At 63.2% G+C, this 57152-nt stretch carries 52 protein-coding genes and 1 pseudogene (2 of these 53 cut by a window edge); 37 read left to right on the top strand and 16 right to left on the bottom strand.

Going from position 1 to position 57152, the window contains the following annotated elements:
• Window positions 1–93 carry the final stretch of a DUF3567 domain-containing protein gene (locus F3J20_RS05455; RefSeq protein WP_167042421.1) on the top strand. Its footprint begins 165 nt before the window's first position, so the window shows 93 of its 258 coding nt (coding positions 166–258); the start codon falls outside the window, past its left edge; its stop codon occupies window positions 91–93.
• A 235-nt stretch (window positions 94–328) separates the two neighbouring features.
• Here F3J20_RS05455 and F3J20_RS05450 read toward each other — a convergent pair whose 3' ends face one another.
• Window positions 329–556, bottom strand: coding sequence for a hypothetical protein (locus tag F3J20_RS05450; RefSeq protein ID WP_167042419.1), 228 nt, complete (start codon window positions 554–556; stop codon window positions 329–331).
• Between the two features lie 620 nt (window positions 557–1176).
• Between F3J20_RS05450 and F3J20_RS05445 the strand changes: the two genes are divergently transcribed.
• The 3 genes and pseudogenes from F3J20_RS05445 to F3J20_RS05435 all read left to right on the top strand — a co-directional run bounded on the left by F3J20_RS05445 (window position 1177) and on the right by F3J20_RS05435 (window position 5464).
• Window positions 1177–2247, top strand: coding sequence for a homocysteine S-methyltransferase family protein (locus F3J20_RS05445; protein WP_167042417.1), 1071 nt, complete (start codon window positions 1177–1179; stop codon window positions 2245–2247).
• Between the two features lie 79 nt (window positions 2248–2326).
• Window positions 2327–5053, top strand: a pseudogene (gene metH, locus F3J20_RS05440) (methionine synthase); the annotation flags it as partial.
• Between the two features lie 201 nt (window positions 5054–5254).
• Window positions 5255–5464 carry an acid-shock protein gene (locus F3J20_RS05435; protein ID WP_167042413.1) on the top strand — a complete coding sequence of 70 codons (210 nt, stop codon included), beginning with the start codon at window positions 5255–5257 and terminating at the stop codon, window positions 5462–5464.
• Between the two features lie 183 nt (window positions 5465–5647).
• Here F3J20_RS05435 and F3J20_RS05430 read toward each other — a convergent pair whose 3' ends face one another.
• Window positions 5648–5974: a DUF1840 domain-containing protein gene (locus tag F3J20_RS05430; RefSeq protein ID WP_167042410.1), complete on the bottom strand. Its 327-nt coding sequence runs from the start codon at window positions 5972–5974 to the stop codon at window positions 5648–5650.
• 449 nt (window positions 5975–6423) lie between these two features.
• Here F3J20_RS05430 and argS point away from each other — a divergent pair, with 449 nt between their 5' ends.
• The 6 genes from argS to F3J20_RS05400 all read left to right on the top strand — a co-directional run bounded on the left by argS (window position 6424) and on the right by F3J20_RS05400 (window position 13418).
• Window positions 6424–8214, top strand: a complete 1791-nt coding sequence (gene argS, locus F3J20_RS05425) for an arginine--tRNA ligase (RefSeq protein ID WP_167042408.1) — start codon at window positions 6424–6426, stop codon at window positions 8212–8214.
• Window positions 8215–8274: 60 nt separating this feature from the next.
• A complete protein-coding gene (locus F3J20_RS05420; protein ID WP_167042406.1) occupies window positions 8275–9090 on the top strand; it encodes an SPOR domain-containing protein in 816 nt (271 codons plus the stop codon).
• A 167-nt stretch (window positions 9091–9257) separates the two neighbouring features.
• Window positions 9258–9896, top strand: a complete 639-nt coding sequence (locus tag F3J20_RS05415) for a thiol:disulfide interchange protein DsbA/DsbL (protein ID WP_167282339.1) — start codon at window positions 9258–9260, stop codon at window positions 9894–9896.
• Window positions 9897–9910: 14 nt separating this feature from the next.
• Window positions 9911–10684, top strand: coding sequence for an SDR family oxidoreductase (locus F3J20_RS05410; protein ID WP_167282337.1), 774 nt, complete (start codon window positions 9911–9913; stop codon window positions 10682–10684).
• Between the two features lie 3 nt (window positions 10685–10687).
• Window positions 10688–11506 carry a helical backbone metal receptor gene (locus tag F3J20_RS05405; protein WP_167282335.1) on the top strand — a complete coding sequence of 273 codons (819 nt, stop codon included), beginning with the start codon at window positions 10688–10690 and terminating at the stop codon, window positions 11504–11506.
• 325 nt (window positions 11507–11831) lie between these two features.
• Window positions 11832–13418, top strand: a complete 1587-nt coding sequence (locus F3J20_RS05400) for an ABC transporter substrate-binding protein (protein ID WP_167282332.1) — start codon at window positions 11832–11834, stop codon at window positions 13416–13418.
• 327 nt (window positions 13419–13745) lie between these two features.
• Here F3J20_RS05400 and F3J20_RS32005 read toward each other — a convergent pair whose 3' ends face one another.
• On the bottom strand, window positions 13746–14015 hold the full coding sequence (locus F3J20_RS32005) for a hypothetical protein (RefSeq protein ID WP_240158941.1): 270 nt from the start codon (window positions 14013–14015) through the stop codon (window positions 13746–13748).
• Here F3J20_RS32005 and F3J20_RS05395 point away from each other — a divergent pair.
• The 3 genes from F3J20_RS05395 (at window position 13974) to F3J20_RS05385 (ending at window position 18000) form a co-directional block, all read left to right on the top strand.
• Window positions 13974–14612 (top strand): FCD domain-containing protein, encoded by a 639-nt coding sequence (locus tag F3J20_RS05395; RefSeq protein ID WP_240162705.1) that lies wholly within the window; start codon window positions 13974–13976, stop codon window positions 14610–14612. The two genes, F3J20_RS32005 and F3J20_RS05395, sit on opposite strands and share 42 nt — an antisense overlap.
• Window positions 14613–15531: 919 nt before the next feature.
• The gene (locus F3J20_RS05390) at window positions 15532–16767 is read left to right on the top strand and encodes an MFS transporter (protein WP_167042394.1); all 1236 of its coding nucleotides are present in this window, start codon (window positions 15532–15534) and stop codon (window positions 16765–16767) included.
• A gap of 144 nt (window positions 16768–16911) precedes the next feature.
• A complete protein-coding gene (locus tag F3J20_RS05385; protein ID WP_167042392.1) occupies window positions 16912–18000 on the top strand; it encodes a porin in 1089 nt (362 codons plus the stop codon).
• A 133-nt stretch (window positions 18001–18133) separates the two neighbouring features.
• On the opposite strand, the gene F3J20_RS05380 is transcribed toward F3J20_RS05385, so the two are convergent.
• Window positions 18134–19078 (bottom strand): 2-hydroxyacid dehydrogenase, encoded by a 945-nt coding sequence (locus tag F3J20_RS05380; protein WP_167282328.1) that lies wholly within the window; start codon window positions 19076–19078, stop codon window positions 18134–18136.
• Window positions 19079–19274: 196 nt separating this feature from the next.
• On the opposite strand from F3J20_RS05380, the gene F3J20_RS05375 reads away from it, so the two are divergent.
• The 6 genes from F3J20_RS05375 (at window position 19275) to F3J20_RS05350 (ending at window position 25153) form a co-directional block, all read left to right on the top strand.
• The gene (locus F3J20_RS05375; RefSeq protein WP_167282326.1) at window positions 19275–20309 is read left to right on the top strand and encodes an NAD(P)-dependent oxidoreductase; all 1035 of its coding nucleotides are present in this window, start codon (window positions 19275–19277) and stop codon (window positions 20307–20309) included.
• Window positions 20309–21193, top strand: coding sequence for an amidohydrolase family protein (locus F3J20_RS05370; protein ID WP_167282324.1), 885 nt, complete (start codon window positions 20309–20311; stop codon window positions 21191–21193). Before F3J20_RS05375 ends, F3J20_RS05370 begins: the two co-directional genes overlap by 1 nt.
• A 2-nt stretch (window positions 21194–21195) precedes the next feature.
• The gene (locus F3J20_RS05365; RefSeq protein ID WP_167282322.1) at window positions 21196–21921 is read left to right on the top strand and encodes an enoyl-CoA hydratase/isomerase family protein; all 726 of its coding nucleotides are present in this window, start codon (window positions 21196–21198) and stop codon (window positions 21919–21921) included.
• Window positions 21922–22017: 96 nt separating this feature from the next.
• Complete coding sequence (locus F3J20_RS05360) at window positions 22018–23217, top strand: CaiB/BaiF CoA-transferase family protein (protein WP_167042382.1); 1200 nt, start codon at window positions 22018–22020, stop codon at window positions 23215–23217.
• A 38-nt stretch (window positions 23218–23255) separates the two neighbouring features.
• Window positions 23256–23954, top strand: coding sequence for an RraA family protein (locus tag F3J20_RS05355; RefSeq protein WP_167042380.1), 699 nt, complete (start codon window positions 23256–23258; stop codon window positions 23952–23954).
• 47 nt (window positions 23955–24001) lie between these two features.
• Window positions 24002–25153: a mandelate racemase/muconate lactonizing enzyme family protein gene (locus F3J20_RS05350; protein WP_167282320.1), complete on the top strand. Its 1152-nt coding sequence runs from the start codon at window positions 24002–24004 to the stop codon at window positions 25151–25153.
• Window positions 25154–25184: 31 nt separating this feature from the next.
• Here the strand turns inward: F3J20_RS05350 and F3J20_RS05345 are convergent, their stop codons facing one another.
• The 11 genes from F3J20_RS05345 to F3J20_RS05295 all read right to left on the bottom strand — a co-directional run bounded on the left by F3J20_RS05345 (window position 25185) and on the right by F3J20_RS05295 (window position 35086).
• On the bottom strand, window positions 25185–25694 hold the full coding sequence (locus F3J20_RS05345) for a MarR family transcriptional regulator (protein WP_167042376.1): 510 nt from the start codon (window positions 25692–25694) through the stop codon (window positions 25185–25187).
• Window positions 25695–25962: 268 nt separating this feature from the next.
• The gene (locus F3J20_RS05340) at window positions 25963–26487 is read right to left on the bottom strand and encodes an aromatic-ring-hydroxylating dioxygenase subunit beta (RefSeq protein WP_167282318.1); all 525 of its coding nucleotides are present in this window, start codon (window positions 26485–26487) and stop codon (window positions 25963–25965) included.
• Between the two features lie 48 nt (window positions 26488–26535).
• The gene (locus F3J20_RS05335) at window positions 26536–27864 is read right to left on the bottom strand and encodes a Rieske 2Fe-2S domain-containing protein (protein WP_167042372.1); all 1329 of its coding nucleotides are present in this window, start codon (window positions 27862–27864) and stop codon (window positions 26536–26538) included.
• A 37-nt stretch (window positions 27865–27901) separates the two neighbouring features.
• Window positions 27902–28663: an SDR family oxidoreductase gene (locus F3J20_RS05330; RefSeq protein WP_205299216.1), complete on the bottom strand. Its 762-nt coding sequence runs from the start codon at window positions 28661–28663 to the stop codon at window positions 27902–27904.
• A 6-nt stretch (window positions 28664–28669) separates the two neighbouring features.
• A complete protein-coding gene (locus F3J20_RS05325) occupies window positions 28670–28975 on the bottom strand; it encodes a non-heme iron oxygenase ferredoxin subunit (RefSeq protein WP_167042370.1) in 306 nt (101 codons plus the stop codon).
• A gap of 15 nt (window positions 28976–28990) precedes the next feature.
• Window positions 28991–30259: an FAD-dependent oxidoreductase gene (locus tag F3J20_RS05320; protein WP_167282316.1), complete on the bottom strand. Its 1269-nt coding sequence runs from the start codon at window positions 30257–30259 to the stop codon at window positions 28991–28993.
• 12 nt (window positions 30260–30271) lie between these two features.
• The gene (locus F3J20_RS05315; protein WP_167042366.1) at window positions 30272–31723 is read right to left on the bottom strand and encodes an MmgE/PrpD family protein; all 1452 of its coding nucleotides are present in this window, start codon (window positions 31721–31723) and stop codon (window positions 30272–30274) included.
• Window positions 31724–32090: 367 nt separating this feature from the next.
• Window positions 32091–32480, bottom strand: coding sequence for a DUF1493 family protein (locus F3J20_RS05310; protein ID WP_167042364.1), 390 nt, complete (start codon window positions 32478–32480; stop codon window positions 32091–32093).
• Window positions 32452–32955, bottom strand: coding sequence for an STM2901 family protein (locus tag F3J20_RS05305; protein WP_167042362.1), 504 nt, complete (start codon window positions 32953–32955; stop codon window positions 32452–32454). The genes F3J20_RS05310 and F3J20_RS05305 overlap by 29 nt, the downstream gene beginning before the upstream one ends.
• A gap of 26 nt (window positions 32956–32981) precedes the next feature.
• A complete protein-coding gene (locus F3J20_RS05300; protein ID WP_167042360.1) occupies window positions 32982–33455 on the bottom strand; it encodes a type VI secretion system tube protein Hcp in 474 nt (157 codons plus the stop codon).
• 557 nt (window positions 33456–34012) lie between these two features.
• Complete coding sequence (locus F3J20_RS05295) at window positions 34013–35086, bottom strand: MBL fold metallo-hydrolase (protein ID WP_167042356.1); 1074 nt, start codon at window positions 35084–35086, stop codon at window positions 34013–34015.
• Window positions 35087–35245: 159 nt separating this feature from the next.
• On the opposite strand from F3J20_RS05295, the gene F3J20_RS05290 reads away from it, so the two are divergent.
• The 12 genes from F3J20_RS05290 to bioB all read left to right on the top strand — a co-directional run bounded on the left by F3J20_RS05290 (window position 35246) and on the right by bioB (window position 51784).
• Window positions 35246–35650 (top strand): MerR family DNA-binding transcriptional regulator, encoded by a 405-nt coding sequence (locus F3J20_RS05290; protein WP_167042355.1) that lies wholly within the window; start codon window positions 35246–35248, stop codon window positions 35648–35650.
• Between the two features lie 51 nt (window positions 35651–35701).
• Entirely contained in the window at window positions 35702–37519 is a 1818-nt protein-coding gene (aceK, locus tag F3J20_RS05285) for a bifunctional isocitrate dehydrogenase kinase/phosphatase (protein ID WP_167042353.1), read from the top strand.
• Between the two features lie 72 nt (window positions 37520–37591).
• Window positions 37592–38800: an acetyl-CoA C-acetyltransferase gene (locus F3J20_RS05280; protein WP_167042352.1), complete on the top strand. Its 1209-nt coding sequence runs from the start codon at window positions 37592–37594 to the stop codon at window positions 38798–38800.
• Window positions 38801–38874: 74 nt separating this feature from the next.
• Complete coding sequence (locus F3J20_RS05275) at window positions 38875–39552, top strand: SDR family oxidoreductase (protein WP_167282314.1); 678 nt, start codon at window positions 38875–38877, stop codon at window positions 39550–39552.
• Window positions 39553–39563: 11 nt separating this feature from the next.
• The gene (locus F3J20_RS05270; protein ID WP_167042349.1) at window positions 39564–40694 is read left to right on the top strand and encodes an acyl-CoA dehydrogenase family protein; all 1131 of its coding nucleotides are present in this window, start codon (window positions 39564–39566) and stop codon (window positions 40692–40694) included.
• Between the two features lie 7 nt (window positions 40695–40701).
• On the top strand, window positions 40702–41157 hold the full coding sequence (locus F3J20_RS05265) for a YchJ family protein (RefSeq protein WP_167042347.1): 456 nt from the start codon (window positions 40702–40704) through the stop codon (window positions 41155–41157).
• A 604-nt stretch (window positions 41158–41761) separates the two neighbouring features.
• Window positions 41762–43087 carry a CocE/NonD family hydrolase gene (locus F3J20_RS05260; protein WP_167042345.1) on the top strand — a complete coding sequence of 442 codons (1326 nt, stop codon included), beginning with the start codon at window positions 41762–41764 and terminating at the stop codon, window positions 43085–43087.
• Between the two features lie 187 nt (window positions 43088–43274).
• Entirely contained in the window at window positions 43275–46874 is a 3600-nt protein-coding gene (locus F3J20_RS05255; RefSeq protein ID WP_167282312.1) for a hypothetical protein, read from the top strand.
• 560 nt (window positions 46875–47434) lie between these two features.
• A complete protein-coding gene (gene bioA, locus F3J20_RS05250) occupies window positions 47435–48712 on the top strand; it encodes an adenosylmethionine--8-amino-7-oxononanoate transaminase (RefSeq protein ID WP_240162703.1) in 1278 nt (425 codons plus the stop codon).
• A complete protein-coding gene (gene bioF / locus F3J20_RS05245) occupies window positions 48712–49896 on the top strand; it encodes an 8-amino-7-oxononanoate synthase (RefSeq protein WP_167282308.1) in 1185 nt (394 codons plus the stop codon). The genes bioA and bioF overlap by 1 nt, the downstream gene beginning before the upstream one ends.
• On the top strand, window positions 49893–50633 hold the full coding sequence (gene bioD / locus F3J20_RS05240; RefSeq protein WP_167282306.1) for a dethiobiotin synthase: 741 nt from the start codon (window positions 49893–49895) through the stop codon (window positions 50631–50633). Before bioF ends, bioD begins: the two co-directional genes overlap by 4 nt.
• Window positions 50634–50686: 53 nt before the next feature.
• The gene (bioB, locus tag F3J20_RS05235) at window positions 50687–51784 is read left to right on the top strand and encodes a biotin synthase BioB (protein WP_167282304.1); all 1098 of its coding nucleotides are present in this window, start codon (window positions 50687–50689) and stop codon (window positions 51782–51784) included.
• A gap of 213 nt (window positions 51785–51997) precedes the next feature.
• On the opposite strand, the gene F3J20_RS05230 is transcribed toward bioB, so the two are convergent.
• Complete coding sequence (locus tag F3J20_RS05230) at window positions 51998–52600, bottom strand: alpha/beta hydrolase (RefSeq protein ID WP_167282302.1); 603 nt, start codon at window positions 52598–52600, stop codon at window positions 51998–52000.
• Between the two features lie 388 nt (window positions 52601–52988).
• Here F3J20_RS05230 and F3J20_RS05225 point away from each other — a divergent pair, with 388 nt between their 5' ends.
• The 6 genes from F3J20_RS05225 to F3J20_RS05200 form a co-directional block, all read left to right on the top strand.
• Entirely contained in the window at window positions 52989–53930 is a 942-nt protein-coding gene (locus F3J20_RS05225; RefSeq protein ID WP_167282300.1) for a glyoxylate/hydroxypyruvate reductase A, read from the top strand.
• 128 nt (window positions 53931–54058) lie between these two features.
• Complete coding sequence (locus tag F3J20_RS05220; protein ID WP_167282298.1) at window positions 54059–54985, top strand: hydroxymethylglutaryl-CoA lyase; 927 nt, start codon at window positions 54059–54061, stop codon at window positions 54983–54985.
• A 58-nt stretch (window positions 54986–55043) separates the two neighbouring features.
• Complete coding sequence (locus tag F3J20_RS05215; protein ID WP_167282296.1) at window positions 55044–55565, top strand: YbaK/EbsC family protein; 522 nt, start codon at window positions 55044–55046, stop codon at window positions 55563–55565.
• An 8-nt stretch (window positions 55566–55573) separates the two neighbouring features.
• A complete protein-coding gene (locus F3J20_RS05210; protein WP_167042328.1) occupies window positions 55574–55813 on the top strand; it encodes a DUF1289 domain-containing protein in 240 nt (79 codons plus the stop codon).
• Window positions 55810–56283: a MaoC family dehydratase gene (locus tag F3J20_RS05205; RefSeq protein ID WP_167282294.1), complete on the top strand. Its 474-nt coding sequence runs from the start codon at window positions 55810–55812 to the stop codon at window positions 56281–56283. The genes F3J20_RS05210 and F3J20_RS05205 overlap by 4 nt, the downstream gene beginning before the upstream one ends.
• Window positions 56280–57152: the 5' portion of an MBL fold metallo-hydrolase gene (locus tag F3J20_RS05200; protein WP_167042324.1), read on the top strand. The gene runs 45 nt beyond the window's last position; 873 of the gene's 918 nt are visible here — the first part of the coding sequence; its start codon is at window positions 56280–56282; the stop codon falls past the right edge of the window. Before F3J20_RS05205 ends, F3J20_RS05200 begins: the two co-directional genes overlap by 4 nt.

The following is a 57152-nucleotide window of genomic DNA, read 5'->3' as shown; positions in this document are numbered from 1 at the left end:
CAACTGATCGCAGGCGAGCCGTCGCTCGACGAGGTCGATGAATTCCTCGGGCAATTCGACAGCCTCATGCATCAGCCCGTGGTGCTTCACTAAGCTTCTTCACCGAGGTTCTTCACGAATCCAAGGTGATCCGGCCTTGGGTATCGCCATCGTCTTTTGGTATGAATTTCCGCGTTCGCGTAGAGCGAACCTGCATTGGACTGGACGGTGTCGGCCCGCACTCCACCGACACTGCCTCAGACTCGCTACGTCCAAGGCAGCCCGGATCGACCAGCAACCATTCAACCGCCAACACCCTGTTGCGCGATGTCGCGGCTCGCACGTCGCGTCATTTTTTTGGAGCCCGGCTTATATAGCCGCCAGCGATCGCTGCGACAGCCGTAAGAACGAACCACGCGCAGAAGAAGATATTGGCTGCCTCGGGGTTCGTGTCGAACAGACTTCCAACACCGTGAAGTGCCAGGACGCCATATAAATACAGGCCGCCCCACACGATGACCGTCATCGCACCTGCACCTGAAGCGGCGCCAAAGACGATACGCAAAATAGTGCTCATTTGATTGGGAAGAAAAGAATTACGCTCGCCGCTTTCGAATGCAACGGGTAACCGCAAACCATGCGGCGCCCAATACGAGCGCGACGACGACCCAACACGCAATCGTTAGCGCCAAGAGACAAAGCGTTTCAACGTCGTCTTCGTCGTACATTGCGACAATGCCGCTTGCCCAAACGGCAGCGCGCATCGCATGCCATAGCCACACTGGAATCCATAGCGAGGTATGGGAGATAAACGCTCCAAGAAACCAGCCTCCGACAAGCGACGAGGCGATATACGCTAGCGCGCATATCATGCGCCGAAGACGTCCCTTCATCGCCCCCACCGTTCCGTAGGCATGCAACGTGGAACCCCTCAAACGAAATGTTGTAAGGCGGCCTTTATAGCATCGACGAGAATTAGCGAATCTCAATAATGGCCGCACATCAAACGCATGGCCGATGCGTCAGCGGCACTCACCATCCTTGCCGTTCAATTAACGACCGCCACCCGCACCTCACACCTGCGCGACGTCTCCCCCGCCACATAACGCGCGCCCAGCGCCCGCGCCAGACGCATCCGCCCGTCAACGGCTACAATGACGGGTTTCCCGCCAACGCCGGCGCAAGCCCCCGTCCGCCATGAACCAGCCTGCCCAAACCGTCACGCCAGTCCGTTCTGAGTCCGCCTACACGCGCGGCACGGCGCTGCCCGCGCTGCTGAATTCGCGCATCCTGATCCTCGACGGCGCGATGGGCACGATGATCCAGCGCTACAAGCTCGACGAAGCCCGCTATCGCGGCGAGCGCTTCAAGGACTACGAGCGCGACATCAAGGGCAACAACGAACTGCTGTCGATCACGCAGCCGCAAATCATTAGCGAGATTCACGAGCAGTACCTGGCGGCAGGCGCCGACATCATCGAGACCAACACGTTCGGCGCGACCACGGTCGCGCAAGCCGACTACGGCATGGAGTCGCTTGCCGTCGAGATGAACCTTGAATCGGCGAAGCTCGCGCGCGCCGCGTGCGACAAATACTCGACGCCCGACAAGCCGCGCTTCGTCGCCGGCGCGATCGGACCGACGCCGAAGACCGCGAGCATTTCGCCCGACGTCAACGATCCGGGCGCGCGCAACGTGACCTTCGACGAACTGCGCACGGCCTACTACGAGCAGGCGAAAGCGCTGCTCGACGGCGGCGCAGACCTGTTCCTCGTCGAAACGATCTTCGACACGCTCAACGCCAAGGCCGCGCTGTTCGCGCTCGACGAACTGTTCGAGGACACCGGCGAGCGTCTGCCGATCATGATCTCGGGCACCGTCACCGACGCCTCGGGCCGCATTCTGTCGGGGCAGACCGTCGAGGCGTTCTGGAACTCGCTGCGTCACGCGAAGCCGCTCACGTTCGGCCTGAACTGCGCGCTCGGCGCGGCGCTGATGCGCCCGTACGTCGCCGAACTCGCGAAGCTCTGCGACACCTACGTGTCGTGCTATCCGAACGCGGGCCTGCCGAACCCGATGAGCGACACTGGCTTCGACGAACTGCCCGCCGATACCTCGGGCCTGCTCAAGGAATTCGCCGAAGCGGGCCTCGTGAACATCGCGGGCGGCTGCTGCGGCACGACGCCCGAGCACATCGCGGCCATCGCGAAGGCGCTCTCCGAACTGAAGCCGCGCAAGTGGCCGAACCAGTACCGCGACGCGGCCTGAACCCCGGCCGCCACGCACCGCGCACAGGCACGACGCTCCGCTCGCCCTTTAATCCAGGTACCGCACGCACCCGACCCGCACCCACGCCATGACCGATCACACCATGCGCCTTGCCGGCCTCGAGCCGTTCAACGTCACGTCCGGGACGCTCTTCATCAACGTCGGCGAACGCACCAACGTGACCGGCTCGAAGGCGTTCGCGCGAATGATCCTGAACAACCAGTTCGACGAAGCACTCGCGGTCGCGCGCCAGCAGGTCGAAAACGGCGCGCAGGTGATCGACGTCAACATGGACGAGGCGATGCTCGATTCGAAAGCGGCGATGGTGCGCTTCATGAATCTGATCGCCTCGGAGCCGGACATCGCGCGCGTGCCGATCATGATCGACTCGTCGAAGTGGGATGTGATCGAGGCGGGCCTCAAGTGCGTGCAAGGCAAGGCGATCGTCAACTCGATCTCGCTGAAGGAAGGCAAGGAGCAGTTCGTTCATCACGCGAAGCTGATTCGCCGCTACGGCGCGGCCAGCGTCGTGATGGCCTTCGACGAACAAGGCCAGGCCGACACGTTCGCGCGCAAGAAGGAAATCTGCCAGCGCTCGTACGAGATTCTGGTCAACGAGGTCGGCTTTCCGCCCGAAGACATCATCTTCGATCCGAACATCTTCGCGGTCGCGACCGGCATCGAGGAGCACAACAACTACGCGGTCGACTTCATCGAGGGAACCCGCTGGATCAAGCAGAACCTGCCGTACGCGAAGGTGAGCGGCGGCGTGTCGAACGTGTCGTTCTCGTTCCGCGGCAACGACCCGGTGCGCGAGGCGATTCACACCGTGTTCCTCTATCACGCGATCCAGGCGGGGATGGACATGGGCATCGTCAACGCGGGCCAGCTCGGCGTGTATGCCGAACTCGATCCCGAGTTGCGCGAGCGCGTCGAAGACGTGGTGCTGAATCGCCGTGAAGACGGCACCGACCGCCTGCTCGAAATCGCCGACAAGTTCAAGACCGGCGCCGCGAAGAAGGAAGAGAACCTCGAGTGGCGCAACCAGCCGGTCGAAAAGCGCCTCGCGCATGCGCTCGTGAGCGGCATCACCACGTTCATCGTGGAAGACACCGAGGAAGTGCGCGCGAAGATCGCCGCGGCGGGCGGCCGTCCGATCAACGTGATCGAAGGCCCGCTGATGGACGGCATGAACATCGTCGGCGACCTGTTCGGCCAGGGCAAGATGTTCCTGCCGCAGGTCGTGAAGTCGGCGCGCGTGATGAAGCAGGCGGTCGCGCATCTGATCCCGTTCATCGAGGAAGAAAAGCGTCAGCTCGCGGCGGCCGGCGGCGACGTGCGCGCGAAGGGCAAGATCGTCATAGCAACGGTGAAGGGCGACGTGCACGACATCGGCAAGAACATCGTCTCGGTCGTGCTCCAGTGCAACAACTTCGAAGTCGTCAACATGGGCGTGATGGTCCCGTGCAACGAGATCCTCGCGAAGGCGAAGGTTGAGGGCGCGGATATCGTCGGGCTGTCCGGCCTCATCACGCCGAGCCTCGAAGAGATGGCCTACGTCGCCTCGGAAATGCAGCGCGACGACTACTTCCGCGTGAAGAAGATTCCGCTGCTGATCGGCGGCGCGACGACCTCGCGCGTGCATACCGCGGTGAAGATCGCGCCGCACTACGAAGGGCCGGTGGTCTACGTGCCGGACGCGTCGCGTTCGGTGTCGGTCGCCTCCAGCCTGCTGTCCGACGAGGGCGCCACGAAGTACATCGACGAACTGAACGCCGATTACACCCGCATCCGCGACCAGCACGCCAACAAGAAAGCGCAGCCGATGGTCACGCTCGCCGAAGCGCGCGCCAATAAGACCAGGATCGACTGGGCGAGCTATCAGCCGGTGAAGCCGAAATTCATCGGCCGCCGCGTGTTCAAGAACTTCGATCTGAACGAGCTCGCGAACTATATCGACTGGGGTCCGTTCTTCCAGACCTGGGACCTCGCCGGCCCATATCCGGCGATTCTCAACGACGAGATCGTCGGCGAATCGGCGCGGCGCGTGTTCTCGGACGGCAAGTCGATGCTCGCGCGCCTGATTCAGGGCCGCTGGCTGCAGGCGAGCGGCGTCATCATGCTGCTGCCGGCCAACACGGTCAACGACGACGACATCGAAATCTACACGGACGAATCGCGCAGCGAAGTCGCGCTGACATGGCGCAATCTGCGCCAGCAGAGCGTGCGGCCCGTGGTCGATGGCGTCATGCGGCCGAACCGCTCGCTCGCCGACTTCATCGCGCCGAAGGACTCGGGCGTGGCCGATTACATCGGCATGTTCGCGGTCACGGCGGGGCTTGGCGTCGACGTGAAGGAAAAGCAGTTCGAGAAGGACCTCGACGACTACAGCGCGATCATGCTGAAGGCCCTCGCGGACCGCCTCGCCGAAGCGTTCGCCGAAGCGATGCATGCGCGCGTGCGGCGCGACCTGTGGGGCTATGCGAACAGCGAGAACCTCTCGAACGACGAACTGATCGCCGAAAAGTATCGCGGCATCCGCCCGGCGCCGGGCTATCCGGCCTGCCCCGACCATCTGGTGAAGCGCGACATGTTCGAGGTGCTGCAAGCGGACGAGATCGGCATGAGCGTGACCGAATCGCTGGCGATGCTGCCGGCCGCGAGTGTGTCGGGCTTCTATCTCGCGCATCCGGACAGCACCTATTTCTCGGTCGGCAAGATCGGCGCGGATCAGCTCGAGGACTACGCGCAGCGCATGGCGCTGTCGAAAACGGACGCCGAACGCGCGTTGGCGCCGCTGCTGTAAGCGGCGGCGCATGGCATGACCGGGCACCGGGCAGGCCGCCGCATGACCCGGTGCGGCGCCCCCACTATATCGGCCCCGAAAGGCTGAATATTTCCGCCCGCCGAATTTTCGGCTTTGTAGACTGAGTCGGCTTTCACCCTGTCAGGCGCGGCCAAAACGCGCCGGCTCATCCAGATTGCAACCGTCAACGGAGAAAATCGCATGAAGAAGCTGACGCTGTTATTGACTGCCGTTTCGCTGGCCGCGGGCGCTTCCGTGGCGCTCGCGCAGCCGGCCGCGCCGGGTGGCTCGAGCGCGGTCAGTTCGTACTCGCCGCCTACAGAGAAACACGTGAAGAAGCCGAAGAAGAGCAAGAAGAAGAAAGGCGCGGCGGCATCGGCAGCCGCACCGGCTGAGTCCGCGAGCCAGTAGGCGGCCGCAGCGGCAAACAGCAGGCAGCCCCGCTTCGGAACCGGGGAATGGCAAAGAGCCCGCATCGAGCGGGCTCTTTTTGTTGCGGGCGGCAATCTGTGCCGGCGTTCAGCCGCGGCCGGAAACTACGCCGCCGCGCCATTCGCAGCAGCCACCGCCGCCCTGTTCACCTGGCAGCTCGAATCAAAGCCCCCAAACGATGTCCGCGTCTTCTTTTTGCGCCGCGCGCAGCATGTCGAGGAACGGATACGCGCGCTGCGCGAGTCCCGGCGGAATCTCGTGATGCTCGTGGCCGTCCTCGTGCTCGTGGAAATGGCCATCGTGCTCGGCGCGCTCCTGCTTGTCGAACGTGATCGCCGCTTCAAGCTTCTCGATCGCGCTACCCAGCTCCTCGTGAGTGATGACGCCCCGCTCCCCAAGGCGTTTGCCGACAATGCCGACGAGATACTGGGCGAGATTTTCGAGCATCATCACGTCAGGGCTGGCGTGGCATTTGAAAGTAATCAACATAACTGTTCCCTTTGTCGTTATATGGAGTTGACGCGCGAGCGGCACCAACACGCGCCTCACGTGGGCTCGCCGTGCGGGCGCGGCGGCCTCGGCCCGTGACAGGCATCTCATTGAACATATTAGCACCTGCTAAAATCCGTCTGAACGGAAAAGCGCGCCGCCCGGCGCCGCGTGCAACGAAGCGCGACGAGCCTGCGCAAGCGCGTGGCCGGGGTGGCCAGGCGACGAGCCGCAACGCCCGTGCCACGCTCGACAACTCGACGGCGAGCCGCCGCGCGTGACCCACCGCATCGCGGATACCCCCCGCGGTTACGCCACGGGTCAAGCCGCCGCCGGCGGTCGACATGAGCGCCGCGTCACTTGCCGCCGCGCCTTCCATGCGGCCGACACCGGCCGCGGCCGGCGCCTCTTCCGCCTTACCGGATTGCCTCACTGGACTCGCAACACGCATGCTGCCCGCACATAAACACACACTCGAAACCCTGCTCGCCGAGACGGTGAACCAGGTCGCGACTGCCACGCAAGGCGCGACCGAAGCCACGTTCGTCCCGCCCGCCATCGCGCTGGAGCGCCCGAAAGTCGCCGCGCACGGCGACGTCGCGTGCAACGTGGCGATGCAGCTCGCCAAGCCGCTGCGCGCCAATCCGCGCCAGCTCGCGCAACAGATCGTCGACGCGCTGCTTGCGCACCCGCAAGCCAGGGGCCTCGTCGAGACCGCCGAAGTGGCGGGCCCCGGCTTCATCAACCTGCGTCTCACGGCCCAGGCCAAACAGGGCGTGATCGCCGCTGTGTTCGCCGAGCAGGACGCCTACGGCCGCTCGCGGCGCGACGCCGGCAAGCACGTGCTGATCGAGTTCGTGTCGGCCAACCCGACCGGCCCGCTGCACGTCGGCCACGGCCGCCAGGCCGCGCTCGGCGACGCGCTCGCCAACGTGCTGACCTCGCAGGGCTGGGACGTGCATCGCGAGTTCTACTACAACGACGCCGGCGTGCAGATCCACACGCTCGCGCTGTCGACCCAGGCGCGCGCGCGCGGCCTCGCCCCCGGCGACGCCGGCTGGCCCGCGTCGGCCTACAACGGCGAGTACATCGCCGACATCGCGAAGGATTACCTGAACGGCGTCACGGTCGAGGCGAGCGACGGCGCACCCGTCACCGGCGCGGGCGACGTCGAAGACCTCGAGGCGATCCGCCGCTTCGCAGTGACGTATCTGCGCCGCGAGCAGGACATGGACCTGCAGGCATTCGGCGTGAAGTTCGACCAGTACTACCTGGAATCGTCGCTGTACACCGAAGGCCGCGTCGAGAAAACGGTCGACGCGCTGATCGCCGCGGGCAAGACCTACGAGCAGGAAGGCGCGCTGTGGCTGCGCACCACCGACGACGGCGACGACAAGGACCGCGTGATGCGCAAGACCGACGGCACCTACACGTACTTCGTGCCGGACGTCGCCTATCACGTCGCGAAGTGGGAACGCGGCTTCACGAAGGTCATCAACGTGCAGGGCTCGGACCACCACGGCACGATCGCACGGGTGCGCGCGGGCCTGCAGGGTCTCGGCATCGGCATTCCGAAGGGTTACCCCGACTACATCCTGCACAAGATGGTCACGGTCATGCGCAACGGCGAAGAGGTGAAAATCTCCAAGCGCGCGGGCAGCTACGTGACGGTGCGCGACCTGATCGAATGGTCGGGCGGCGCGACGCCGGGCTCGGAAGCGGCTGTCGATCTGATCGACGAGGAAACGATTCGCCGCGGCCGCGACGCGGTGCGCTTCTTCCTGATCTCGCGCAAGGCCGACACCGAATTCGTGTTCGACATCGACCTCGCGCTGAAGCAGAACGACGAGAACCCGGTCCACTACGTGCAGTACGCGCATGCGCGCATCTGCTCGGTGATCGCCGAGTGCAACGCGCGCTACGGCCTCGACGAGAGCGCGCTCGCGAGCGTCGACCTCGCGCCGCTCGCGAGCGAACGCGCGATGGCGCTGCTCAACAAGCTCGCCGAGTTCCCGGACATGCTGCAACACGCCGCCGACGAACTCGCGCCGCACGCGGTCGCGTTCTACCTGCGCGACCTCGCCGGAGAATTCCACTCGTTCTACAATGACCGGGCCGAGCGCGTGCTGGTCGACGATGCGGCCGAACGCAACGCACGCGTCGCGCTGCTCGCGGCCACGCGCCAGGTGCTCGCCAACGGTCTCGCGACGATCGGTGTCTCCGTCCCCGTCAAGATGTAACTCCCCGGCGCAACATGTATGCGGCCGTCGTTATAATCGACGGCCGTTCCTGGATTCTTTTTGCAGGTGATTCGTACGATGGCAAAACCACGCCGCACAACAAAGCAGTCGAAGCAAACCGGGGGCACGTTTCTCGGTATCGTGCTGGGCCTGATCGTCGGCCTGGCGATCGCGGTCGTGGTGGCGCTGTATATCACCCGTGCGCCGACCCCGTTCGTCTCGAAGGTCGCGCCGCCGGCCGCGACCGACAACGGCGCGAGCCAGGCGCAATACGACCCGAACCGTCCGCTGCAAGGCAAGACGCCGGGCCAGCCGGTGCCGCAGGCCGCGCAACCGGCGCCGCCCAACACCGCGCCGGGTCAGACCAATGCGCAGACCCAGTCGGGCATGCTCGAAGAGCCGCAGATCGTCGAAGTGCCGCCGTCGGCCGGCAATGCGAACGGCACCGCGGTCGCGCCGAAGCCCGCGCAGGACAACGGCGGCGGCGAGATCGCCGCACCGGCGCCCGTGAAAAAACCGCAGGCAGCGGGCACGCCGGCCGCGACGGCGGCAGGCTCCGCGCCGAAGAGCGCGAACACCACGAGCACCGCGAACACCAAGGCGGGTTCGACCGCCGCGCCGGCCCCGGGTGACGCGAACACCGGCTACTTCCTGCAGGTGGGCGCGTACAAGACCGCCGCCGACGCCGAACAGCAGCGCGCACGCCTCGCGTTCCAGGGCTTCGAGTCGAAGGTGACGCAGCGCGACGCGGGCGGGGTGACCTACTACCGTGTGCGCATCGGGCCGTTCGCGAAGTTCGAGGACATGAATTCGAGCCGCCAGCGTCTGTCGGACGCCGGTGTCGATACCGCGGTGATCCGCTTCACCAAGCAATGAACACACCGTAACGCCGGCCCACGCGCCGCCGCCGAACTATCGGCGCGCGGCGCGTGTCACAAGCACGATGGCCGCGTCGCATAAGATAGCGGCCACGCCGAATCCGCATAACGGTGACGGGCATTTGCGCAGCGTCACCGCTCTACCGCCTACCTGGGTCAACTCAAATGAAAAAACTGCTGAGCATTCTGTTTCTCTCGCTGGGACTCGTCGCCGCCACGGCGCACGCGTCGCCGGCCGCGCCGGTCGCCGGCAAGGACTACACAGTGCTGGCCTCGCCGCAGCCGACCGACGTGCCGGCCGGCAAGATCGAAGTCACCGAGTTCTTCTGGTACGGCTGCCCGCACTGCAATGAATTCAACCCGTTCCTCGAAGCATGGGTCAAGAAGCAGGGTCCGGACGTCGTGTTCCGCCGCGTGCCGGTCGCCTTCCGCGACGACTTCATCCCGCATTCGAAGATGTTCCACGCGCTCGACGCGCTCGGTCTCGCCAACGAACTGACGCCGAAGGTCTTCAACGAAATCCACGTCAACAAGGACTATCTGCTGACGCCGGAAGACCAGGTCAAATTCCTCTCGAAGCTCGGCGTCGATCCGAAGAAGTACATGGACGCGTACAACTCGTTCTCGACGCAAAGCGCGCTGCAGAAGGACAAGAAGCTGCTCGACGACTACAAGATCGACGGCGTGCCGACGCTCGCGGTGCAGGGCAAGTATGAAACCGGTCCGGCCGCGACCAACAGCCTGCCGGGCACGACCCAGGTGCTCGACTATCTCGTCTCGCAAATCCGCGCGAAGAAGATGTAATCACGGGCGCCGGAATGACTTCACCGCTGAAGGTTTTCATTACCGGCGCTTCGAGCGGTATCGGCCTCGCGCTCGCCGGCGACTATGCCCGGCGCGGCGCGATTCTCGGCCTCGTCGCCCGCCGCGGCGACGCGCTCGCCGCCTTCCGGCAGTCCCATCCCCACAACACCGTCTCGATCTATCCCGTCGACGTGCGCGACGCGGAAGCGCTCGCCGAAGCGGCCGCGCAGTTCATCGCGCAACACGGCCAGCCCGATGTCGTGATCGCCAACGCCGGCATCAGCCGCGGCGCGCTGACCGGTCACGGCGATCTGCGCACGTTCCGCGAAGTGATGGACATCAACTACTTCGGCATGGTCGCCACGTTCGAGCCGTTCGCGGCCGCGATGGCAGCCGCGCGGCACGGCACGCTGGTCGGTATTGCCAGCGTCGCGGGCGTGCGCGGCTTGCCGGGTTCGGGCGCGTATAGCGCGTCGAAGTCGGCGGCGCTGAAGTATCTCGAAGCGTTGCGCGTCGAAATGCGACCGCAGGGCGTCGGCGTCGTCACGATCGCGCCCGGCTACATCCGCACGCCGATGACCGAGCACAACCCGTACTCGATGCCGTTTCTGATGAACGCGGACCGTTTCGCGGCGAAAGTCGCGCAGGCGGTCGAGCGGCAAACCTCGTTCGCGGTGTTTCCGTGGCAGATGCGCGTGGTGGCGATGCTGCTGCACGTGCTGCCGCGCTGGCTCTACGACCGCGTGTTCGAACGCGCGCCGCGCAAGCCGCGCGCCGCCGCCGAGTAGACCATGCCAACCCGTGCGGTCGATGCAACCGGCGTCGCGCACACTCCAGCGGGCGCCGCTGCGCGCATCGTCTCGCTCGTGCCGAGCCTCACCGAAACGCTGTTCGCGCTCGGCCTCGAGCAGCAGATCGTCGGGCGCACCGGCTTTTGCGTGCATCCGCGCGACAAGGTGCGCGCGGTGCCGAAAGTCGGCGGCACCAAGACCGTCAAGCTCGACGCGATCCGCGCGCTGCGCCCGACCCACCTGATCGTCAATATCGACGAAAACGAGCGCGACACCGTCGAGCAATTGCGCGCGTTCGTGCCGCACATCGTCGTCACCCATCCGCAAACACCGCGCGACAACCTCGCGCTCTACGCCCTGCTTGGCGCGATCTTCAGGCGCGAAGAAGAAGCGCGGCACCTTGCCGGCGCGCTCGAAGCGCGTCTACGGGAAGCCGCCGCGGGCAGCTTCGCCGCGCAAAACGTGCTGTACCTGATCTGGCGCGAACCGTGGATGACCGTCGCGCGCGACACCTACATCGCCGCGACGCTGCGGCTCGTGAACTGGCACACGCTGCCCGACGTGCGAGGCGGCAGCGCGGGCGCGGCGCGTTATCCGGCGCTCGATTTCGACGACGCGCCGTGGCTCGGCGAGGTCGACCGCGTGCTGCTATCGAGCGAGCCGTATCGCTTCACGTCCGCGCATCGCGATGCGCTCGCGCGCGATCCGCGCCTCGCCGGCAAGCGCATCGAGCTGATCGACGGCGAGATGACATCGTGGTACGGCGTGCGCGCGATCGACGGCATCGGCTATCTGCTGCGCCATGCGGCGGCGGCTTGAGCGTTGGCGGATTGCCTGCCTGAGCTTGGCCCCACGCGTCGCGGTACGTGCGGCACGTTCAGGCACACCGCGCCAGCCCCCGGCCCCATATGAATATGTGGATTAAGTTGTTGTCGCCATCCGGCCCCTTCGATAAGCTTTCGCGAAGGCGCGCCGCCAGCAAGGCAAGGCTTCGGAGCCCCAGAGCCCGGAATCGCCCGGTCCGAGGCACTTGAGGGCAGCGCCGGGAACGTATCACAATCGTGGCGACGCCCGCGCCCATCCCGCGTCACCGCATAAACACAACCAGACGCACTGCCTGACTGCGCTCGTCATCGGAGATCCTATGCGCTTTAAACTGCTCGCAGCCGCCCTACTGCTCACGGCGCCCGCGCTCGTGCTCGCCAAACCGCTGACCGTCTGCACCGAATCGAGCCCCGACGGCTTCGACGTCGTGCAGTTCAACTCGCTCGTCACGACCAATGCCTCGGCCGACGTGATCTTCAACTCGCTGGTCTCGTTCGACGAAGCCGCGAAGAAGGTCGTCCCCGCGCTCGCAGATAAATGGGAAGTGAGTCCCGACGGCCTTACCTACACGTTCCATCTGCGCCCGAACGTGCAGTTCCAGACCACCGACTACTTCAAGCCCACGCGCGCGCTGAACGCCGACGACGTGGTCTTCACGTTCGACCGCATGCTCGACGACAACAACCCGTGGCACAAGGTCGCAGGCGCGAGCGGCTTTCCGCATGCGCAGTCGATGGGCCTGCCGAAGCTCATCAAGTCGATCAGCAAGGTGGACGACAACACCGTCAAGTTCGAACTCAACGCGCCCGATGCGACCTTCATCTCGATCCTGACAATGGGCTTCGCGTCGATCTATTCGGCCGAATACGCGGACCAGCTGCACAAGGCCGGCAAGGAAGTCGACCTGAACGCGAAGCCGATCGGCACGGGCCCGTTCGTGCTGAAGAGCTACACGAAAGACGCGGTGATCCGCTACGACGTGAACCCGACCTACTGGGGGCCGAAGCCGAAGATCGACCGCCTGATCTACGCGATCACGCCCGATGCGACCGTGCGCGCGCAAAAGGTGAAGGCGGGCGAATGCCAGATCGCGCTGTCGCCGAAGCCGCAGGATCTCGCCGAGGCGAAGCAGGACAAATCGCTCGCGATCGTCGAAACGCCCGCGTTCATGACGGCCTTCGTCGCGCTGAACACGCAGAAGAAGCCGCTCGACAACCAGAAGGTGCGCGCCGCGCTGAACATGGCGTTCGACCGCACGACGTATCTGAAGACCGTGTTCGACAACACCGCGACGCCGGCCGTGAATCCGTATCCGCCGAACACGTGGAGCTACAACCACTCGATCAAGGGCTGGCCGTACGATCCGGCGAGAGCGAAGAAGCTGCTCGCCGATGCGGGCTATCCGAACGGCTTCGAAACGACGATCTGGGTGCGGCCGAACGGCAGTGTGCTGAACCCGAATCCGAAGGCCGGCGCCGAACTGTTGCAGGCCGACTTCGCGAAGATCGGCGTGAAAGCGGACGTGAAGGTGATCGAATGGGGCGAGCTCATCAAGCAGGCCAAGCAAGGGCAGCACGATTCGCTGTTCATGGGCTGGGCGGGCGACAACGGCGACCCGGACAACTATCTGTCGCCGCTCTTTAGCTGCAACGCGGTGAAGTCGGGCATCAACTTCGCGCGCTTCTGCGATCAGGATCTCGACAAGCTGATCGCCGACGGCAAGGCCACGTCCGATATCGCGAAGCGCACGAAAGCGTATGAAGCCGCGCAGCAGATCATCCACGACGAAGCGCTGTGGATTCCGCTTGGCTATCCGACTGCCGCGGCGATCACGCGGACGAACGTGAGCGGTTATCGCGTGAGTCCATTCGGGCGGCAGAATTTCGGGGCCGTGGCGGTGCAGTGATTTCGTCGCGCGGCTGAAAGCGGCAACGGGGAAGCCGGCCTTCATGGGCCGGCTTTTTTATTGCCGCGTTTCGGCTTGATGCGGGACGCTCCGACCCCGCCGGCATGTGCCGCACCGGATCTGTCCCTGCCGCCGTTTCGGCGGTATCGGCGGGCGTTATAATCGATCAGGCGGCTGTCGTCGATACCGTCGGCGAAGAGGCGCACAGGAGACGCAGGCAACCCATCCTCATCTTGTCGGGACGTACAGTGTCGCCGCGTACCGGGCATCCAGCCAGGCATGCCAAACCAATCGGACTGTGTACACGTGAGCAAAGCGCGCGCAAATTCAGCGTTGAGGGCCGAAAAAACACCTCCCCTGGTATTGGAGCCCGAGCCGATCCATGGCGAAACGGCCAAGCAAAAGCTCCCGACGGAAGGTGATCTGCACGATGTCTACCGGCGTGTCAGACGCGACATCCTGAGCGGCGAACTCGCTCCCGGCGACATTCTGAATCAGGTCCATATTGCCAGGCGGTATGGCGTAAGCCGCACGCCGGTTCGCGAAGCATTGCGGATGCTTCAGGCCGAGAATCTCGTCGATGCGCAGTTCCAGCATCGGACTCGGGTTACCAAGGTCACGTCGCAGGAAGTCGATTCGGTCTACGCGACCTGGATTCTCATGCAGTCGCTGGGTATAGCGCTCACCGTGCCGCTGATGTCCGCCGACGAGATTTCGGCATTGACAGCGCATCTCGATCAGATGAACGATCGCTCGCCTCTGCACGATGGCACGCAGGACGAGTGGGAGCATCTGCATATCGACTTCCACCGGATGCTCGTCATGCATGCGGGACCGATCATCAAGGATTCGATCGACAATTGCTGGTCGCGTTCGGAGCGAGCGCGGCGTTTGCATATGCGCTCGGCGCCGCAGTCCTGGCTGGCGTCGGAAGAGGAGCACCGCGACGTGGTGATCGCCTTCGAAGAGGGTTCCGCCGACCAGGCCGTTCATGCGGCAAGCCGCCAGCTCGCGCGGAATGCTTTGGGGGTCATCGCCAGTATCGATCCCAGCTATGAACCACGCGCGATTCGCCAGGCCTTGAAGTTGACGCTTCAGGCCGGTACGGCAGCCGCGGATTCGACAAGCGCGTCGTTCGTCGCGGGTGCCGGTTTGCCCGCGCGCTCTACGGCCCGGAAGCGGACACGGACCTGAGCCGAGGCGCAAGCATACCGCCGGCGCCGACGGCGGATGCATTGCGCTGTGGAACGCGACAAGGGGCGTAGCCTGGCTTTGGCTTGTAGCGGACACGCCTCTCGGTGGCCGAGCCGTATTGATCTTCCGCGCGGCATCGGCGGATTTCTCCCGTTCGACCGTCATCGATACGGTCTCCATCCAGGGCTGCAACACCAGGGGCCCCAACCCTGGTCGTCACGCATTCGCCGCCCGTCTCTCGCCGCCATGCCGATCACCCTCACGCAATTTCACGTTTCGCTGACTCCCACTGGATACGTCGTCCGCTTCGGTGCGCACCATACGATTTGGTGAGTAGCCAATTCACCAGGCTCGCCAGCTACGCATAAAGCACCCTGAAGCATCGCCTGCTAAATTACGACCGGCTTACGCTCTGACGAGGCTCAACGAGCCGCTCGAATCAGTACACGCGAACGCCATGCCGGTCACTTTTCGCATCGACACTGCACCCACATTAAAAACCGACCTGCCTCGAATTCTGCATACATTTATCGTGTATCACTCGAACAATCGAGCCGCGACGGTCTATAGAAGTCATCCCCGGGAAAATACCTAATCGGGCCATTCATGATGGTCTGACGGTGAAAATCCTCATGTCAAAAAATTAATTTCCCCTTTAAAAACAATATCAAATAGATGCATATCGCTTTTCTGGAGAAATCAGTTTTCTAGCCTGTCGATCTCCTATGCCCTCCAAAAAATGTATCCACTTCAAAGTTTCTGTTGACATGTTGTTTTTGAAAAAGTGTACTTGCAACATGAAAAGTGCATCCATTTTTCACCCGCCGCACACGATGTCCACTGCCACTCGTCGAAGTTGGCAGGACACGCCGCAGAAGCTATTTGAAAGCGTTCAATTCCCCAATGTCTCGGAGTACACATGGAAACAGGCAACCTCACTGCGCGATTCGATGCTGAAGCTCAACCAAGGACAGATTCACCGCCGAAATACCGCTGGGCGATACTGTTTGCCGCCTGGATGGCGTTCATGCTCAGTTATGTAGACCGCGTCGCGTGGAGCAGCGTTGCGGCCTCGGTGGGCCAGAGCCTCGGGCTCTCGGTCGGGATGCTGGGAGCATTCGTGACCGCGTTTTATGTGGGGTACGTCGTTGCGAACGTAGCAGGAGGTTTGCTGACGGATACCATCGGGGCAAGACGCACCCTCACTTTTGCACTTCTGCCGCTTGGACTATCGACCTTTGCTTTCGGTTACGCCAATTCGCTCATGACAGGCATTGCACTGCAGATCGTGATGGGCGTGACCGCCGGCGCGGACTATGCCGCGGGAATGAAGATCATCGCCAGTTGGTTCGACCGCGAGCGCGGCCTCGCAATGGGTATCTACGGCACGGCAACGTCTCTTGCCGTTGTAGTGAGCAACGCGACCGTTCCTACGATTACGAAGAACTTCGGATGGTCCAGCGCGTTTCATCTGCTGGGTATCGTGACCTTCGTCTGGGGTCTCGTTTGCTTCGCAATGCTTCGCGATAGTCCGACGAAAACGAAGACGCCGTCGATCACACGAAGCGAAGTGCGCGAACTGCTGATGAATCGAAATCTCATCCTGGTCGCCCTTGCCGGCTTCGCGGGATTCTGGGCGACCGTCGGATTCGGCGCCTGGGGGAACGCATTGATGACCAAGCAGTACGGCCTTTCGCCCATTACGTCGGGAGCGATCCTGGCAGCGTTCGGTATTGGCGCGATGATCTCGAAGCCGCTGCTCGGCTGGTTCAGAGACTTCCTCGGGCACGGTTCCGGCAAGTATCTGCCCATCGTCTGTCTCCTCTGCTTCTCCGCGCTTCTGGTCGTGTTTGGCCGCTGCACGACGGAAACCATGTTCTACCTCGTTGCGCCGATTCTCGGAGCAGCCGCCTTCGGTTATACGCCGCTGCTCTATGTGCTTCTCACCGAGGCATCCGGTACGAAGGCCGCGGGCGCCGCATCTGGCCTCACCAATGCCGTGTGGCAACTCGGCAGCGTAATCGCGCCAATGGCAGTCGGTGCCGTGTACGGAAGTACCCACTCGTTCTCCCTTGCCATCGACACGCTCGCAGCCGGCCCGCTTTGTGGAGCGATCATTCTTTGTTTCTTGCGCCACAAGCCTGCCACCGCCTGACGAAAAGCGGCGGCGCACGCCTTCACGCACTGAGCTGATTTCGCGCTTCTCGCTCCCCGATTGGAAAGAGTAACGCCCGTATAAATTAAACAAGAACACACTTTTCCATTAGTAGAACTACTCATAATATATTTGGAGATTGTCATGAAGAAATGGATTCTGGCCTGCAGCCTGGTACCCTGCTGCGCCAGCCTTCCTGCATGGTCGCAAAGTTCTGTCACGCTCTATGGCCGAGCCGATGTATCGCTCCAGACGGGGAATGCCGCCGGTAGCAGTGCAACCCGACTCGATAGCAGCAATGTGGCTCCATCGGTTTGGGGAATGTTGGGTTCTGAAGACCTCGGGGGCGGCTACAAGGCCCTGTTCAAGCTCGAAAATGGCTTCAATCCCACCACGGGATCCATTGCGGGTTCGGGGAATCTTTTCGGTCGCGAAGCGTGGGTCGGCTTGAACGGACCCTTTGGTCAAATCCAGTTCGGATTGAATTACACGCCTTTCTTTACGACCTTGATCACGTTTGCTCAGGGTCCCCTCTCCACCTTCGGCTGGGGCAATGCATCGAACAACTACTTCTTTGTCGGGACGACGCGAAACAGCAATGCCATACGGTACAACTCGCCGACATTTGCCGGACTGACGTTGCGCGCCAGCTATTCCAACGGTTCGAATGGCGATCCGACGCTTCCCGCGTCGCTGGGTAGAACGGTTTCCGTAGGTCTGGCTTATCGTCTTGGCCAGTTCTCCGCCGACTTGAACTACCTTCAACAAAGTGCAGCCACGACGACTCCCGTGACCGCGGGTACGACGACCATCCAGGGCAATTATGTGATGGCAGCGATGATGTACGACTTTGACTGGATTCAACCCTCCATCATCTTCCAGACTCATCGCGGTGGTCAGAACGTGGCCGGTGCCAGTACGGCGACATTCCAGAACCCGAATAACAACTTCTATGATTTGTCCGTGCTGATCCGCCATATTGGTCCTGGCGTGTTCCTGCTCGACTTCGGTCAATACAAGCGACTCGGCGATAGTTCCGGGGACTCCACCACCTACGCGATTCGCTACGACTACTCCCTGTCGAAAAGAACCGGCGTCTATGTCGGCGCAGGACATGTCCGCAATGGCAGCAGCGCGACATTCTCGATGGCGGGCGCACAAGGAGCGGGACTGCCCACCAAACCCGGCGGTAGCGTCACGTCCTTTGTACTAGGTATGATCACGCGCTTCTGAAGCAGCGTTCGGCAGTCGTGCCGTTGGCGGGTTCGAATCCGAAAATTCGAACCCGCTTTTTTCTGGAGAAAGAAAAATGGCCCAATCCTGGGCCATTGTTCCTGCGTCATATTTTCCAGACCTAAACCGCAACTTACAGTGCGGAACTGACCACGCCTTTACCCGCGAAGAACGCATCGAGATTGTCTTCTGCGCGTTGCATCATCGCGGCGCGAGTCTCGACCGTATTGCTCGCCACATGGGGAGTCAGCACGACATTCTCGAGGCTTGCCAGTTCGGCGGACACGCCCGGCTCCTGCTCGAACACGTCGAGACCCGCGCCTGCAATGCGCGCGTCGCGAAGGTATTCGATGAGTACCTTTTCGTCGACCACCGAGCCACGCGAAACGTTGATCAAATAACCCTTCGGCCCGAGCGCATTCAGCACGTCAGTCGATACGAGCTTATTCGTCGCGGCGCCGCCAGCACTTGCCAGCACGAGAAAGTCCGCCCACTCAGCCAGTTCGACGGGTGTCGAAGCGTATTGAAATTGGCTTCCTTCGACCGGGCGGCGATTGTGATAGCGAACCTCCATGTCGAAGCCGAGCGCCCGGCGCGCGATCACCGAACCAATGCGCCCCATGCCAATGATACCGAGGCGTTTTCCCGAAACACGCGTGGTCATGGGGAAACCGCCCTTATACCAGTCACCACGACGCACAAACGCATCGGCTTTCGTGATGCCGCGAGCGACGTCCAACAGCAGTGCGAATGCAATATCTGCCACGCAATCGTTGAGTACTTCCGGCGTATAACCGACGGCGATATCGCGCTTGCGCAGCAATTCCAGGTCCAGTCCATCCAGACCCACTCCGAGACTCGACACGACCTTGAGATTCGGGAGTGCATCCAGAAGCGGGGCGCGCGCCCCGAATTTCGGATTGGTTGCGAGAGCCTCGATACCTTCGCCTTCAGCCTTGAGGAAACTCTCCTGCTCCTGCGCCGCCGCGGGGAGAATGCGAGCGTCGTACTTTTTCTCCAGACGCGCCTGAAGCGCCGGAAGCAATGCACCTTGGGGAATCAGCAATCGATGTGCCATAGCGAAGACCTCTGGTTGGTTAAAGAAAGACGATCTAAATGTACCCACATTCCTCTCTCAGTGTTAGCATACTACCTAATCAGAACGTATGCACCTATCGATTGCGTAATGACGATGTAGTCCGGATTCCGGAGCAGTTGCGATCCGCGGCTACGCCATACCGGAACAGCGCATTTACTTTGGAGGATGATCAGTCATGACGGGCAGACTTAAGGCTTTCCTTACATACACGGACTATGAGCTTGCGAGCTACTACAGCGCGGCCGGACTTGAAAAACTCAGAAGCGTTGTCGACGTCGTCATGAACGACACGGGCCGCGTGCTTCAAGGGATAGAACTCGCCGAAGCGGCGCAAGGCTGCCAGATCATCCTCGCTCACCGCTCGTCACATGGTTTGTCGGAGACGTTCAAAGCATCGCCGGACCTGATCGCTTTCTGCCGGGCCGCGGTCGATATCAGCACGGTCGATATTCCCGCCGCAAGCGAGCGCGGCATTCTCGTGACCCGAGCCAGCGCCGGGTTTGGTACGGCGGTATCCGAGTTGGCACTCGCGATGATCTTCGATCTTGCGCGTGGCGTATCCCGTGCGCGGCATGCCTATGCGCTCGGAGAAGAACCCGCGCTTGCCAAAGGTCTGCAAGTCAGTACATCGACCATCGGAATCGTGGGGTTCGGCGTCATCGGTGCTCGCCTCGCCGCGCTCGCAAGCCAACTCGGCATGACCGTAAAAGTGTCCGATCCATTCGCGGACCCGACGAAGCTCGGCAATATGGCCGCAAGTTTCGACGAAGTGCTGTCCACTTCCGACTTCGTCGTATGTCTAGCCGCCGCAACGCCACAAACCGAGAATCTGTTTAACGCATCGGCCTTTGATCGTATGAAGCAAGGGGCGAGCTTCCTCAATCTCTCTCGCGGCCAGCTCGTCGACGAAGATGCGCTCGAAGCGGCGTTGGATCGGGGTCATTTGCGCGGCGCAGGTCTCGACGTCGGTCGCGCCGCCGACCAGAAGCCATCGTCGCGTTTTATCGGGCGTCCGGACGTGATCGCAATGCCGCACGTTGGCGGCATGACCGCCGAAGCGCGCGAACACCAAACGATGGATACGGTTCGACAGATCTCCGCGCTGGCCGTAAGAGAGATTCCGCCCGGCTCGGTCAATCTGGAAAATGCCTACCGGCTCGAACGGATCGGCATCAACCCGAATGCCGCCATTCAGAAGAAGGAATCGTGATGACCCATCTTCCGACATGGACCGCGGGAGATGAGCCGGCCACGCTGTCAGTGCCGCCTTTGAGCGTCGATTGTCATCATCATATCTACGACAATCGCTTCCCTTACGACCCGGAAACGAGCTTGCGCCCCGCGGATGCAACAGTCGCTCAATATCGAATCCTGCAGAAGCGACTCGGAATTTTCCGCAGCGTCGTCGTGCAGCCGTCCAGCTATGGCACGGACAACCGCTGTCTGGTCGACGCACTGAAACAGTTCGGCGACAACGCTCGCGGTGTGGCGGTTGTCGATTCCCGAACGCCCGACGCGGACATTCGTGCAATGCACGACGCCGGCGTTCGCGGCATTCGATTCAATCTTTCGCGGCCCGCTGGCGCCAACATCGATCAGCTCGAAGCGCTTGCTCGCCGTATCGAACCCCTAGGTTGGCACGTTCAGGTACACACGCTCGGCGCCGCGTACGTTCAGCTCGAAAAATATCTCGCGGCTCTCCCGGTGCCTGTCGTGATCGACCATCTCGGCCGCGTCCCTCAACCGGCCGGCCTATCCCACGAAGTATTCGCGGTATTGCGCCGGCTCGTCGACAAAGGCAAGACGTGGATGAAGCTCTCCGGCGCCTATCACGATAGCCTCGATGGTGCGCCCTCTTATGCGGATACCGGCCGCATGGTGACCGAATGGCTGACGTCCGCTCCCGAGCGCGTCGTTTGGGGAACGGATTGGCCCCATCCCGCTGCCATGGTCGGCGAAAAACCAATGCCGAACGATGCCCGCCTGCTCGATCTTCTCGGCGAATGGGCGCCGAACAGTGCATTGATCCGAAAAGTTCTGGTCGACAACCCGATCGCGCTGTATGGCTTTTCAAGCGGTTCACAGGAGCGGTAAGCATGTCCTATATCGTCGTGTCGAAACACGAAACCTGGGCTCATCTGCGTATCGACCGCGCGGAGAAGCGCAATGCGATGAACCAGTCCGCGCGTCTTGACCTGTTAGCCGCGCTGGAAACGCTTGCGGGACACGTCAACGCGGTCGTCATCACCGGCTCGGATCAGTGGTTCTGCTGCGGCGCGGACATCAAGGAGCGCGCACAATTTCTCGCCGAAGGCCGGCAGGACACCGCCGGTCAGGAAGGCATCGATCTGGCCATGGCGATCCGCGAATTTCCCGGCGTGGTGATCGCGGCAGTCAACGGGCTTGCGCTCGGTTACGGCGTCAATCTCGTGAACGCTTGCGATCTGGCCGTCGGCAGCGAACATGCCCGATTCGGGCTGCCCGAACTGAAATCCGCGGCGTTTGCGAGCATGTCGGCAGCCACCAGTCATTTGTCCGGACTCAACCGGAAGCGTCTCGGATGGATGCTTTTCAACACGGAACCGGTCGACGCCGAGCTTGCCCTTTCATGGGGGCTGCTCAATGAAGTGGTTCCCGCCGGGAACCTCGATTCGCGCGTGCGAGAGTTGGCCGGCAAGATCGGCCAATTCGATCGCCAGGTCCTGAACGAGACCAAGTATGCGCTTGCAAAACTCCCTGAATTTACGACGGATTGGCGTGCCGCGCTGAATTACGGACAGGACGTCGCGGCACGCATCAAGAGCCGCATCGCTACTCCGTAAAACGTCAGTCAATTGACTTCGAAAGCGCCCGGTCGAGAAGTCGCCGCTGAATTCGCGCAGCATTGGACTCCTGATAATCTGCAGAGAATATTCATCATGTCATTTCCTCTTAAAGGCTTTCGCGTACTCGATCTGACCAACGTGCTGTCAGGTCCCTTCTGCTGCCATCAGTTGGCGCACTTCGGCGCGGAAGTCATCAAGGTAGAAAATCCGAAAGGCGGCGATCTTGCCCGTCAACTCGGCGCCGATCCCGAACTCGTCAAGCGAGGCATGGGCATCTCCTATCTCGCCCAGAATGCCGGCAAGCGCTCGGTCACGATCGACTTCAAGCACCCTGAGGGAAAGGAGATCTTCCGCACGCTCGTCAAAAGCGCCCATGTCGTGGTCGAGAACTTTCGTCCGGGCGTAATGGACCGGTTGGGCATCGGCTATAAGGATCTTCTCGAAGTCAATCCGCGTCTGGTTTACTGCGCGATCACCGGGTTTGGGCAGGACGGTCCTCTCGCGGCGCGTCCGGCTTACGACCAGATCATCCAGGGTATGTCGGGCGTGATGAGCATCACCGGGGCGCCCGACACGGCACCTTACCGGGTCGGCTATCCCGTTGCCGACACGGTCGGCGGTCTGACCGCGGCATTTGCGGTGGCGGCCGCGCTGGCACAACCCGATCGAACGGGCGGTACGTACCTGGATGTCTCCATGCTGGCGTCGACCATGGTCTCGATGGGTTGGGCCATGTCGAACATGCTCATTGCAAAAAAAGAACCCGCGCCGATGGGCAACGAGAACATTACGGCCAGCCCGTCGGGTGCCTTCAAGACCGGTAGCGGCCTGCTGAATATCTCCGCCAACAAGCAGGAACAGTTCGAAGCGCTTTGCAGGACCGTAGGACGTCCGGACCTCTATACGGACGAGCGTTTCCATGAACGTCATGCCCGCCTGAAGAACCGCTACGAACTTCGTGATGAACTGGAACAGGCCCTCGCCGCCCGCGGAGCGGATGAGTGGTGCGATCTGCTCAACGACGTCGACGTTCCGTCCGGGCCCGTCTACCTGGTGTCGCAGGCGCTTGCCCAACCGCAGATTGCGGAACGCGGCATGGTCGGCGAATTCAGGAACGTGCCCGGCGTCGATCGTGACCTGCATCTGGTGCGGACCGGCGTGAAGATCGACGGGAACGATCCCTCGGTCGATTTTCCGCCGCGAACCCTGGGCGCCGACACCGTTGACATCCTGCACGAACTCGGTTTGGATGATGATCGCATCGAACGGCTCAGAACAGCGAAAGCCATCTGAAGCGTGAATGACGACTGCAAAAAACTGGAGATATCGAAATGACTCAAAGCGCGAATCTTGACTGGCCCGCCGGCTACCGTATCAATCCCCGTGTGCCGTCGGTCGGCAAGGACATCATCGAAGCATTCAAGGCACTTCCCACCGCGGCCATTGGCGACGCCATGAGCAGAAACGTGGGGACGTACGGGCTGCGGCAATACCATAGCGGCCTCGACGTGAGCATGTGCGGTCCGGCGGTCACCGTCCGTGTGAGGCCCGGCGACAATCTCATGATCCATAAGGCGTTGATGCTCGTGGAACGTGGCGACGTGCTGGTCATCGACGGCGGCGCCGACATCACTCAGGCGCTCGTCGGCGGCCTGATGCGAACCACCTGCATCGCGAAGGGTCTCGCGGGTCTCGTCATCGACGGTGCCGTTCGCGATCTCGTCGAGTGGGCCGAAGAAGGCATGCCTTGCTATGCGCGCGGCCACACGAGTCGCGGACCGAGCAAAGACGGTCCCGGAGAAATCAATATTCCCGTGGTCTGCGGCGGCCTGGCCGTTCTTCCTGGCGATATCGTCGTGGGCGATGCGGACGGCGTCGTTGCGGTGCCGGCCAACGACGCCGAGCGCATTCTGCGCAAGACGCTCGAGCATCTGAAACGCGAGGACGCCATACGGGAATCGAATCGCACGGGAACGTCCGACCCGGAACGCTTCGACGCGGTTCTGAGAGCAAAAGGCCTGCCCATTTGAGTCGATTCGAGGCATCCCTTTCCGACTGACTCCTCCTACTCCGGAACATGAAGATCTCTTCGATTCAATGCTATACCGTTGATCCCGGCTTCCGCAGCCGGACCTGGATTTTCGTCAAGGTATCGACCGATGCCGGCATCCACGGCTGGGGCGAGGCGTATACGTTACGCGGACGCGATCGGGCAATCGTCGCCCAGATCGATGAACTCGGCACGGCATGCCTCGGCCGCAGTCCATTCAACATCAAGCATTTCACTCAAATCGTCCAGGACGATTTCGCTCAGCGGCGTAGCTCGTTCGAACTCTATTGCGCGCAGAGCGCCATCGAGCAGGCGATGTGGGATATCGTCGGCAAAGCCTGCGGGCAGCCGGTTTATAACCTGCTCGGCGGCAAATGCCGCGAGAAGATTCGCGTCTATGCGAACGGCTGGAGCGATCACTGCAAGACGCCCGAAGAGTATGGCGAGGCGGCCGCGGCAGTCGTCGAGAAGGGCTTCACCGCCATCAAGCTGTCGCCGCTACCGGGCACCTGGAGAACGTACGTACCGCGGGAGCATGAACATCACGTCGTTTCCGTGATTCGCGCGGTTCGAGACGCGGTCGGCCCCAAGGTCGATATCCTGCTCGACATGCTCAGACGCCTCAACGCGGGATCGGCAAGCCGTCTCGGGCGTCAGTTGGAACCGTTCGATCTGTACTGGTACGAAGAACCGTGTTGGGCCGAGAACGTCGACGCACTCGCGGAAGTTCGCAGCAAGGTCGGCATTCCGGTCGTGACGGGCGAAACGCTCTACGGCAAAGCCGCATTCCAGCCGGTGCTCGAGCGTCGGGCCGCCGATATTCTGAATCCGGACATCTGCAACGTCGGCGGCATTCTCGAGCTGAAGGAAATCGCAGCGATGGCGGAACCCCACTATGTCGCCATCTCGCCTCACAACTTCAATTCGACCACGATCGCGCTCAATGCGACCGTGCATGCCGCAGCAGTCATGCCGAACTTTACGTTGACCGAGTACTATCTGCCGTTCGCCGATTTTGCAACGAAGATTTGCCCGGCTCAGTTGATTCCCGAAAACGGCTTCATCGCACTGCCGGATGCCCCGGGGCTGGGACTCGATCTGGATGAATCGCTTCTGCGGCAGTATGCGGGTTTTGCCGGCATTGCGCCGGCTCTGGCCAGTCCGGAAATCGAGCGCTAAATCAAACGATAACGTGCGGCCGGCGAGAGCTTTATTCCTGTACGACGCTCTCGTCCGCTGGAAACTCCGGCATGATCAACGGTGCACGCGCCCGATCCTCTAACGAGGTCGTCAATATCTTGAGCAGCTTGATGAACTGCTTCTGCTGAGTTTCCGTAAAACAATCCATGAGCGACGCCGAAGCATGCTCGGTGGGAGCCTGGGCTTCTTCGAGTAAGGCAACGCCCTTTTTGGTCAGCGCCAGCGCGATTCGACGCCCCCGGCCGGTGCCAGTATCCCGGGTCATCAATCCTCTTTCGACGAGACCGCGCAGCACGTACATCACCGTGACCTTGTCGAATCCAAGACACCTGGACAGGCGGGCCTGATCGATGCCCGGCGTGGCCGCGAGTACCGACAAAACCGCAAACTGAGCGGGAGTTAACGACAACTCCCGACACTCCTGCTCAAAAACGCCCGACGATATCTGGTAGGCACGTCGCAGGAGAAAACCAGGACGGTCATACATTTTGATAAGACGTGATTTAGGGTCTTTGTACATGTGGCTCAGGTCGTGAAACGTCGGAATTCGCTGAACCGGCGCTGGGGGACATCACCCGCCGGGCCTATCGATCAGACAATGTCGCGTATTTTCGCACATGATTCCAGGCGTACCGATCGCGGGCTCACACTCCTTCCATGCCGTTCGCGCTGCCGCGAACGAGACTTCACTGGCGACATAAACCAACGAAGAAGGACAGCCCCGCAGCTGCCCCTGTTCGGAAACGCAAGACGGGATACCGTCGCTTCAGCCTCGACGGCACGCACGCTCAGAGAATAAACGTCAGATTGCCCTGCCACGTATCGCGATTGATGAGAAGGACCTTCTTTTCAGCAATCCGAAGTTCGCCGTTCACTTCGCGCAGAACATAATCCACCTGCGAGACGACAGGCACGATATCGCCAATGCCTTTCTGCCCGAAGTCGCCTCTGCGCATCTCGTAGACGATCTGGCTCGACGACACCTTGTACAGTTCTTCGCGGTTCTCCACCATGACGTTGCTGATGAAGTGGACCGTGCGGGAACGCGGCGATTGCGCGGGAAAGTCCGTATGCAGGATGTGATAGACCCGCTCCTCGCGACGCAACGTCGGGTCGTAAATAATCGCACTCTGCGACTGGATCGGGGCATTCTCGACAATGGGAATCCAGTACAGCCCGTCTTCGGTGAACAGCGTCAGCCATTCATCCAGCTTCAGATCGTCCAGCAGGCGAGCTTCCCGATACAGGAACTGCTCGACCCTGCCGCGCACGCTCGCCTCTTCTTGCAGGCTAATGGTTTCGGAAAAGAACACGACACAAGTCTCCAGGTTGGCATTTCAATTCGATGTTGAGCCGGGCGGCTACTTGCCGGTCATCAACTTGTCCCACTCGCGCCACAAAGCGCGTTGCGGAGCCTCGCTCGTTGTCAGGCCCTTGAAGTCGCCGTCGCCAGTCGGCTTGTCGGTCTCGACGCCGCGCTCGAGAATGAGCCATTCGACAGCGCTGCCCGCGAGACCTTGCTGGTTGCGCGCGAAAATTTCCACGTCGTCGGCCTGCCCGTGACCCGCCGGGCCGTAGAAGCGCTCCTGGCTACGCAGCATGCCTTCGTTGTAGCCGGCCGGCGCGCCCTTGAGTTCGTAGGGATAGATGGTCACTTCGGTGAGGTCCGGCGCAATCGGTCGCCAGACTCGCACCTGATTGTGAATCAGTCCGAGATTCGGGAAGATCGATGCCGACAACTTGCCGGTCATCGAAGCGAGCGTTTGCGCGCCATGCCGGTCGACGATGCCCTGGAAATAGTCGCCATACTCGCCGTTCAGATACGAGTCGATCTCTCCGGACGGCGTCTCGACCAGTCCATGACCGTTCTCGCAATCCCACGTCACGCCGGAGAACCGCACCTCGCGCATTTTCTTGGCCGAGCCGCCTTTATGCACATCGAAGTCCCCGGTCGTCTGACCGTACTTCGCCTGAAGCTGAACGAACGCCTTATGCGTATGCATGAAGTGGTATTCGTCGACGATGTTCTCGGCCTGGAACTTCCAGTTGCCCTGATAGCGGCTCACATACGGACGCGAAACGAAGTCGATCTCGCCAACCGGCGACATGTCGAGCTTGCGGTCGATGACGCCCTTGGCGCGGCCCAGGTACTCTTCGAGCGGTTGAACGTCCGGATTGAAGCTCGCGAAAATGAAACCGCGATAGGTCTCGACACGCAGACGCATCAGCCCCTCGGGAGCAGCAAAGTCATCCGAGTACCCACCCGCCTCGCGCCGTTCGGACATGGCAAGCAGCTTGCCGTCCAAACCGTAGACCCAACCGTGGTACGGACAGTTGAATTCCGTTCCGTGACCGTGGCTATCACGGCAGATCACCGCGCCGCGATGCACGCATCGATTGACGAGAACATGCACCTTGTTCTCGGCGTCGCGGCTGACGATCACCGGCTGCATGCCGATATAACTGGTTTGATAGTCGCCGGCATTCGGAATCTGGCACTCGTGTGCCACGAAGACCCAGGTCTTCTTGAAGATTTTCTCCATCTCGGCGGCAAAGACCGACGGATCGGTATAAGCACGCGTATGAATGCGGAACGTCCTGGGTGCCCGCTTGACGAGGCCGTGGGTATCGGCAGCAGATTCGCTTTGGGCAAACCAGATCTTTTCACTGACACACTGAGTTTCAGACACGATCGATCACTCCTTCGTTTGCGTTGGACGCAAGTGTTTAGTCCATGAAGCGGCCGCCCGAGAGATTGAGCGTCTCTCCGGTGACATAACCCGCGTCTTTGGAAGCGAGAAACAGAACAGCGTGCGCGGCCTCTTCGGAGCGCCCCGGGCGGCCGACCGGAATGCCCTTGACCACTTCGACGCCATCCGGCATGGAGGCGACCTGCACGTCGAACAGCGCGGTCGCCAGCGTGTTGACCGTTACCCCGGTCGGGGCAAGCTCGGCAGCCAGCGTGCGCGAGAAGGTGACGAGGCCGCCTTTGGCCGCCGCGAACGGCGCAACGTGCTTATGCACACCGGTCTTTCCGGACATCGAGATGAAGGACATGATCCGGCCGAATCCGCGTGGCACCATGCGCCTCGCGCCTTCCTGCATGCACAGAATCGGCCCGATCAGTTCCTGCTCGACGACCGCCCGATATTCATCCGGCGTGAAATCCAGCGCATTGCCCGAGGCAATCGGCGGAGCGACGTTGACCAGAATCTCGACCGGACCGTGCTCTTTCTCGCATCGATCGAAGAATTGACGGATCGATGCCACATCGCTCGTGTCGACATCGAATTGCACGGTGCCGGACAAGGGCGTTTTCTCTCCGCCCCGACTCGGCGTTCCTACCGCGACCCGCGCACCCTGTTCGACAAACGCGCGGACGACGGCCGGCCCGGTGCCCGCATGGGCGCCGATGATTGCAACGGAGGTTCGTTCGAATTCCATAACATTCCTTTCTTGATCCATACGGTGAGCCGTAGTCGAAGCCATTCGCGATTACCCGTCAATCAGAATGGATTCGCCTTCGACCTTGATCGGGAAAACTCGCAATGGCTTCTGTACCGGGCCCGAAACCGCCTCACCCGTGGAGATCCGGAAAACGCCGCCATGCAGAGGACATTCGACGCAATCGCCATCGATATACCCGTCTGACAGATGCGCATGAGCATGCGTACAGACGTCATGCGTTGCGAAGAACGTGCCGCCCACGTTGTAGATGGCAATGGGCTCCCCGGAGACACACACCTGGAGTGCCTCGCCTTCCTCTACATCTGATTTCTTTGCGACTTCTTGCCAGCTCATCGGGTTTTCCTCTCATCAGGCCGCAACGGCCGCCGTCGAAGCGGCCAGTAGTTCTTTCAGGGACAGGCCGGTATCGCCGAGCTTCTCCGCGGGTAACGGCCATCCGGTTTGCAGAAGCTTCTTGACCAATGGACGCTCCCTGCCTGTCGAAATAAGCTCCGCGCCAATCAGGTCGCGTCCGCGAAAATGAAAAATCGTGCCTTTCTCACCGTCGTCGCTCATCCGCCTGACCGAGCTTTCCGAATCGCAAACGCAACCGAGAATCTGCAGATTGAGTCCGTACTGGTCACTCCAGAACCACGGTGGCGGTTCCTCTTCGCCTTCGGCGGCATCCGTGCCGACAAAGCTGGCCACAATCGAGAGTCCTGCAATCCGGGCCTGGTTCTCCGCACTCTCCCAGGATTCCAGGCGCATGTCCTTTCCGAACCAAGGATGAACGCGCGTGGCGACATCCCCCGCTGCCCATACGATCCCGGATGAGCTCCGGCAGTTTTTATCCACGCTGATTCCGTTCGTACACCTGATCCCGGCCGCGTCCGCCAGCTCTGAATTGGGCAACGCCCCGACACCGGCGACGATGACATCCGCCACGACCGAAGTGCCGTCGCTCAGCATCAACTCGGTTTCGGTCGCGCCCTGTCGTCCCGAAACGATCGTTACGCCGAACCTGAACTTCACGCCGTTATCCGCGTGCAGGCGTTGCAAGTGCGTCGATACGTGCGGACTGACGGCTCGCTCGATGAGCCGTGGCCGCGCTTCGATGACCGTCACCGCGCAACCCCGGCGAATCGCACCCGCGGCAATCTCCAGCCCGATGAATCCGCCGCCGATCAGCACAACCCTGTTGCGGCCATCGAGCAACGGCTTCAGGCGCTTCGCGTCTTCAATATTCCTAAGCGACAGAATGCGCTCGGGCGCCACACCCGGAATGGAAACAGTCCGGGCACGCGAGCCTGTCGCGATCAGAATGCGATCGGACTTGATCCGCAACCCGTTCCCGAGGTCGACAGCACCGGACCCGGGATCGATCGCCTCGACACGCTTGCCAAGCTCGATATCCACTTCATGGTCGCCGTAGAAACTGTCGTCCAGTACGTAAGGCGCTTTGAAGCCGGTCTCGCCAAAGAGCGCTTCTTTCGACAGCGGCGGGCGTTCGTAAGGTAAATGGGTCTCCTCGCCGATTAACGTAATGCCACCGTCGAACCCCGCATGGCGCATCGTCGAGATACATCGGGCAGCAGCCTGTCCAGCTCCAATTACAGTTACACGCACGTCCCGCCGCATGGTTTTGCCCTCTTACGCCACTTCCGCCGTCTTCAGGCTTTCCGGATTCGGATGAACCAGCAGCCCGACCAGGTCCTTGACGTTCGGATGGGTATCGAAGCTCCAGATTGCATGCAGCACGTTCTGCGAATGTGCGTGACCGAAGATCGGGTCCACGTTCTCGTAGAACTTCGCTTCCATGTCTTCGCGGGTCAGCGGCTGCAGCGGGTGGCCCGGATGCGGCCGGGCGTCGCCCTTATGCACCTTGCCGCTCGCATCCGTCACTTCGACGCGCGTGATGAAGCCGCCTGCCGAGCCCAAGCAAAGCGCGGGATCGACCTCGACTTTGACCTTCTCGTTGAGGAACGTCTGCCGCGCCGGATCGATAACGCGTTCGACGTCGAAGCTTTCCAGCTTGATCTGGCCTTCGAGCAGCGCGGCAGTCACGATATACGGCAGCGAATGGTCGGCCGTCTCGCGCGAGAACGGATGCCACGGGTCCGAACGGCGGCGGACCAGATGGTCATAGACCATTTCGTCGGTGTACACGGTCACGCTTTGCGCCGAAGCCATGTCCTCGATCTTGCCCGCGAGGCTGATGGCCGACTGAATGGCGCTCTGGCCGCGCGAACCCACCGGCCAGCGCTTGTAGCGCACTTCGGTGACACGCTTGAGCGGCTTCGACGGATCGAGCCGATCGAACAGGCGTTGAATCACATCGTCCGGCGTCCTGATCTTCGCCAGCAAACCGCTGCGGCCCTCGAACGGGCGCACCACGCCCTCGACACCGACTTCCGCGAGCAGAACCGAATAGACCGCATGGCGGATCGCGTCGCTGCCGTTGAAACGCTTCCACATGGTCAGATCGCCGCGAGCATTCAGTTCGTGCGATTCCGATTCGTCGCTCACGTAGTTCGATACGACCGCAATCGCGATGGCCTCGCGCGCAGCCGCTTCCGAAAGACCGACGAGGCGGGAGAACGCGCAGACCGCGGCAATCGTCACCAGCATCGGATAGTCCCAGCCGTTCGAATCGATGTCGAACGTATCGAACAGGCTGATACAGACGTCGTACCCGACCGCCAGCGCCGTCAGAACCTGCTTGCCGGTATGGCCGCGCGATTCGGCGAGCGCCAGCAGACCGGGAATGATGTCGCTCGGATGCCCGGCAGCCTTGCCGAAATAGAAGTCGTTGTAGTCGTATCCGCGCAGCGGAACGCCGTTGACCAGCGTCGCGGCTTCGACGTTGGTGCGCTGACCGCTGCCCCAGATGGTGACGCCTTGCGGAACATCGAACAGCGCCGCGTACTTGCGGGCGCGCTGCGCCGGGGGATGAGGCAGGGCGCCGAGCGAGACTGCCAGCGCGTCGACGAGCGCCGACTTCGCCGCCTGGGTCGACTCCGCATCGAGGTCGCCCGACACCTGGGTCGCAAATTTAGCGAAAGCGGTAAGCAGTCGATCTTCCTTCATGGTATTGCCAGCCATAAGTTGCTCCATGTGAGTTAGTGCACTACCTTTATTAAGGTAGCATGCTAACAACTATGGCGATAAAAGCAAGTGCTCGAAATTGATTTTTTGCGGTGTGGGGCATGCGAAGTGCCGTGCGGTTCCTCGGCAACAGATACCTGAAAAATGCGGGGATTCAGGGCTGCGGGACCGCCAGCAAGGGCTGATGCGAGGTTGAAGCGGAGGGAGAGGAGGTCACGGCGCCCGCGCCTGCCTGGCGTAAACACCTATCTGTCGACTGGCGGGATGTAAGGGGAATGGCGGGTTCGGGTGGAAAGGATGGCGGTTTGGCGCGCCGCCGAACGTTGGTCAAGAATCGGGGTTGACGGAAAAAGCGGCGGGGATTTCAATCACTGCTTTTACGCTGACTTTCCCGCTCGCGTAAGCGTTGGCTATCCCACACACCAAGCTCTATTGCATGCTGAAGCATCGCAATGGTCAGAGTTTGCTTCTCATACAGGCGATCGCCCAGGATTTTCTTGCGGATCCACCTGTCAAGAAAAGGAATCGGGAACCCCGATGCCTCAATTTCAAAGTACCGGTGAAAATCATAGTCGCCGCGCGCGACGTGGAATTGCTCAAAAAAATCTTCCATTAATTGATTGGCATCGTCACCCGTTATGCCGAAATCATCTTCTATGACGCTTGAAGAGAAGATTTTTTTACCATCGGGGATGCCAACTTCTTTGTGAAAGAATTGCTCCAGCTCAACCGAAGCTTCCCGCTGTCGCGTCATTTATCCGATCCTCTTCGTTGACAATCTGGTTGTAGCGCATCACGGAAAGAATGACTATTTTCACCACATCGTAGACTGCGAGTGTTGCACCGAGCCATGGAATCCAGCGCCCAATGAACGCTCCCAAATTTCTTGTCATCGAGAATTGGAATCGCCGAACCGATCTCGATGTAAGCGTAGGCAGGATAGCCTTTTCAAAATTGACATCAACAAGGACCCGGAGAACAAGCGATGCAATTGATGTTCCGGCCGTTGCTCCCCCAGGTTTCGAGCGGGTTGGAATCCACGGACGGCCAAGCAGAATCATCGTTACGGCCGTCACACCGCTATAGTCCTTTAATTCAAAATATTTGCAGGTTTCCTCGACCGTTATGCAGAGGAAAAGCGTTTGAGCATCTACGGATTTTCCACCATAGCTATAAGCGAGAGGTTTTTCCGTTAGAGCATCATTTATAAGGCGTTCGTAATCGTTCATTGTCGCTTCTAGTCCTTAACCCGGCATCAACTAACGCTGTTCCGTTTCACATCAATCAGCGCGGTCACAGCGCCTTGACTCACACCGATCGGGCTCTGCACTGCGTATTCCTTCTTCATTTGCACAAAAGACAGTGCCACATGTTCCAATGCCAATCCGGCTCCTGCTGCTAGCTCGACGCGCGTCACGATCACGTCAAACATCGTGATTTTCAAATATTCAAGAGGAATGTCACCTGCTTTACGCATGGTAAGCACGACGTTGGGAACATGCCTCCCCTGAAAACAGTAGCTCGCAAGATTCGGGCTTGCCGTGTCGATCATGTGAGTGAAGCTCAACGCGGAAGCACTGACCTTTGCCACGCTGCCAGAACAGGAGCGCGTTCTGGACTGCTGACTCGCGCTCCAGTTCCAGCCAAGCACTTCGATTTCGTCGCGATGTGTTAGATCCTGTGATTCGCCGTCAATGCCGTTGATCTTGATAAAAATATCGTGCGCCATTCGGAAACTCCAAAGCGATGAGGACGGTTCATGCTGTGCAGAGACTGCGTGCACACTCGGCTAGCCATGTCTCCCCAGTCATTCCAGAGCATTGCGAACAGTATTGATATCGGAGAACTCCGAAAAAACGATCACCCGTGGAAAAATTTCCAAGGAAATGGCATGAGACGTTGCCAAGAGTGATGGAAGCGTTGCAATCTCAACGAAGCAGCGTTTACTTTGTTTTTTTGTTTTTGCTTCAAGGAATAAGCGACGCGCTGCCGCTCAAAGGCACAATCGTGACGATCGACGAGACGGAATACCAGTCGGATGCAAATCGCGCATCGACGGCACGATTATCGAGGCTCAGGCCAATTACGCCCCGGCGATGAAGGAAAGCCTATCGGCGCTCTCGAAGCTGATGTGGAATGCTTTCTACGCCTATACGGCGCCGGCCCGCGCTCCATGCAGGCAAATCAAACGAACACTGCAAGGCTGTGCTGAATTATCCCAAAAGCCCGCCACACACGCGGGCACTCCCCTCGCCCCATCAATCCAAAACGCGATCCAAGCCCAGATCACGCCGCCGTAAAACGAATCACCCCATCCGCATCCTGCGTGCGCTTCAACTCCCCCGCACGCCACAGCAGATGCAAATGCGCGAGCGCCTCACCCATCGCGAACGTCATCTGATGAATATCGAGTTGGCGCTTGAACATCAGCGGCACGATGTCGGCGGCGCTGCGCGGTTTCTCCGCGCACGCTTCGCGCACCTCGGCGAGCCGCGCGTCGTGATGCTCGCGCAACTGGCGAATGCGCGTGCGCACGCCGCGAAACGGCTTGCCATGCGAAGGCAGCACGAGCGTCGCTTCCGGCATCGTCTCGTAGCGGCCGAGCGATTCCAGATACAGCTCCAGCGGCGAACCCTCTGGCTCGATATCGAACACCGACACGTTCGTCGAAATGCGCGGCAGCACCATGTCGCCGGAAATCAGCGTGCCGGTCTCTTCGCAATGCAGCGCGCAATGCTCGGGCGAGTGACCGAAGCCCGTCACGACACGCCACGTTCTGCCGCCGATCCTCACGTCCTCGGCTTCGCGCAGACGCCGGTATTGCCCCGGAATCGCCGGCACGAGGCTCGAGTAATAACTCTTGCGATTGCGCAGTTTGTCGAGCGATTCGTCGTCGTTCAGGCCATGCCGCGCGAAGTGCCGCGCCGCCGCCTCGCCGCCCGCGTTCGAACCGTCGCCGGTTGCCATCACGCGCGCCTGCATGTATTCGCCGAGCGTCATCCACAGTCGCGCGTCCCAGCGCTGTTTCTCGCCGCCGCCGCACACCCAGTGCGCGAGGCCGATATGGTCCGGGTGACAATGCGTGACGATCACGCGCAACACCGGCAGGCCGTCGAGCACCGACTCGAACACACGCTCCCAATTCGCCTTGATCGTGTCCGACGTGATGCCGCAATCGACCACGGTCCAGCCCTGTTGCCCGTCGATTTCATCGCGCAGCAGCCACAGGTTGATATGGTCGAGCGCGAACGGCAGCGGCATACGTAGCCACAGCACGCCCGGCGCGACTTCCATCGTGCTGCCCGCGTCGGGCAGCGTGTCGTTGAATGGGTATTGGAGTTGGTGTTCGAGTGCATTCATGGGGACTGTCTTCCTCCGGCGGCCGTCCGGCATGGCGAGGTGTGCGATGCCGCCCGGCGTGGTTGTGGTTGCGTTCCGTTCAGCTTGACGATAACGTAAACGTCGATTCTATCGTCCAATCCGGTTTTGTGCCCGGCCATCCGGCCACGAGATGTCCCGATGAACACGCAATACACGATCACCGAACTCGCACGGGAATTCGACGTCACGCCACGCGCGATCCGTTTCTACGAAGATCAGGGTTTACTCTCGCCGAGCCGCGAAGGATCGAGCGGCTTGCGGCGCGTCTATTCGGGCCGCGACAGAACGCGGCTCAAACTGACGCTGCGCGGCAAACGGCTTGGCTTTACGCTGTCGGAAATTCGCGATCTGCTCGACGTCTACGAATCGCCGACCGACACCGTGCCGCAACTGCAAGCGTTTCTCGCCACGGTGGCGCGTCATCGCGAAGTACTCGAACGTCAGCGCGAAGATCTCGACGCGACGCTCGAAGACCTCGTGCAATATGAAACACAAGCGCGCGAGTTGCTGGAGCACGGCCAGCGCAGCGCGAAACCTGCCTGAGATGACCTGAGTTTTTCCGACCTTGACTCGCGTTCGCGGAGCCCGCGTCTCATGAATCACTTCCCCAAGCTGTTGTCGTCGCAAATCGGTTTCGACGTCGCACAGACGATGCTCGAAGGGTTCGACCGCCACTACCGGGTCTTTCGCGACGCCGCGATTCACGCGAAAACGCTTTTCGAAGCGGGCGACTGGCACGGTCTGCAAAAGCTCGCGCGCGATCGCATCACGTCCTATGACGATCGCGTGCAGGAATGCGTGGAACTGCTCGAAGACGAATACGACGCGGAGAACATCGACAGCGAAGTGTGGCAGCAGATCAAGCTGCATTACATCGGCCTGCTCACCACGCACCGGCAGCCCGAATGCGCGGAAACGTTCTTCAATTCGGTGTGCTGCAAGATTCTGCACCGCTCGTATTTCAACAACGATTTCATTTTCGTGCGCCCGGCGATCTCGACCGAGTACATCGAGAACGACGAGCCCGCTGCAAAGCCGACCTATCGCGCGTACTACCCCGGCAAGGATGGCCTCGCGGCGACGCTCGAACGGATCGTCACGAACTTCCAGCTCGATCCGCCGTTCGAGGACCTGCAGCGCGACGTTGGCTGCGTGATGCAGTCGATCCACGACGCGTTCGGCGTGTTCGACGAAGCGCCGAACTTCCAGATTCACGTGCTCTCGTCGCTGTTCTATCGCAACAAGTCGGCGCATATCGTCGGGCGCATCATCAACGGCGACGCGCTGCTGCCGTTCGCGCTGCCGCTGCGTCATGTGAAGCCGGGCGTGCTCGCACTCGACACGGTGCTGCTCAGGCGCGAGCAGTTGCTCATCATCTTCAGCTTCTCGCATTCGTATTTTCTCGTCGACATGGAAGTGCCGTCGGCCTACGTCGAGTTTCTCGGCACGATCATGCCGGGCAAGCCGAAAGCGGAAATCTACACGTCGCTCGGCCTGCAGAAGCAGGGCAAGAACCTGTTCTATCGCGATCTGCTGCATCACCTCTCGCATTCGAGCGATCACTTCATCATCGCGCCCGGCATCAAGGGACTCGTGATGCTCGTGTTCACGCTGCCGTCGTTTCCGTACGTCTTCAAGCTCATCAAGGACAACTTCCCGCCGCCGAAGGACACCACGCGCGCGCAGATCCAGGAGAAGTATCAGCTCGTCAAGCGCCACGATCGCCTCGGCCGCATGGCCGACACGCTCGAATATTCGAGCGTCGCGCTGCCGCTTTCGCGGCTCGACGAAACGCTCCTGCGCGAACTCGAAAAGGAAGTGCCCTCGCTGATCGAATACGAGGGCGCGAACCTCGTGATCCGCCATATGTACATCGAGCGGCGCATGGTGCCGCTGAACCTGTTCCTGCAGAACGGCAACGACGACGACGTCGAACACGGCATCAAGGAATACGGCGACGCGGTGAAGGAACTGATTCAGGCGAACATCTTCCCCGGCGACATGCTGTACAAGAACTTCGGCGTCACGCGTCATGGCCGCGTCGTGTTCTACGACTACGACGAGATCGAATACCTGACCGACTGCAACGTGCGCGTGGTGCCGCCGCCGCGCAACGAGGAAGACGAAATGTCGGGCGAGCCGTGGTACGCGATCGGTCCGCACGATATTTTCCCGGAGACGTACGGCACGTTTCTGCTCGGCGATCCGCGCGTGCGCCGCTCGTTCATGCAGCATCACGCGGACTTCTTCGATCCGGCGTTGTGGCAAAGGCACAAGGATCATCTGCTGAAGGGCGAGCTGCCCGACTTTTTCCCGTATGACCAGAGCGTGCGCTTTTGCGTACGCTATCCGGAGCGCTTCAGTAAGGTATCCGATACGCAGGCCGACGAACCCGACGTGCGCGTGGCCTGATAAATCTCACGAGGATTCGCATCAGGCCACGCGCGACGCTAGCCATCCAGGCTATGACCAAGGAGCAGAACCATGAGTGAGACGAACCCCAGCGGCGCCCACGCCGATCCGATCGTGATCGTCAGCGCGGCGCGCACGCCGATGGCGGGCTTTCAGGGCGACTTCGCGGCACTCGCCGCGCCGCAACTCGGCGCGGTCGCGATCGAAGCCGCCGTGCAGCGCGCAGGCCTGAAACCCGGGCAGATCGACGAAGTGGTGATGGGCTGCGTGCTGCCCGCCGGCCTCGGCCAGGCGCCCGCGCGCCAGGCCGCGCTCGGCGCGGGCTTGCCGCTCGCCACCGGCTGCACGACCGTCAACAAGATGTGCGGCTCGGGCATGCGCGCGGCGATGTTCGCGCACGACATGCTCGCGGCCGGCTCGCTCGACGTGATCGTCGCGGGCGGCATGGAGAGCATGACGAATGCGCCGTACCTGCTGCCGAAGGCGCGCGGCGGCATGCGCATGGGCCACGGCCAGGTGCTCGACCATATGTTCTACGACGGCCTCGAAGACGCCTACGAAAAAGGCCGTCTGATGGGCACGTTCGCCGAGGAATGCGCGGCATCGTTCGCTTTCACGCGCGAGGCGCAGGACGCGTTCGCGGTCGAATCGCTGAACCGCGCAAAGCGCGCGAACGAGGACGGCTCGTTCGACTGGGAAATCGCACCGGTCAAGGTGGCGAGCCGCAAGGGCGAGGTCACGATCACGCACGACGAGCAGCCGTTCAAGGCCAACCTCGAAAAGATCCCGACGCTCAAGCCCGCGTTCAGCAAGACAGGCACCGTGACGGCGGCGAATTCGTCGTCGATCTCGGACGGCGCCGCCGCGCTCGTGATGATGCGCGAATCGACGGCGAAGCGGCTCGGCGTCGCGCCGCTCGCGCGCGTGGTTGGTCATTCGACCTTCGCGCAGGAGCCCGCGAAGTTCACCACCGCGCCGGTCGGCGCCATCCATAAGCTGTTCGGAAAGAACGGCTGGCGTGCCGGCGAGGTCGATCTGTACGAGATCAACGAAGCGTTCGCGGTCGTCACGATGGCCGCGATGAAGGAGCACGGCTTGCCGCACGACAAGGTCAACGTGCATGGCGGCGCATGTGCGCTCGGCCATCCGATCGGCGCCTCGGGGGCGCGCATTCTCGTCACGCTGATCGGCGCGCTCCGCAAGCGCGGCGACAGGCGCGGCGTCGCGACGCTGTGCATCGGCGGCGGCGAGGCGACGGCGATGGGTATCGAACTCGTCTGACGCGCCGGCTTCGACACCTGATTCACGGCGCCGAAGCCGCGCCGGCAATGAATGAGAAACAAGCGAGGAATGCGATGAAAACAGTGTTGATCGTCGGTGCGTCACGCGGCATCGGCCAGGAATTCGTACGGCAGTACAGGAAGAGCGGCTGGCGCGTGCTCGCCACCGCGCGCGACGGCGCCGCGCTCGACGCGCTCAATGAACTCGGCGCCGAAACCTTCGCACTCGACGTGACCGCGCCCGAGGACATCGCCGCGTTCGGCTGGAAGCTCGACGGCGAACGGCTCGATGCGGCGATTCTCGTGTCGGGCGTGTACGGCCCGCGCACCGAAGGCATCGAAACGATCACGGCCGAAGACTTCGATCACGTCATGCACACGAACGTGCGCGGCCCGATGCAACTGATGCCGATCGTGCTGCCGCTCGTCGAAGATGCGAACGGCGTGTTCGCGGTGATTTCGAGCCATATGGGCAGCATCGCCGATGCAACCGGCACGACCGGCTGGCTCTATCGCGCGAGCAAGGCCGCGCTGAACGACGTGCTGAAGCTCGCCTCGCTCGAAACGCGCCGCGCGACCTGCGTGTCGCTGCATCCGGGCTGGGTGCGCACCGACATGGGCGGCGCACAGGCGGCGCTCGATCCGGCGCACAGCGTCGCCGGCATGCGCGACGTGCTCGCCCAAGCCGCGGCCGCGCGCGACGCGTTCCACGGCCGCTTCTTTCAATACGACGGCACACAGCTCGACTGGTAAGGAACTAGACCATGGTGCTCGATCAGGATCACCTGATGGTGCGCGACGCGCTGCGCACCTTCGTGCGCGAAGCAATCACGCCCTATGCGGCCGCCTGGGACCGCGAACGCACGTTTCCGCGCGACGTGCATCGCCAGCTCGCCGAACTCGGCGCGTATGGCGTGCTCGTGCCCGAAGCCTATGGCGGCGCGGGCATGGACGCCCTTGCGCTCGCCTTGATTCTCGAAGAAATCGCGGCCGGCGACGGCGGCACCTCGACTGCCATCTCGGTCAACAACTGCCCCGTGTGCAGCATCCTCCTGAGCTATGGCAACGACGCGCAGAAACGCGCCTGGCTCACGCCGCTCGCGCGCGGCGACATGCTCGGCGCGTTCTGCCTGACCGAGCCGCAGGCGGGCTCCGACGCCTCGGCGCTACGCACCACCGCCACACGCGATGGCGACAGCTACGTGCTGAACGGCGTCAAGCAGTTCATCACGAGCGGCAGGAACGGCCAGGTGGCGATCGTCATGGCCGTCACCGATAAAGCCGCGGGCAAGCGCGGCATCAGCGCGTTCATCGTGCCGACCGATACGCCCGGCTACGGGGTCGCGCGCATCGAAGAAAAGCTCGGCCAGCATTCGTCGGATACCGCGCAGATCGTCTTCGAGAATTGCCGCGTGCCGGCCGCGAACCGGATCGGCGCCGAAGGCGAAGGCTACCGGATCGCGCTGTCGGGACTCGAAGGCGGGCGCATCGGCATCGCCGCGCAAAGCGTCGGCATGGCGCGCGCCGCGTTCGAGGCGGCATTGGGCTATGCGAAGGAGCGCGAGAGCTTCGGCGCGCCGCTTTTTTCGCATCAGGCGGTACAGTTCCGTCTCGCCGAGATGGCGACGCAACTCGAAGCCGCGCGTCAGCTGATCTGGCATGCGGCCTCGCTGAAGGACGCCGGCCAACCCTGCCTGACCGAAGCCGCGATGGCCAAGCTGTTCGCCTCGGAAGCCGCCGAGCGCATCTGTTCGGCGGCCTTGCAGATTCACGGCGGCTACGGTTATCTGAGCGACTTCCCGGTCGAGCGGATTTACCGCGATGTGCGTGTATGTCAAATCTACGAAGGCACGAGCGACATCCAGAAGATCCTGATCGCTCGCGCGCTGAACTGAAATATCGATGAACAAGCCATTGCTGTCGCAGCAACGACCCGCCGACTGCCCATGCGGCGGCGCCACCCCCGAGCCACGCAGCGGCGCCGCCACGCGAGCGCCGCGCTTCGCGCAATGTTGTGGACGCTACATCGACGGCGGCGAAACGGCGCCGCGCGCGCTCGAACTGATGCGCTCGCGCTACAGCGCCTACGTGCTCGGCGCGAACGACTATCTGCGCGCGACGTGGGATGCGCGCACCTGCCCCGCCGATCTCGACGCGGCCCCCAACGCGCCCGGCGCGCCGCGCTGGCTTGGACTGCAGATCAAGTCGTTCGCCGAGAGCGACGCGCATCACGCAACCGTCGAGTTCATCGCGCGCTACAAGGTGGGCGGACGCGCGCATCGGCTGCATGAACTGAGCCGCTTCGTGCGCGGCGACGACGGCCGCTGGCGCTACGTCGACGGCGACGTCAGCGAGTAAGCCTCATCGCATCAGCATTGCCGTCAGCGCGCGCCGAACCTTTCTCTTCCCCTTCACCGGCTGACGCCAGGGTCGGCACACCACCGCACCGACAGCCCTCGATCAGGGCTTTTTTTCGTGTTGGCCTCGCACCACAGCACGCAACCGACCATCGTTCGCCACTTGCCGCCATCCCGCGCCCAGGCCCGCCCGCCGTGGCTTTGCGGGCCCCGGCGCGGGTCCGGCAATTTCTGCGGCGCGGGTTCTCCTTGATTGCACAAAACAAAATTGTCGTGCCAGGATGAGTCCGTTGTTTCATGACGTCACCTTGCGAGAGCGGGTCACACCCGCTCCGCGACATGCGCAGGAAACCGTGCCGGCCGCCACGTCAACGCGAGCCGCGGCGGTTCGCAGTGCATGAAGTGACGCTCATCATCGGCGCGTGGGGTCGCGTCGGCCGTTGGGTTCATCCCGTGCGATCTCGATTGGCGTGCGTGCGCTTGGCGCACAACGTACGCGAGTGAGTCTGTTTGTCGAAAACGCTGACGAAAGCAGGCTGTCAGCAAGCGTTGTCGAGGAACGGACCGCACGGAGTTCAGGACAGGTCTTTCAGGCAGGTGCGTCAATGGTGTTGAGCAAGGTTCTGAAAAAGTGTGCGGCGGTCTGCGCCGCGACCACTTGCGCTGTCGCGATCGCACATGCCGATCCGCTCTCCTACGCGTCGACCTCCTCCAAGCTGAACGCCACGCCGCTCACCGACAACCAGGGCGGACCGCTCACGCGCGCCCGCGTGCCGCGCATCGCGCTCGACGACGACGCCTATCTGCCGACCGCGCACCTGAACGAGCAGATCATCCGCGTGCCGGTCAACGCGGATGGCTCGATCACGCTCGAAACGACGATCTACAAACCGGACGGCCCCGGCCCGTTCCCGATGATCGTGTTCAACCACGGCAAGATTCCGGGCGATCCGCACCTGCAGGAACGCAGCGACCCGCTGCCGTTCGCACGCGAATTCGTCCGCCGCGGTTACGTGGTGGTCGCGCCGAACCGCCAGGGCTTCGGCCATTCGGACGGCGTGTACGAGCAGGACGGCTGCGACGTCGAACTCAACGGTCTCGGCCAGGCGAGCGACGTGGCCGCCACGATCGACTACATGGCAAAGCAATCGTATGTCGACGCGGCGCATATCGCGGTAGCCGGCACCTCGCACGGCGGTCTCGCGACGATCGCCTACGGCACCGAAGCCGCGCCGGGCGTGCGCGCGCTGATCAATTTCTCGGGCGGCCTGCGCCAGGACGCCTGCACCGACTGGCAGGGCAATCTGACACGCGCGTTCGGCGCGTATGGCGAAAAGAGCAAAGTACCGTCGCTGTGGCTGTACGGCGACAACGACTCGGTCTGGAACGCGCCGCTCGTCGCCGGCATGTATGCCGCCTATGGCGCGCACGGTGCGAGCGCGAAGATGGTCGATTTCGGCAACTACAAGAACGACGCGCATCGGCTGGTCGGCGATCGCGACGGCGTGCACGTGTGGTGGCCGGCCGTCGAGTCGTTCCTCGCGCGCGCCGGCATGCCGACGGCCGTGCAGTATCGCGTGGCCGATCCGTCCGCGCCGAAGGCCACCGGCTTTGCCGCGCTCGACGCGGTCGATGCGGTGCCGTATCTCGACGCGGCGGGCCGCGACGGCTATCGCAACTTCCTGCATCAGTATCCGAGCCGCGCGTTTGCGGTGTCGGATTCGGGCGCGTGGTCGTGGGCCGAGGGCGGCGACAATCCGATGTCGGTGGCGATCAACAATTGCCAGAAGCAGAGCGCCGATCCCTGCCGCCTGTATGCGGTCGACAACGCCGTCGTGTGGAACAACCAGGCTTCGCAGACGGCGGATGCGAACGGTTCTGCGCCGACGGCCGATGCCGATGGCCGGCACGCCATTGCGAGCCGCGAGTGAAGCGCGCGTAGCGCCGGCCTTTCTAGCTGTTTCGCATAAATCGAGACGAGGAATTTCACCCTCTATCTGCTGCGCATAAGTTAGGACAAGGAACTTCGCTGTTTGCGCGCTCGCTTCGCACGGGTCACTGGAGCGTCATCGGGCAAATCGATAGTGGGCCGCATGCCGCTATTGCTTCCGACCGCCCATGAACAATCCGATCCAGCCCACCTCCCGCAGGGATGCCGCAGTCTCGCAACTGCAAGGCGCCACCCCGCAGAACGCCTCCGCCGCGTCCACCTCCCGACCGGCCGCACCGCCCACGCCTGAGCGCAGCGGCGGCTTGCTCGAAGGACTGAAGCCGCGCCTGCACGTGACGCACAAGGCCGCCGACGTCACCCTCGGATCGCTCTTCAGGTTCAGCACAAAGGGCAAACCGGTCCTGCCGTCGCATACCGTCGATGCCAGCAAGGCGGTGAAGATGCCGCCGGTCGTCGCCGGCGATGAGAGCCAGGCCGCCGAGTTTGCCTTTCCCGATCGGCGCTCGGCAGCGCCCAAACCCGTGAGCTCCATGCAGAAAGCGCTGGAGAGTTTCCATGCACGTCGAGGCGGGAACCCGGGCGTCATGAACACAGCCCCCGCGCATCTCGGGGCCAGCGAGGATCTCGAAACCGGCCGGATGCCCGTGCGCTTTTTCCCCCGTGCGAAGCCAGACCAACTCGAAGGGCTGACGGACCAGATCGATGAGGCGCTGTTGAAATTGCCCAACTCGCAATTTCACGAGGTGCGGACGATGCAGCGCGCGTTGGTGTTGAGCGCGCTGGAAACGGCTTCGGGTGGAGACCTTGAGATCGCGCAACAGGTGTTCGGCCGCATGCAGGCGGGACTGAGTTTCGACACTGGCGCAGCGGTCCAGCCGCGCCAGCCCGCAACGGCACCATCAGCGGCACCGGCACCCGCGCCCACCACCACCCTTGACGCCTCGATGCTGGCGGTCTTCGACGATTTCGCCCGTAGCGCGCCGCGCGCCGACATCGCCGACATTCACCTCGCGTCGCGCGACAACGACGGCGCGCCTTCGACATCCGCGACTCAGACACACGACCTCGATACACGCAACCTCGAAGCACGCGCCTGGCGCGCCGCCCAGGAACTGTCCATGACGGCGGGCGGTTTCGAGAGCCTGCGCGAAATCGCGGGACAGCATTGGCCCAGCGATGGCGAAGCACGCTTCGCGCCGCGCGCCTGGCTTCAGGCCGCCGAGCTGCTCGCGCGGACGAACGGACACACGCCGCTCGACGCCGATCCGCCTAGCATCGAGCGAAGCGCGCAGCGCATTCTGAATAGCCCGGCACCCGCGCGCAACGACACCACGGCCCACACCCAACGGCATCTTGCCTCGATCGCTCTCGCGGCCACGAAGCTGATGCGCGTGAACGATCTGGAGCAGATGAGCACGCGCGAAGCGGGCGCGCTGCTTGCCGCCCGTCAGGGCTTTTTTGCCGACGGCGCCGGCACACCGCTCGCCGCGAGCAAGAACCGCCTCGAACGCTTCCTTAATCAAACGGTGCCGCGGGCGACGTCGACTCGCCCCGAACAGGACGGCCAACACGGCGACGGCGCGATGCCGGTGGCCCGGCAGCGCGGCCTCAATCGCCAATGGTACAAATCGATTGGACGGCCGTTCGGCTTCAACAAAAGCCCGCTCGTGGCGATGCAGGGCGGCATCGAAGGCACGGGCCTCGGCTCGTGGGACAAAGACGAACAGGCACTCGACAAGGCCACTGGCAAGATGATCGACGAACTGAACCGGGCGCTGTCGACGGGTGAAAACGCGGCGTCCGGCGCCCCGGCGAGCGAGCCGGGTGTCAAGGGCGACGGTACGGTCTCCGACCTCGTGAGCCGCACGCTGCTTCAGGTGCTCGCCGGTCGCCCCGAAGGCAGCGATGCAAGAAAGTTCGAAGCCCCTCTCGACGACAGCGTGATCGACGAAATCGCCGAACGTCTGCGCACGCATCTCGATACGCCCGGCGGCGCGCCGGCCTCGGGGTTTCGCGCCGGCCGCAAAGCGAAAGCGCTCGCGGCGTTCCGCGCGCGGCTCGCCACGCCGGAGAACGGCGGCAACGCCGACGACGCGCGCAAGGCGATCCGCAAGCAGTTGCCCGGCGGAGCAGGCATCATCGACGCGAAGCTGCTTCGCAAGTGGCACAAGTCCTACGCCAAAGGCACCGGCACCGCGAATAGCGATGCGCTGGACCATGCGCTCGACGTCATCGACCGGGTTGCGCTCGGCAAGGCAATCAAGCCCGCCGGCGATACGAACGAGGATTACCGTGCCGTGGGCGCGCGCATCATCGCCAACCTCGAAGGCGGCGGCAAGGCCATCGTGACCGAAGGCGGCATAGTCGGTCTGAGCACGCGAGGCGTGAGCGCAGCAGCGGCCTCGCTCCCGCTGGTCGCGCCGCGCCTGAACCTGCAAAGCTCGCGCGGGCGTCAGGCCGTACTCGAATACAGCCGCTCGACGCCCGCGTACAAGATCAGCTTCGGCACGCAGAAGCGCGCGCGAGCGAGCGCGGGTGCCGGCCTGCAGGTCGGCCACGATTTCGGCATGGCGCGCCTCGCGGGCAACCTCGAAGCCGCGCACGAGTGGGACGACACCGAGCAATGCACGGTCGATCTGAGCATGGCCCGCCGTCTTCGCAGCGATAAAGATGCCTATGACGACGACCGCAGCAAGGAACAGCTCACCCAGATCAACAACTATCTGTTCGACAACGCCGGACGCGGCCGCAGCGGCGACGAACTGTGGGGCCATCTCGGCAAGCAGTTTCTGAACAACGACGATTTCTCCGTCGCCTGGAACAATCAGAAAGGCGCGGTGCGCCACCACGGCGAATCGTTGACGTTCCGGCCCGGGCTCAAGATCGGCACGGGCACGGTGTCGGCGCGCACCAACGGGATCGTCGGCGTTTCGCACGACCGCGTCTACAAGGCCACGCTCGACGTGCAGGACGAGGCCGGTCACACGCAGATCGAATCGCACCGCTTCGGGCGCGGCAATCGCGTGACGTTCCAGGCGGGTGCGAACTTCAGCGTCAGCGACAAGGTCGAGAAGACCGGCGCCAGCGGCGCCGACCCCACCGACATCGCGAGCGTCTCGGTGTTCGCGCCGAACGCGGTGTCGCTCGAAATACCGATCTACGACGGTTTTCACCAGGCGAAGGCCACGCTCGTGCGCGAGGGCGGCAGGCTCCAGGCGCGCACCTCGCTCGCCGACACCGAGTTTTCGAGTCTCAACGACTACAAGAAAGCCTTGCGCGAAGACCCGGCGTGGCAGCTCACGTTCGGCGTCGCGCCGGGCGAGCCGATGCCCGAGGGCGGCAACCTGACGGCGACGATGGAGCGAGGGCGGCGGCGCATCGAGAAGTATCTGTCCGATCTCTCGGCCAACGAGGTGCAGAATCTTCGCTTTGTCGCGCGGCGGCGTCTGCGCAGTCACGCGGCGATCGGCGCCGATGCGCTCGACGACCAGATCGCGATGCTGAAGACGCGCAATCGCGAGGACGAGCGCGGCAAGATCGACGTCCTGACGCAACGGCGCGATGCGCTTCTTCGCAGCGACAACGCCTGGCTGCCGACCGAGCTGATGGCCGTGCAGGCCAACGATCGTCAGGTGGCCGTGGGCCTGCGCATGGGCTTGCAGATGACGGCGACGAAGGGCTCGCGCGGCGAACGGGAAGTCGAATCGCTCAAACTCACGCCCAAGGACACCGACAGGCTCGACGGCGTGTGGCCGAGGCAGGCCTAAGCGTCGCCGCCTGCGTGCCCGATGCGGCCGGTTCCGGCACGGCCGTCCTGTCGGCGATTCATGTGAGCGCATCATGTGGCGCAGCCGAGCAGCCGGCCCGAAAAAAACCTGCTCGCCGCCGATTTCCGCTCATTCCCGCCAATTCCCGCCGGTCATAGCCCATTACTTTGACGTCGTCATCTGCGGCGATCGGCGGGCTTCGATCCCAAAGTGATTCCAGTTGCGCCGAACGGCGCCAAACCCCGGCGCCACAAGGAAAACCGCGCCTCAAGTCGCTGATGCGCGCGATTAAAGAAACCGCTAATCTCGACCCCGTGCGCGCGCCGAGGCCCGCGTGCCGTGGTGCGAACAGTCCCATCGGCACGTCGAAAAAGCCCTGAAAAAGGGCTCAAAACAAAGGCGCCCAAACACCCTCGCGCGCTAGCGGCAAAAAAGCATCCTGGAGTACCTTTTTGGACAATTCAGCAGTACCTTCCGTCGCCCCGCCAGGGACGTCCTCGAACGCCCCTGACGACTGGGTCGCCCGCAGCCTGCGCGCGGTATGGCATCCGTGCACGCAGATGAAGCACCACGAACGTCTGCCGCTCGTGCCCGTCGCGCGGGGTCAGGGCGCGTGGCTCTACGACCGCGCCGGCCATCGCTATCTCGACGCGATCAGTTCGTGGTGGGTCAATCTGTTCGGTCACGCGAACCCGCGCATCAACGCGGCGCTGAAAGACCAGCTCGATACGCTCGAACACGCGATGCTCGCCGGCTGCACGCACGAGCCCGCCGTCGAACTCGCCGAACGTCTCGGCGCGCTGACCGGCAACACGCTCGGCCACGCGTTCTTCGCCTCGGATGGCGCGTCGGCGGTCGAGATCGCGCTGAAGATGAGCTTCCACAGCTGGCGCAACCGGGGCTTTGCCGACAAGCAGGAATTCGTCTGCATCGCCAACAGTTACCACGGCGAGACGATCGGCGCGCTCGGCGTGACCGACGTCGCGCTGTTCAAGGACGCCTACGATCCGCTGATCCGTCACGCGCATGTCGTCGCCTCGCCCGATGCGCGGCTCGCTCAGTCGGGAGAGACCGCCGCCGACGTCGCGCGCCGCGCGCTCGACAACGTGCGCACGCTATTCGACGCGCGCGCGAACCGCATCGCCGCGCTGATCGTCGAGCCGCTCGTGCAATGCGCGGCCGGCATGGCGATGCACGACGCGTCGTATATCGCGGGCTTGCGCGCGCTGTGCGACGCATACGGCGTGCATCTGATCGCCGACGAAATCGCGGTCGGCTGCGGACGCACCGGCACCTTCTTCGCCTGCGAACAGGCGCGCGTGTGGCCGGACTTCCTGTGTCTGTCGAAAGGCATCAGCGGCGGTTATCTGCCGCTGTCGATCGTGCTGTCGCGCGACGAGATCTTCGCGGCCTTCTACCACGACGACACCGCGCGCGGCTTCCTGCACTCGCACTCGTACACCGGCAATCCGCTCGCGTGCCGCGCGGCGCTCGCGACGCTCGACCTGTTCGCGAGCGACGACGTGCTCGCCGCGAACGCACGCAAGTCGGCCACGCTGAAAGCCGCGCTCGCGCCGCTCGCCGGGCATGCGCAGGTGCGCAATCTGCGCCAGTGCGGCACGCTCTTCGCATTCGATGCGGTGATCGACGATGCTCAGCAGGCCCGAACGTTTTCGCGCCGCTTCTTCGACAACGCGTTGCAGCGCGAGTTATTGCTGCGCCCGATCGGCACCACCGTGTACCTGATGCCGCCGTACATCCTCGACGACGAAGAACTCGCGCTGCTTGCCGCCCGCACGCGCGAGACCTTCGACGCCACGCTCGCAGAGATCCGCTGATGCATCTGCTCGACACGCTCGCCGCAGGGCTCGCAGACATCGACGCGCGCGGATTGCGCCGTCGCCGCCGCACCGCCGATACGCCCTGCGCCGCGCACATGACGGTCGACGGCCGCGAGATCATCGGCTTCGCGAGCAACGACTACCTCGGCCTCGCCGCGCATCCGCAACTGATCGAGGCCATCGCCGAAGGCGCGCGCCGGTACGGCGCGGGCAGCGGCGGCTCGCATCTGCTCGGCGGCCACTCGCGCGCGCATGCGCAACTCGAAGACGATCTCGCGGAATTCGCGGGCGGCTTCGTCGACGACCCGCGCGCGCTGTATTTCAGCACCGGTTATATGGCGAACCTCGCGACGGTGACCGCGCTCGCGGGCCGCGGCACGACGCTGTTCTCCGATGCGCTCAATCACGCCTCGCTGATCGACGGCGCGCGGCTGTCGCGCGCCGATGTGCAGGTCTATCCGCACGGCGACATGGACGCCTTAAGCGCACTGCTCGAAGCCTCGGCGTCGGACGTCAAGGTGATCGTCTCCGACACCGTGTTCAGCATGGACGGCGACATCGCCCCGCTGCCGCGTCTGCTCGAACTCGCGGAACGGCACGGCGCCTGGCTCATCGTCGACGATGCGCACGGCTTCGGCGTGCTCGGCCCGCAAGGCCGTGGCGCGGTTGCGCAGGCCGCGCTGCGCTCGCCGCATCTGATTTCGATCGGCACGCTCGGCAAGGCGGCCGGCGTCTCGGGCGCGTTCGTCGTCGCGCATGCGACTGTGATCGAATGGCTCGTGCAGCGCGCGCGTCCGTATATCTTCACGACCGCGTCGGTGCCGGCGGCCGCGCATGCGGTGTCGGCGAGCCTGCGCATCATCGGCGGCGAGGAAGGCGAGGCGAGGCGCGCGCATCTTCGGCAGCTGATCGAGCGCACGCGCGCGATGCTGAAGGCGACGCCATGGCTGCCCGTCGACTCGCGCACCGCCGTGCAGCCGCTCATCATCGGCGCGAACGATGCGACGCTCGACCTCGCCGCCGCGCTCGATCGCGCCGGTTTGTGGGTGCCCGCGATCCGGCCGCCGACCGTGCCCACCGGCACGTCGCGTCTGCGTATTTCGCTCTCGGCCGCGCATTCGCATGCGGACCTCGACCGGCTCGCAGCGGGCCTGCAACAACTCGAAGGGCGCGGCGCATGAGTCATAAGAATTCCACCGGCGAGGCGCTGTCGCTGTTCGTCACCGGCACCGATACGGAAATCGGCAAGACGTTCGTGTCGTCGGCGCTGTTGCGCGGCTTCGTGCGCGAGGGTCTGCAAGCGGCCGCGATGAAGCCGATCGCCGCGGGCGCGTTCGACGTGGACGGCGTGCTGCACAACGAAGACGCGGATCAACTCGATGCCGCGTCGAGCGTGCTGCTGCCGCCCGCGCTGCGCACGCCGTATCTGCTGAAGGAACCGGCTGCGCCGCATATCGCGGCCGCGCTCGAAAACGTGACGTTCGATCTCGACCATATCGTCGCCTGCCATCGGGAAGCGCTGACGCGCGCGGACATCGTCGTGGTCGAAGGCGTCGGCGGCTTTCGCGTGCCGCTGACCGCGACGCAGGACACCGCCGATCTCGCGGTCGCGCTGAAGCTGCCGGTCGTGCTCGTGGTCGGCATGCGGCTCGGCTGCATCAGCCACGCGCTGCTGACCGCCGAAGCGATCGCCGCGCGCGGCCTCACGCTGGCGGGTTGGGTCGCGAACCGCATCGATCCGGACATGACGTTCCCCGACGAAAACATCGCGTCGATTCGCGCGCATCTTTCGCGCGCCTACGGCGCACCGCTGCTCGGCATCGTGCCGCATCTCGATCCGCTTTCGCCCGAGCTTGCGGCACGGCAACTCGACCTTCAACCGCTTCTGCACACGCTGCGCCGATTGCGCGCGGCCTAGCCGCTGCCTCGCAGCGCTGAACCCTATTTCATCCGTACACGAGGATCGATCACATGACACAACTGAACATCGCGGCGGGTACCGCCGACACGAGCGCCGACAGCAATCCGAACCCCGCCGCCGCTGAAGCGAAGCCGCTCGCGCGCTGGCGCGTCGCCGATATCGTCGCGCTGTACGAACTGCCGTTCAACGACCTGCTGTTCCGCGCACAGCAAACGCACCGCGAGCATTTCGACGCGAACGCCGTGCAACTGTCGACGCTGCTGTCGATCAAGACCGGTGGCTGCGAGGAAGATTGCGCGTACTGTCCGCAGTCGGTGCATCACGACACGGGCCTCGCCGCCGACAAGCTGATGGCCGTCGACGACGTGCTCGCCGCCGCCCAGGTTGCCAAACGGAACGGCGCGACGCGCTTCTGCATGGGCGCCGCGTGGCGCAATCCGAAGGACCGTCACCTCGAACCGATCAAGGACATGATTCGCGGCGTGAAGGCAATGGGCCTCGAAACCTGCGTGACGCTCGGCATGCTCGAAACGCACCAGGCCCAAGCGCTGCGCGACGCGGGCCTTGACTACTACAACCACAACCTCGATACGTCGCCCGAGTTCTACGGCCAGATCATTTCGACGCGCACCTATCAGGACCGTCTCGACACGCTCGAACGCGTGCGCGACGCGGGCATCAACGTGTGCTGCGGCGGCATCGTCGGCATGGGCGAATCGCGCCGCGAGCGCGCGGGGCTGATCGCGCAGCTCGCCAACATGGAGCCGTATCCGGAATCGGTGCCGATCAACAATCTCGTGCAGGTGCAAGGCACGCCACTCACCGGCACCGAAGCGATCGATCCGTTCGAGTTCGTGCGCACGATCGCGATTGCGCGCATCACGATGCCGCGCGCGATGGTGCGTCTGTCGGCAGGCCGCGAGCAGATGGACGAAGCCTTGCAGGCGATGTGCTTCCTCGCCGGCGCGAATTCGATTTTCTACGGCGACCAGTTGCTGACGACGAGCAACCCGCAAGCCGAAGCCGATCGCAAGCTGCTCGCGCGTCTCGGCATTCGCGCCGAGGCCGCGCAGCAGATGCCGGTCGAACAGAGCGGTTGCGAGCATGGCTGTGCGCAGGGTCATGAGGAGCATGCGGCGCCGAACTGAGCCGCTGAATCGTTGCGCCTCGCAGCGCCTTTGTACCGCCTGGCCGCATACGCCGGGCGTGCGTGCATGAAACAAGGCTGCCTCGTTTCGCGAGGCAGCCTTTTTCTTTTGACGCGAAACCCGGTGCTGACGTCCAGCGCACGATGATCCGATCGAACCTGCCGCCATCGGCACGATGAAAAACCGTGGCCGCCCATGCGCGGCGCGAAGCGCTCACACGAACGCGTGCTGCGCGGCCTCGAACGTCTCTTCGCGAAAGCGCAGCGGCGCCGCGCAATGCACGAGCGTATCGACGAAGTACTTCGCGCGCGGCCACGGCCCGAAGCCGGCCGCCGTGTTGATATGCCCCGCATCGCCGAGATTGACGAACGCGCTGCCTAAACGCTGCGCGAGATCGCGCGCATCGGCGAGCGGCATCCACGGATCGGTTTCGCTGCCGATCAGAATAGACGGCACGCCGATACGCCGCGCCTCGAACGGTCCCGCGAACGCGAATTTGCGCGGACTCGCGGGCGCGACGAACAGCACGCCGGCCACCTCGTTCGCGAGCGCGCTCTGCTGCAACGCCTGCGCGGTCGCGAGGCAGCCGAAGCTATGCGCGGCCAGCACGAACGGCCCGCGTTCGCGCGCGAGCAGATCGCGCAACGACTTCGCCCATCGCGCGATATCGGGCGCATCCCAGTTGGCCTGCTCGACGCGCAGCGAGCGCGCGAACTGCCGCTCCAGCCACGTCTGCCAATGCGCGCCTTCGCTGCCATGCAGACCGGGCACGGTGACGAGCCGTGGCGGCCATGTCGATCGGGTGCATGAAAACATGGAGATGCCTCGCTGCGGGAATCCGGGCAATCATTGTCATGCCGCGCGGCGCGCGGGCGAACCAAGTTTTTGTGCTTTGGTTATCGGGGTAAGGGGGAACATGGGGAAATGGGGGAATGGCAAAATCCGGCGAAACCCGGCCAAACCCCGCCACGCCATGCGCCAACGAGGGCAAACCTGTGCGAACGCGCGCAATCCGCGTCGAAAAAGTAGAATGAGGCCTATCCATCACGGGAGGAGACCCGATGCCGCACGCGTCGTCCCATGCGCTTCAACCGCCGCCGTCCTTGCCGCCATGCCGGCTTGCCGCGGCGGCGGTCCGCCCCGCTCCCGCGGGCCTCGGCCCGGATACCTCCGCAGCCCCCACCACGAACGCGTTCCGGACCGTATGAAAATCCTCTTCTACATGCCGCATGCCGATGCCGCCGCCTGGCTGCGCAATCTCGCGCGTGCGCTGCCCGCCGCCGAATTGCGCGAGTGGCAGCCGGGCGATACGGAGCCGGCCGACTTCGCGATCGTGTGGCGTCCGCCGCGCGAGATGCTGGCCGGGCGCGATACGCTGCGCGCGATCTTCAATCTCGGCGCGGGCGTCGATGCGATCCTCGCGCTCGAACGCGAGCATCCAGGCACCCTGCCGCGCAACGCATCGCTGATCCGCCTCGAAGACACCGGCATGGCCGCGCAGATGGCCGAATACGTGACGCACGCGGTGCTGCGCTATCAGCGCCGCTTCGACGAATATCAGGTGCTGCAAAACGAGCGGCGCTGGCAGGTACTCGCGCCGCATCCGCTTGAGAGCTTCACGGTCGGCATACTCGGACTCGGCGTGCTCGGCACGCACGTCGCGCGAACCCTCGCGTCATTCGGCCTGCCGGTGCGCGGCTATAGCCGCAGCGCGAAGCAGATCGACGGCATCGCGACATTCGCGGGCGATACGCAGTTCGACGCCTTCCTCGACGGCGTGAAGGTGCTCGTGAATCTGCTGCCGCACACGCCCGACACCGAGAGCGTGCTGAACGCGCGCAACTTCGCGAAGCTCGCGCACGGCGCGTATCTGATCAACATCGCGCGCGGCGCGCACCTGGTCGAGGCGGATCTGCTCGACGCGCTCGCGAGCGGTCAGCTTGCCGCCGCCACGCTCGACGTGTTCCGCGAAGAACCGCTGCCCGCCGCTCATCCGTTCTGGCGCGAGCCGCGCATCACGATCACGCCGCACATCTCGGCGCTGACGTTGCGCGAGGAAGGCATCGCGCAGATCGCGCTCAAGATCGATGCATTGACGCGCGGCGAGCCGGTCAGCGGCGTGGTGAATCTGGCGCGCGGGTACTGAGGCCGGGCGCGCGAGGCGAGGCGAAGCGCATCGGCCTGAACGACAGCAACGCCGCAAGCAACGGCGGCCCCCATCTCAGATGGGACCTAGATGGGATCGCAATAAACGCAAGGGATCGGAGACAGATCATGGCCTTACCCAAGCAGGTGAAAATCGTCGAAGTCGGTCCGCGCGACGGGCTGCAGAACGAAAAGGAATTCGTGCCCACCGCGACGAAGATCGAACTGATCGACCGTCTCTCGGCGGCCGGGTTCGTCAACGTCGAGGCGGCGTCGTTCGTGTCGCCGAAATGGGTGCCGCAGATGGCCGACGGCGCCGACGTGATGGCCGGCATCGAGCGCCGTCCCGGTACGATCTACTCGGTGCTGACACCGAATCTGCGCGGCTTCGAAGGCGCCGTCGCCGCGCGTGCCGACGAGATCGTGATCTTCGGCGCGGCAAGCGAAGCGTTTTCGCAGAAGAACATCAATTGCAGCATCGCCGAAAGCATCGAGCGCTTCGTGCCGGTCGCCCAGGCCGCGAAGGAGCACGGCCTGCGCATTCGCGGCAGCGTGTCGTGCGCGCTCGGCTGCCCGTATCAGGGCGACGTGCCGGTGGCTTCCGTCGTCGACGTGGTGCAGCGCTTCGCGGCGCTCGGCTGCGACGAGATCGATATCGCCGACACGATCGGCGTCGGCACCGCGGAGCGCACGCGCGAAGTGTTCCAGGCAGTCACCGAGGTGTTTCCGCGCGAGCATCTGTCGGGGCACTTCCACGATACCTATGGCCAGGCGCTCGCCAACATCTACGCGGCGCTCCTCGAAGGCATCGAGATTTTCCATGCGTCGGTCGCGGGGCTCGGCGGCTGTCCGTATGCGAAGGGCGCGACCGGCAACGTCGCGACCGAAGACGTGCTGTATCTGATGAACGGCCTCGGCATCGAAACCGGCATCGATCTCGCGCAAGTGGTCGCCATCGGCGATTTCATTTCGAACGCGATCGGCCGGCCCAACGTGTCGCGCGCCGGCAAGGCGCTGCTCGCGAAGGCGCGCAGCGAAGCGAATACCTGCGCGTAACGAACGAATAATCGCGCGCCTCACCCGTATCGTCACATCTCAATCAGGATCACCCACGATGAGCGACCTCGCCCCCTTCGACTCCGACGATCTCGCCGCGCTGCCCGACTCGGCGCGCCGCGTCGCGCTGCTGCTGCGCGAACGCGGTCACGCGGGCCGGATCGTGATGTTGCCGGAAACCGGCAAGACTTCTGCCGAAGCCGCCGCTGGACTCGGCTGCGCGGTCGCGCAGATCGCCAAGTCGATCCTGTTTCGCCGCCGCGAGGACGACGCGCCCGTGCTCGTGATCGCGAGCGGCGCGAATCGCGTCGACGAACGGAAGGTGGCCGCGCAAGTCGGCGAAATCGGCCGCGCGGATGCAAAGTTCGTCCGCGAAAAAACCGGCTATGCGATTGGCGGCGTCTGTCCGGTCGGCCATGCCACGGAGCCGGTCACGCTGATCGACGCCGATCTGCTCGCGCTCGACAGCCTGTGGGCCGCCGCCGGCCATCCGCATGCGGTGTTCAACCTGACCGCACAGGAGCTGGTCGCGCTGACGGGCGCGCCGGTCGTCGACGTCGCGCTGCGCGAAACGGCCTGAGCACCGCGATGACGACGACGAGCGGCAGCGGCTACGAGCACCTGAACGACGACGGCTCGGTGCCGTCGCCGTGCATCAGCGTGTGCAGGATGGATGCGGCGACGGGCTGGTGCGAAGGCTGCCTGCGCACGATCGACGAAATCGCCGGCTGGTCGATCTTCGACGACGACGCGAAACGCGCGGTGTGGGACGCGATCGAAGCGCGTCACGCGGAGTTCATGGCGAAGCACACGAAGGAGCGGCCATGAACGCGCCGCGTGTCGTCACGCTGGGCGAGACGTTCAGCTCGACGGTCTCGTTCCCGGCGGATTCGATCAAGTCGTTTTCGCGGCTCGTCAACGATCTGAACCCGCTGCATCTCGACGAAGCGTATGCGGCGCAAAGCCGCTTCGGCGGGCTGATCGCCTCGGGCACGCAGCCCACCGCGTATTTCATGGCGCTGCTCGCGACGCATTTCTCGACCTACGCGCAGCCGCTCGGCCTCGAGTTCGACATCAAGCTGAAAAAAGCGGTGCATGTGCACGACACGCTGACGCTCACCTGGCGCGTGCGCGACGCTCACTGGAAGCCGAGCCTGAACGGCGATCTGACCTGTCTCGAAGGCTCGGCCGTCAATCAGCATGGCGAACTGATGTTGACCGGCACGTCGACGATTCTGGTCATGCCTAAACTCACCGAGTCCGCCGAACAGGTGGATGGCGGGCCCGCGCCATCATGATCGCGCTGCCCGCCTCGATGCGCGTGTTCGAGCGCGGCTGGCTGTCGTCGAACAACGTGCTGCTCGTCGACGACGCCTGCACCGCGCTCGTCGACACCGGCTATGCGACGCACGCGCCGCAAACCGTCGCGCTGGTACGCTCGGCCCTGAAAACACGGCCGCTCGACCTGATCGTCAACACCCATCTGCATTCGGACCACTGCGGCGGCAACGCGCTATTGCAGGCGACATGGCCGTGCCGCACGCTGATTCCAGCATCGGAAGCGAGCGCGGTGCGCGAATGGGACGAAGCCCGCTTGAGCTTTCGCGCCACCGGTCAGACCTGCGAGCGCTTCGGCTTCACCGGAACGATCGCGCCCGGCGCACAGTTGCGGCTCGGCGCGCTCGACTGGCAGGTGCTCGGCGCGCCCGGTCACGATCCGCATTCGCTGATGCTGTATTGCGCCGACGAACGCATCCTGATCAGTGCCGACGCGCTCTGGGAAAACGGCTTCGGCGTGATCTTTCCCGAGCTCGAAGGCGAGAGCGGCTTCGCCGAACAGCAGGCGGTGCTCGATACGATCTCGACGCTCGACGTGCGCGTCGTGATTCCGGGCCATGGCGCGCCGTTCACGCATGTCGAACAGGCGCTGGAACGCGCGTTTTCGCGCATCGCGTGGCTGCGCGCCGATCCCGCGCGCAATGCACGCAATGCGCTGAAGGTGCTGATCGTGTTCAAGCTGCTCGAAGTGCGCGAGATGAGCTTCGACGCGCTGCTGCGCATGACCGGCGAGGCGGCCGCAATGCGCGCCGCCGCGTCGCTGCTGAAGCCGAGCAGTGAATGGCCCGCGTTGCTGCGAGGCATGATCGAGGAACTGGCGGCCCACCAG

Origin of the sequence: Paraburkholderia sp. Cy-641 (assembly GCF_011752945.1) — a bacterium.
Taxonomy (GTDB): Bacteria; Pseudomonadota; Gammaproteobacteria; order Burkholderiales; family Burkholderiaceae; genus Paraburkholderia.
This window is presented reverse-complemented; position numbering and strand designations above follow the sequence as displayed.

Excerpts from the sequence above, each read along its gene's own strand:
- F3J20_RS05215 (WP_167282296.1), top strand. The coding sequence starts at position 55,044 with ATGAGCGACCTCGCCCCCTTCGACTCCGACGATCTCGCCGCGCTGCCC.
- F3J20_RS05360 (WP_167042382.1), top strand. The coding sequence starts at position 22,018 with ATGTCATTTCCTCTTAAAGGCTTTCGCGTACTCGATCTGACCAACGTG.
- F3J20_RS05395 (WP_240162705.1), top strand. The coding sequence starts at position 13,974 with ATGCTTCAGGCCGAGAATCTCGTCGATGCGCAGTTCCAGCATCGGACT.
- F3J20_RS05270 (WP_167042349.1), top strand. The coding sequence starts at position 39,564 with ATGGTGCTCGATCAGGATCACCTGATGGTGCGCGACGCGCTGCGCACC.
- F3J20_RS05315 (WP_167042366.1), bottom strand. The coding sequence starts at position 31,723 with ATGGCTGGCAATACCATGAAGGAAGATCGACTGCTTACCGCTTTCGCT.
- F3J20_RS05260 (WP_167042345.1), top strand. The coding sequence starts at position 41,762 with ATGGTGTTGAGCAAGGTTCTGAAAAAGTGTGCGGCGGTCTGCGCCGCG.
- F3J20_RS05405 (WP_167282335.1), top strand. The coding sequence starts at position 10,688 with ATGCCAACCCGTGCGGTCGATGCAACCGGCGTCGCGCACACTCCAGCG.
- F3J20_RS05295 (WP_167042356.1), bottom strand. The coding sequence starts at position 35,086 with ATGAATGCACTCGAACACCAACTCCAATACCCATTCAACGACACGCTG.
- F3J20_RS05305 (WP_167042362.1), bottom strand. The coding sequence starts at position 32,955 with ATGAACGATTACGAACGCCTTATAAATGATGCTCTAACGGAAAAACCT.
- F3J20_RS05365 (WP_167282322.1), top strand. The coding sequence starts at position 21,196 with ATGTCCTATATCGTCGTGTCGAAACACGAAACCTGGGCTCATCTGCGT.
- bioF (WP_167282308.1), top strand. The coding sequence starts at position 48,712 with ATGCATCTGCTCGACACGCTCGCCGCAGGGCTCGCAGACATCGACGCG.
- F3J20_RS05275 (WP_167282314.1), top strand. The coding sequence starts at position 38,875 with ATGAAAACAGTGTTGATCGTCGGTGCGTCACGCGGCATCGGCCAGGAA.
- F3J20_RS05350 (WP_167282320.1), top strand. The coding sequence starts at position 24,002 with ATGAAGATCTCTTCGATTCAATGCTATACCGTTGATCCCGGCTTCCGC.
- F3J20_RS05300 (WP_167042360.1), bottom strand. The coding sequence starts at position 33,455 with ATGGCGCACGATATTTTTATCAAGATCAACGGCATTGACGGCGAATCA.
- F3J20_RS05445 (WP_167042417.1), top strand. The coding sequence starts at position 1,177 with ATGAACCAGCCTGCCCAAACCGTCACGCCAGTCCGTTCTGAGTCCGCC.
- bioA (WP_240162703.1), top strand. The coding sequence starts at position 47,435 with ATGAAGCACCACGAACGTCTGCCGCTCGTGCCCGTCGCGCGGGGTCAG.
- F3J20_RS05400 (WP_167282332.1), top strand. The coding sequence starts at position 11,832 with ATGCGCTTTAAACTGCTCGCAGCCGCCCTACTGCTCACGGCGCCCGCG.
- F3J20_RS05310 (WP_167042364.1), bottom strand. The coding sequence starts at position 32,480 with ATGACGCGACAGCGGGAAGCTTCGGTTGAGCTGGAGCAATTCTTTCAC.
- F3J20_RS05205 (WP_167282294.1), top strand. The coding sequence starts at position 55,810 with ATGAACGCGCCGCGTGTCGTCACGCTGGGCGAGACGTTCAGCTCGACG.
- F3J20_RS05370 (WP_167282324.1), top strand. The coding sequence starts at position 20,309 with ATGACCCATCTTCCGACATGGACCGCGGGAGATGAGCCGGCCACGCTG.
- F3J20_RS05290 (WP_167042355.1), top strand. The coding sequence starts at position 35,246 with ATGAACACGCAATACACGATCACCGAACTCGCACGGGAATTCGACGTC.
- F3J20_RS05255 (WP_167282312.1), top strand. The coding sequence starts at position 43,275 with ATGAACAATCCGATCCAGCCCACCTCCCGCAGGGATGCCGCAGTCTCG.
- F3J20_RS05265 (WP_167042347.1), top strand. The coding sequence starts at position 40,702 with ATGAACAAGCCATTGCTGTCGCAGCAACGACCCGCCGACTGCCCATGC.
- F3J20_RS32005 (WP_240158941.1), bottom strand. The coding sequence starts at position 14,015 with ATGCTGGAACTGCGCATCGACGAGATTCTCGGCCTGAAGCATCCGCAA.
- F3J20_RS05355 (WP_167042380.1), top strand. The coding sequence starts at position 23,256 with ATGACTCAAAGCGCGAATCTTGACTGGCCCGCCGGCTACCGTATCAAT.
- F3J20_RS05280 (WP_167042352.1), top strand. The coding sequence starts at position 37,592 with ATGAGTGAGACGAACCCCAGCGGCGCCCACGCCGATCCGATCGTGATC.
- F3J20_RS05430 (WP_167042410.1), bottom strand. The coding sequence starts at position 5,974 with ATGTTGATTACTTTCAAATGCCACGCCAGCCCTGACGTGATGATGCTC.
- F3J20_RS05435 (WP_167042413.1), top strand. The coding sequence starts at position 5,255 with ATGAAGAAGCTGACGCTGTTATTGACTGCCGTTTCGCTGGCCGCGGGC.
- F3J20_RS05325 (WP_167042370.1), bottom strand. The coding sequence starts at position 28,975 with ATGAGCTGGCAAGAAGTCGCAAAGAAATCAGATGTAGAGGAAGGCGAG.
- F3J20_RS05410 (WP_167282337.1), top strand. The coding sequence starts at position 9,911 with ATGACTTCACCGCTGAAGGTTTTCATTACCGGCGCTTCGAGCGGTATC.
- F3J20_RS05450 (WP_167042419.1), bottom strand. The coding sequence starts at position 556 with ATGAGCACTATTTTGCGTATCGTCTTTGGCGCCGCTTCAGGTGCAGGT.
- F3J20_RS05330 (WP_205299216.1), bottom strand. The coding sequence starts at position 28,663 with ATGGCTTCGACTACGGCTCACCGTATGGATCAAGAAAGGAATGTTATG.
- bioD (WP_167282306.1), top strand. The coding sequence starts at position 49,893 with ATGAGTCATAAGAATTCCACCGGCGAGGCGCTGTCGCTGTTCGTCACC.
- bioB (WP_167282304.1), top strand. The coding sequence starts at position 50,687 with ATGACACAACTGAACATCGCGGCGGGTACCGCCGACACGAGCGCCGAC.
- F3J20_RS05220 (WP_167282298.1), top strand. The coding sequence starts at position 54,059 with ATGGCCTTACCCAAGCAGGTGAAAATCGTCGAAGTCGGTCCGCGCGAC.
- F3J20_RS05385 (WP_167042392.1), top strand. The coding sequence starts at position 16,912 with ATGAAGAAATGGATTCTGGCCTGCAGCCTGGTACCCTGCTGCGCCAGC.
- F3J20_RS05415 (WP_167282339.1), top strand. The coding sequence starts at position 9,258 with ATGAAAAAACTGCTGAGCATTCTGTTTCTCTCGCTGGGACTCGTCGCC.
- F3J20_RS05230 (WP_167282302.1), bottom strand. The coding sequence starts at position 52,600 with ATGTTTTCATGCACCCGATCGACATGGCCGCCACGGCTCGTCACCGTG.
- F3J20_RS05345 (WP_167042376.1), bottom strand. The coding sequence starts at position 25,694 with ATGTACAAAGACCCTAAATCACGTCTTATCAAAATGTATGACCGTCCT.
- F3J20_RS05210 (WP_167042328.1), top strand. The coding sequence starts at position 55,574 with ATGACGACGACGAGCGGCAGCGGCTACGAGCACCTGAACGACGACGGC.
- F3J20_RS05225 (WP_167282300.1), top strand. The coding sequence starts at position 52,989 with ATGAAAATCCTCTTCTACATGCCGCATGCCGATGCCGCCGCCTGGCTG.
- aceK (WP_167042353.1), top strand. The coding sequence starts at position 35,702 with ATGAATCACTTCCCCAAGCTGTTGTCGTCGCAAATCGGTTTCGACGTC.
- F3J20_RS05390 (WP_167042394.1), top strand. The coding sequence starts at position 15,532 with ATGGAAACAGGCAACCTCACTGCGCGATTCGATGCTGAAGCTCAACCA.
- F3J20_RS05380 (WP_167282328.1), bottom strand. The coding sequence starts at position 19,078 with ATGGCACATCGATTGCTGATTCCCCAAGGTGCATTGCTTCCGGCGCTT.
- F3J20_RS05375 (WP_167282326.1), top strand. The coding sequence starts at position 19,275 with ATGACGGGCAGACTTAAGGCTTTCCTTACATACACGGACTATGAGCTT.
- F3J20_RS05320 (WP_167282316.1), bottom strand. The coding sequence starts at position 30,259 with ATGCGGCGGGACGTGCGTGTAACTGTAATTGGAGCTGGACAGGCTGCT.
- argS (WP_167042408.1), top strand. The coding sequence starts at position 6,424 with ATGCTGCCCGCACATAAACACACACTCGAAACCCTGCTCGCCGAGACG.